This is a genomic window from Pseudomonas sp. LBUM1653 (genome assembly GCF_059716115.1).
Map to the genome: position 1 here is coordinate 3,664,114 of NZ_CP166803.1, position 57,671 is coordinate 3,721,784.

Annotated in this window: 49 protein-coding genes (2 of these 49 only partly in view); 29 read left to right on the forward strand and 20 right to left on the reverse strand. The window is 60.4% G+C overall.

What is annotated here, in order from left to right; genetic code table 11:
- Both ACA054_RS16445 and ACA054_RS16450 read left to right on the forward strand, forming a co-directional pair.
- Positions 1-668: the 3' portion of an oxidoreductase gene (locus ACA054_RS16445; RefSeq protein ID WP_497685181.1), read on the forward strand. 1,294 nt of this gene lie to the left of the window's left edge; 668 of the gene's 1,962 nt are visible here — the last part of the coding sequence; the start codon falls outside the window, past its left edge; it ends in the stop codon at positions 666-668.
- Positions 669-832: 164 nt separating this feature from the next.
- A complete protein-coding gene (locus tag ACA054_RS16450; RefSeq protein WP_497685182.1) occupies positions 833-1,429 on the forward strand; it encodes a cupin domain-containing protein in 597 nt (198 codons plus the stop codon).
- On the opposite strand, the gene ACA054_RS16455 is transcribed toward ACA054_RS16450, so the two are convergent.
- Entirely contained in the window at positions 1,426-2,370 is a 945-nt protein-coding gene (locus ACA054_RS16455; protein ID WP_497685183.1) for a helix-turn-helix domain-containing protein, read from the reverse strand. The two genes, ACA054_RS16450 and ACA054_RS16455, sit on opposite strands and share 4 nt — an antisense overlap.
- A gap of 161 nt (positions 2,371-2,531) precedes the next feature.
- Here ACA054_RS16455 and ACA054_RS16460 point away from each other — a divergent pair, with 161 nt between their 5' ends.
- From ACA054_RS16460 to ACA054_RS16505, 10 genes are all read left to right on the forward strand, one after another.
- Positions 2,532-3,890, forward strand: a complete 1,359-nt coding sequence (locus tag ACA054_RS16460) for a glutamine synthetase family protein (RefSeq protein ID WP_497685184.1) — start codon at positions 2,532-2,534, stop codon at positions 3,888-3,890.
- A 152-nt stretch (positions 3,891-4,042) separates the two neighbouring features.
- Entirely contained in the window at positions 4,043-5,131 is a 1,089-nt protein-coding gene (locus ACA054_RS16465) for a polyamine ABC transporter substrate-binding protein (protein ID WP_497685185.1), read from the forward strand.
- Positions 5,128-6,429, forward strand: coding sequence for an NAD(P)/FAD-dependent oxidoreductase (locus ACA054_RS16470; RefSeq protein WP_497685186.1), 1,302 nt, complete (start codon positions 5,128-5,130; stop codon positions 6,427-6,429). Before ACA054_RS16465 ends, ACA054_RS16470 begins: the two co-directional genes overlap by 4 nt.
- A 299-nt stretch (positions 6,430-6,728) precedes the next feature.
- Positions 6,729-7,325 carry a paraquat-inducible protein A gene (locus ACA054_RS16475; protein WP_497685187.1) on the forward strand — a complete coding sequence of 199 codons (597 nt, stop codon included), beginning with the start codon at positions 6,729-6,731 and terminating at the stop codon, positions 7,323-7,325.
- Positions 7,322-7,987: a paraquat-inducible protein A gene (locus ACA054_RS16480; RefSeq protein ID WP_497685188.1), complete on the forward strand. Its 666-nt coding sequence runs from the start codon at positions 7,322-7,324 to the stop codon at positions 7,985-7,987. Before ACA054_RS16475 ends, ACA054_RS16480 begins: the two co-directional genes overlap by 4 nt.
- Positions 7,968-9,644 carry a PqiB family protein gene (locus ACA054_RS16485; protein WP_497685189.1) on the forward strand — a complete coding sequence of 559 codons (1,677 nt, stop codon included), beginning with the start codon at positions 7,968-7,970 and terminating at the stop codon, positions 9,642-9,644. The genes ACA054_RS16480 and ACA054_RS16485 overlap by 20 nt, the downstream gene beginning before the upstream one ends.
- A 17-nt stretch (positions 9,645-9,661) precedes the next feature.
- Entirely contained in the window at positions 9,662-10,228 is a 567-nt protein-coding gene (locus ACA054_RS16490) for a PqiC family protein (protein WP_497685190.1), read from the forward strand.
- 335 nt (positions 10,229-10,563) lie between these two features.
- Positions 10,564-11,577, forward strand: a complete 1,014-nt coding sequence (locus ACA054_RS16495; protein ID WP_497685191.1) for an iron ABC transporter substrate-binding protein — start codon at positions 10,564-10,566, stop codon at positions 11,575-11,577.
- Between the two features lie 3 nt (positions 11,578-11,580).
- Complete coding sequence (locus ACA054_RS16500; protein ID WP_497685192.1) at positions 11,581-13,179, forward strand: ABC transporter permease; 1,599 nt, start codon at positions 11,581-11,583, stop codon at positions 13,177-13,179.
- Complete coding sequence (locus ACA054_RS16505; protein WP_497685193.1) at positions 13,176-14,246, forward strand: ABC transporter ATP-binding protein; 1,071 nt, start codon at positions 13,176-13,178, stop codon at positions 14,244-14,246. Before ACA054_RS16500 ends, ACA054_RS16505 begins: the two co-directional genes overlap by 4 nt.
- A 10-nt stretch (positions 14,247-14,256) precedes the next feature.
- On the opposite strand, the gene ACA054_RS16510 is transcribed toward ACA054_RS16505, so the two are convergent.
- Entirely contained in the window at positions 14,257-15,195 is a 939-nt protein-coding gene (locus tag ACA054_RS16510; protein WP_497685194.1) for a site-specific integrase, read from the reverse strand.
- 185 nt (positions 15,196-15,380) lie between these two features.
- Between ACA054_RS16510 and ACA054_RS16515 the strand changes: the two genes are divergently transcribed.
- From ACA054_RS16515 to ACA054_RS16560, 10 genes are all read left to right on the forward strand, one after another.
- Positions 15,381-16,760, forward strand: coding sequence for a UDP-glucose dehydrogenase family protein (locus tag ACA054_RS16515; protein WP_497685195.1), 1,380 nt, complete (start codon positions 15,381-15,383; stop codon positions 16,758-16,760).
- Between the two features lie 296 nt (positions 16,761-17,056).
- Positions 17,057-18,235, forward strand: coding sequence for an MFS transporter (locus ACA054_RS16520; protein ID WP_497685196.1), 1,179 nt, complete (start codon positions 17,057-17,059; stop codon positions 18,233-18,235).
- 157 nt (positions 18,236-18,392) lie between these two features.
- Complete coding sequence (locus ACA054_RS16525) at positions 18,393-19,106, forward strand: HPP family protein (protein WP_497685197.1); 714 nt, start codon at positions 18,393-18,395, stop codon at positions 19,104-19,106.
- A gap of 353 nt (positions 19,107-19,459) precedes the next feature.
- A complete protein-coding gene (locus ACA054_RS16530) occupies positions 19,460-19,972 on the forward strand; it encodes a hypothetical protein (protein ID WP_497685198.1) in 513 nt (170 codons plus the stop codon).
- Positions 19,973-19,984: 12 nt separating this feature from the next.
- Entirely contained in the window at positions 19,985-21,082 is a 1,098-nt protein-coding gene (locus ACA054_RS16535) for an acyl-CoA dehydrogenase family protein (protein WP_497685199.1), read from the forward strand.
- Between the two features lie 2 nt (positions 21,083-21,084).
- On the forward strand, positions 21,085-22,317 hold the full coding sequence (locus ACA054_RS16540) for a cytochrome P450 (RefSeq protein ID WP_497685200.1): 1,233 nt from the start codon (positions 21,085-21,087) through the stop codon (positions 22,315-22,317).
- The gene (locus ACA054_RS16545) at positions 22,314-22,721 is read left to right on the forward strand and encodes a RidA family protein (RefSeq protein ID WP_497685201.1); all 408 of its coding nucleotides are present in this window, start codon (positions 22,314-22,316) and stop codon (positions 22,719-22,721) included. Before ACA054_RS16540 ends, ACA054_RS16545 begins: the two co-directional genes overlap by 4 nt.
- Positions 22,711-23,589 (forward strand): alpha/beta hydrolase, encoded by an 879-nt coding sequence (locus ACA054_RS16550; protein WP_497685202.1) that lies wholly within the window; start codon positions 22,711-22,713, stop codon positions 23,587-23,589. Before ACA054_RS16545 ends, ACA054_RS16550 begins: the two co-directional genes overlap by 11 nt.
- Positions 23,590-23,723: 134 nt before the next feature.
- On the forward strand, positions 23,724-24,830 hold the full coding sequence (locus ACA054_RS16555) for an enoyl-CoA hydratase/isomerase family protein (protein WP_497685203.1): 1,107 nt from the start codon (positions 23,724-23,726) through the stop codon (positions 24,828-24,830).
- Positions 24,831-24,833: 3 nt separating this feature from the next.
- Entirely contained in the window at positions 24,834-25,985 is a 1,152-nt protein-coding gene (locus tag ACA054_RS16560; RefSeq protein ID WP_497685204.1) for an acyl-CoA dehydrogenase family protein, read from the forward strand.
- A gap of 45 nt (positions 25,986-26,030) precedes the next feature.
- On the opposite strand, the gene ACA054_RS16565 is transcribed toward ACA054_RS16560, so the two are convergent.
- From ACA054_RS16565 to ACA054_RS16595, 7 genes are all read right to left on the reverse strand, one after another.
- Entirely contained in the window at positions 26,031-26,300 is a 270-nt protein-coding gene (locus ACA054_RS16565) for a hypothetical protein (protein WP_497685205.1), read from the reverse strand.
- Between the two features lie 270 nt (positions 26,301-26,570).
- Positions 26,571-27,344 carry an enoyl-CoA hydratase gene (locus tag ACA054_RS16570; RefSeq protein WP_497685206.1) on the reverse strand — a complete coding sequence of 258 codons (774 nt, stop codon included), beginning with the start codon at positions 27,342-27,344 and terminating at the stop codon, positions 26,571-26,573.
- Positions 27,345-27,358: 14 nt separating this feature from the next.
- Entirely contained in the window at positions 27,359-28,486 is a 1,128-nt protein-coding gene (locus tag ACA054_RS16575) for an acyl-CoA dehydrogenase (RefSeq protein WP_497685207.1), read from the reverse strand.
- Between the two features lie 130 nt (positions 28,487-28,616).
- The gene (locus ACA054_RS16580) at positions 28,617-29,810 is read right to left on the reverse strand and encodes an acetyl-CoA C-acyltransferase (protein WP_497685208.1); all 1,194 of its coding nucleotides are present in this window, start codon (positions 29,808-29,810) and stop codon (positions 28,617-28,619) included.
- A gap of 12 nt (positions 29,811-29,822) precedes the next feature.
- On the reverse strand, positions 29,823-30,584 hold the full coding sequence (locus ACA054_RS16585) for an SDR family NAD(P)-dependent oxidoreductase (protein WP_497685209.1): 762 nt from the start codon (positions 30,582-30,584) through the stop codon (positions 29,823-29,825).
- A 16-nt stretch (positions 30,585-30,600) separates the two neighbouring features.
- Entirely contained in the window at positions 30,601-32,265 is a 1,665-nt protein-coding gene (locus ACA054_RS16590) for an AMP-binding protein (RefSeq protein ID WP_497685210.1), read from the reverse strand.
- Positions 32,266-32,513: 248 nt separating this feature from the next.
- Positions 32,514-33,530 carry an AraC family transcriptional regulator gene (locus ACA054_RS16595; RefSeq protein ID WP_497685211.1) on the reverse strand — a complete coding sequence of 339 codons (1,017 nt, stop codon included), beginning with the start codon at positions 33,528-33,530 and terminating at the stop codon, positions 32,514-32,516.
- 1,073 nt (positions 33,531-34,603) lie between these two features.
- On the opposite strand from ACA054_RS16595, the gene ACA054_RS16600 reads away from it, so the two are divergent.
- From ACA054_RS16600 to ACA054_RS16610, 3 genes are all read left to right on the forward strand, one after another.
- On the forward strand, positions 34,604-35,461 hold the full coding sequence (locus ACA054_RS16600) for an SDR family oxidoreductase (protein WP_497685212.1): 858 nt from the start codon (positions 34,604-34,606) through the stop codon (positions 35,459-35,461).
- A gap of 191 nt (positions 35,462-35,652) precedes the next feature.
- Positions 35,653-37,002 (forward strand): cation:proton antiporter, encoded by a 1,350-nt coding sequence (locus ACA054_RS16605; protein ID WP_497685213.1) that lies wholly within the window; start codon positions 35,653-35,655, stop codon positions 37,000-37,002.
- Between the two features lie 204 nt (positions 37,003-37,206).
- On the forward strand, positions 37,207-37,683 hold the full coding sequence (locus ACA054_RS16610; protein ID WP_497685214.1) for a PA2171 family ribosome-binding persister protein: 477 nt from the start codon (positions 37,207-37,209) through the stop codon (positions 37,681-37,683).
- A gap of 517 nt (positions 37,684-38,200) precedes the next feature.
- On the opposite strand, the gene ACA054_RS16615 is transcribed toward ACA054_RS16610, so the two are convergent.
- Genes ACA054_RS16615 through ACA054_RS16625 form a run of 3 tightly spaced genes read right to left on the reverse strand, consistent with a single transcriptional unit; the run spans position 38,201 to position 44,104 of the window.
- Positions 38,201-40,120 carry a hybrid sensor histidine kinase/response regulator gene (locus tag ACA054_RS16615; protein WP_497685215.1) on the reverse strand — a complete coding sequence of 640 codons (1,920 nt, stop codon included), beginning with the start codon at positions 40,118-40,120 and terminating at the stop codon, positions 38,201-38,203.
- 7 nt (positions 40,121-40,127) lie between these two features.
- Entirely contained in the window at positions 40,128-42,440 is a 2,313-nt protein-coding gene (locus ACA054_RS16620) for an ATP-dependent DNA helicase (RefSeq protein WP_497685216.1), read from the reverse strand.
- Complete coding sequence (locus ACA054_RS16625) at positions 42,437-44,104, reverse strand: VRR-NUC domain-containing protein (RefSeq protein ID WP_497685217.1); 1,668 nt, start codon at positions 44,102-44,104, stop codon at positions 42,437-42,439. Before ACA054_RS16625 ends, ACA054_RS16620 begins: the two co-directional genes overlap by 4 nt.
- Before the next feature lie 195 nt (positions 44,105-44,299).
- Here ACA054_RS16625 and ACA054_RS16630 point away from each other — a divergent pair, with 195 nt between their 5' ends.
- Both ACA054_RS16630 and ACA054_RS16635 read left to right on the forward strand, forming a co-directional pair.
- Entirely contained in the window at positions 44,300-44,524 is a 225-nt protein-coding gene (locus tag ACA054_RS16630; RefSeq protein ID WP_497685218.1) for a YgdI/YgdR family lipoprotein, read from the forward strand.
- 92 nt (positions 44,525-44,616) lie between these two features.
- Positions 44,617-45,276, forward strand: coding sequence for an MliC family protein (locus ACA054_RS16635; protein ID WP_497685219.1), 660 nt, complete (start codon positions 44,617-44,619; stop codon positions 45,274-45,276).
- A 54-nt stretch (positions 45,277-45,330) separates the two neighbouring features.
- Here ACA054_RS16635 and ACA054_RS16640 read toward each other — a convergent pair whose 3' ends face one another.
- From ACA054_RS16640 to ACA054_RS16655, 4 genes are all read right to left on the reverse strand, one after another.
- Entirely contained in the window at positions 45,331-46,416 is a 1,086-nt protein-coding gene (locus tag ACA054_RS16640; RefSeq protein WP_497685220.1) for a polyamine ABC transporter substrate-binding protein, read from the reverse strand.
- Between the two features lie 64 nt (positions 46,417-46,480).
- On the reverse strand, positions 46,481-46,822 hold the full coding sequence (locus ACA054_RS16645; protein WP_497685221.1) for a cupin domain-containing protein: 342 nt from the start codon (positions 46,820-46,822) through the stop codon (positions 46,481-46,483).
- A 30-nt stretch (positions 46,823-46,852) separates the two neighbouring features.
- On the reverse strand, positions 46,853-48,259 hold the full coding sequence (locus tag ACA054_RS16650) for an NAD(P)/FAD-dependent oxidoreductase (RefSeq protein WP_497685222.1): 1,407 nt from the start codon (positions 48,257-48,259) through the stop codon (positions 46,853-46,855).
- Positions 48,260-48,309: 50 nt separating this feature from the next.
- The gene (locus ACA054_RS16655; RefSeq protein ID WP_497685223.1) at positions 48,310-49,125 is read right to left on the reverse strand and encodes a helix-turn-helix domain-containing protein; all 816 of its coding nucleotides are present in this window, start codon (positions 49,123-49,125) and stop codon (positions 48,310-48,312) included.
- Positions 49,126-49,384: 259 nt separating this feature from the next.
- Between ACA054_RS16655 and ACA054_RS16660 the strand changes: the two genes are divergently transcribed.
- Positions 49,385-49,657 (forward strand): DUF1652 domain-containing protein, encoded by a 273-nt coding sequence (locus ACA054_RS16660; RefSeq protein WP_497634893.1) that lies wholly within the window; start codon positions 49,385-49,387, stop codon positions 49,655-49,657.
- A 909-nt stretch (positions 49,658-50,566) separates the two neighbouring features.
- On the opposite strand, the gene ACA054_RS16665 is transcribed toward ACA054_RS16660, so the two are convergent.
- Positions 50,567-53,050: a UvrD-helicase domain-containing protein gene (locus ACA054_RS16665; protein WP_497685224.1), complete on the reverse strand. Its 2,484-nt coding sequence runs from the start codon at positions 53,048-53,050 to the stop codon at positions 50,567-50,569.
- A gap of 277 nt (positions 53,051-53,327) precedes the next feature.
- Between ACA054_RS16665 and ACA054_RS16670 the strand changes: the two genes are divergently transcribed.
- Positions 53,328-54,023, forward strand: a complete 696-nt coding sequence (locus tag ACA054_RS16670) for a pirin family protein (RefSeq protein ID WP_497685225.1) — start codon at positions 53,328-53,330, stop codon at positions 54,021-54,023.
- Between the two features lie 106 nt (positions 54,024-54,129).
- On the opposite strand, the gene pgm is transcribed toward ACA054_RS16670, so the two are convergent.
- From pgm to ACA054_RS16685, 3 genes are all read right to left on the reverse strand, one after another.
- Positions 54,130-55,776: a phosphoglucomutase (alpha-D-glucose-1,6-bisphosphate-dependent) gene (gene pgm, locus ACA054_RS16675; RefSeq protein ID WP_497685226.1), complete on the reverse strand. Its 1,647-nt coding sequence runs from the start codon at positions 55,774-55,776 to the stop codon at positions 54,130-54,132.
- Positions 55,777-55,876: 100 nt separating this feature from the next.
- Positions 55,877-57,277 (reverse strand): aminotransferase-like domain-containing protein, encoded by a 1,401-nt coding sequence (locus ACA054_RS16680; protein ID WP_497685227.1) that lies wholly within the window; start codon positions 57,275-57,277, stop codon positions 55,877-55,879.
- Positions 57,278-57,344: 67 nt separating this feature from the next.
- Positions 57,345-57,671 carry the final stretch of a hypothetical protein gene (locus ACA054_RS16685; RefSeq protein ID WP_497685228.1) on the reverse strand. Its footprint extends 1,152 nt past the window's final position, so 327 of the gene's 1,479 nt are visible here — the last part of the coding sequence; the start codon falls outside the window, past its right edge — the gene reads right to left on this strand; it ends in the stop codon at positions 57,345-57,347.

A 57,671-nucleotide genomic window follows, 5' to 3' on the forward strand; every position in this document is an offset into this window, starting at 1 on the left:
AACTGCTGCCAAGGCGTAGCGAATTCGGCGGTGCCAGCACCAACCTGCAACGGGAAATGCAATTGGCCGGCGTGCGTGTGGTGCGCAACACACGGGTCGACCGCGCACTGGTGGAGCAGGAAAAACCGGACATGGTGATCGTCGCCACGGGTGCCGAACCCTATTGGCCGCACTTCGAGCGCGGTGGCGAATTGCAGGTGGTGGATGCCTGGCAAGTGCTGCGTGACGAGGTGCAAATCGGCCGTTCGGTGGTGGTGGTCGACTGGCGCTGCGACTGGATCGGCCCCGGCATTGCCGAGCGCCTGACCCGTGCCGGGCATCAAGTGCAACTGGCGGTCAACGGCACCCATTGCGGGGAAAACCTGCCGCTGTACGTGCGCGATCAACTGGCCGGCGAACTGCACAGGCTCGCCATTCCCATCACCCCCTACGCCCGGTTGTACGGTTGTGACGACAACACGGTCTACTTGCAACACACCGCCAGCGGCGAACCGATGCTGATGGAAAACATCGATACGTTGGTGCTGTGCCAGGGTCATCAGCCGGTGGATACCCTCGGTGCAGAATTGCAAGGCCTGGTGGAATTTCGCCGCATCGGCGACTGCCTGGCGCCGCGTACCGCCGAAGAAGCGATTTATGAAGGCTTGAAAGTCGCGTGGGAGCTTTAAGGCTGTTTATACTCCGGGACTTTCCACCCTCTGTAGGAGCTGGCTTGCCAGCGATGGTCGTTAACGATAACGCATATTTACCGGGTAACCGCGGCGTATTCGAGTCCATCGCTGGCAAGCCAGCTCCTACAGGGGTTCACGTTCGACCCGGTTCGGAATTTACCATGAGCAACAGCAGCAAAACCCAGCCCGCAACCGGCAGCGCCGAACCGCATTTCCTCGGCACGCGGATTCGCGGCCTGCGCAAACGCCGGGGCATGACCCTGGCGGAACTGGCGCAGCAGAGTGAGCTGACCGCCGGCTACATCAGCCAGCTGGAGCGCAACCTCGCCTATCCGTCGATCCCGGCGCTGTTCAACATTGCCCGCAGTCTCGGCGTGACTATCCAATGGTTTTTCGCCAGCGAGGCGATAACCGATCCTGAAGACGACGGTATTGTCGTGCGCAAGCACAGCCGCCTGAATGTGCATTACGAAGACGGCATCGTCGACCAGTTGTTGACCCCGCAAGCCAACCGCCAGCTGGAAATGCTCCACTCGCGTTTCCCGCCCGGCACCTACAGCCAGCAAAGCTACAGCCACGACGGCGAAGAAGCCGGCTATCTGCTGTCGGGCAGCTTCGAGTTATGGGTCGGCGAGCGCTACTTTCAGCTCAATGAAGGCGACAGCTTCAGTTTCTCCAGCCAGGAACCGCACCGCTACGGCAATCCCGGTGAGGTGGATGCCGTGGTGATCTGGGTGATTACCCCACCGACCTTCTAACGCCGAGCGCGCCCGATGGACTGGGAGACACATGCACGCTTGAGAGTGTCGCTCGGCAGTTCCTTGAACAACGCGCGATAGCTGCTGGAAAACCGTCCCAGATGCCAGAACGACCAATGCATGGCCACTTCGGCCACGGTGGTTTGCGTCGGCGTGCGGCTGAGCAGTTCGCGGCGGGCGCTGTTCAGGCGGCGCAAGCGCAGCCATTGGGTCGGCGCCATGCCGGTGAAGGTCTTGAAGGCGTGCTGCAGCTGGCGCAGCGAAACCCCGGCGACCTGTGACAACGCCAACAGATTGAGGTGTTCTTCCGGGCTATCCGCGGCCCATTCCCCTACCCGCTTCATGATCGCCCGCTCCCCGGCCCGGCGCTGTAATGCACCTTGGTCGAGACAGACACAGGCGTTGTCGAGGATGAACAGACAGTCGTCCAGCAGCTGTTGGGTCAAGGCTTCGCGGCTTGGCGGGTCGTAGGTCTGCGACAGCTGGGTCAGGGTGGTGCTGAGCCAGCGACTGAACAACGCATTTTGCTGCGAATTGAGCGGCGCCATGAACAGCCCCTCCAGCCGCGCGACATCCAGCGCATGGCGCTGGACAAACTCCGGGCCGAACACTACGGCGATTTCCTGGTAGTTCTCCGGGGTGATCCAGATATTGCGGCTTTCGCCGTTCAACACGTACAGCGCGTTATCGCTGCGGTCGAAACAGAACGCCAGCGAGCCTTGTGGCGCGCTGAAGTTCTGCTCGACCCGGGTGTTCATGTGTTCCTCGTAAATCTCCACGCCCTGCAGATCCAGGTAGCGCACCAGGCCTGCGAAATGCCCAGGCGACATCTGTTGGTAGTGCTGGATCCAGCCCGGTGTGGCGCGGACTTGCTCGGCGACATCTGCGGTACTGAATGCTTGGACCTGTAACGAGTTGCACACTGTTTTAGGGGCTGTCATGAGTGACCTTACGCACTCTTTTGGTGCGCTTTGTGCTGCTTAAAGTGGATAGATGGAACCGCAAGGCTCGCCCAAGATAGACGTCAACGCGCTACAGGGGAAGTGTCCGACAGATGAAACCGGCCTCCCCTGGCGTTAATAAAACCAATAACGAGGTCTTTATGAATGTCCCTTTCGATCAGCTGTTCACTTGGCTGAAAGATCACAAGATTACCGAAGTCGAGTGCGTCGTCAGCGATCTGACCGGCATTGCACGCGGCAAAATCGCACCCACCAACAAGTTCCTGCATGAGCGAGGCATGCGCCTGCCGGAAAGTGTGCTGTTGCAAACGGTAACCGGGGACTTTGTCGACGACGACATCTACTACGACCTCCTTGATCCGGCCGATATCGACATGGTCTGCAAGCCGGTGTCCGATGCGGTGTACGTCGTGCCTTGGGCGATCGAGCCGACCGCCATCGTGATTCACGACACCTTCGACAAGTTCGGCAATCCGATCGAATTGTCGCCGCGCAACGTGCTCAAGAAAGTCCTGCAGTTGTACACCGACAAAGGCTGGCGGCCGATTGTCGCGCCGGAAATGGAGTTTTACCTGACCCAGCGTTGCGAAGACCCGGACTTGCCACTCAAGGCCCCGATGGGCCGTTCCGGCCGCGCCGAAAGCGGTCGCCAGTCGTTCTCCATCGACGCCGCCAACGAATTTGACCCGCTGTTCGAAGACGTCTACGACTGGTGCGAACTCCAGGGCCTGGACCTCGACACGCTGATCCACGAAGACGGCCCGGCGCAGATGGAAATCAATTTCCGCCACGGCGATGCCTTGGACCTGGCCGACCAGATCACCGTGTTCAAGCGCACCATGCGCGAGGCAGCGCTCAAGCACAATGTCGCGGCGACCTTCATGGCCAAGCCGATCGGCGATGAGCCGGGGAGCGCCATGCATATCCACCAGAGCGTGGTGGACATTGCCACTGGCCAGCCGATCTTCGCCGATGCCGATGGCAACATGAGCGAGTTGTTCCTGCACCACATCGGTGGCTTGCAGAAGTACATCCCCAAAGTCCTGCCGATGTTCGCGCCGAACGTCAACTCGTTCCGCCGCTTCCTGCCGGACACTTCGGCACCGGTGAACGTCGAATGGGGCGAAGAAAACCGTACCGTCGGCCTGCGCGTGCCGACCTCCAGCCCGGACGCCATGCGTGTGGAAAACCGCTTGCCGGGGGCCGATGCCAACCCTTACCTGGCCATCGCCGCCAGCCTGTTGTGTGGTTACCTGGGCATGGTCGAGCGCATTGAACCCAGCGCCGCGGTGCAGGGCCGGGCCTATGAACGGCGCAACCTGCGCCTGCCGATCACCATCGAAGACGCGCTGACGCAGATGGAAGAATGCGCAACCGTCAGCCGCTACCTGGGCGACAAGTTCGTGCGTGGCTACGTCGCGGTCAAACGCGCCGAGCACGAGAACTTCAAGCGCGTGATCAGTTCGTGGGAGCGCGAGTTCCTGTTGCTCAGCGTCTAACCCCCCCTATCTAACTCCCCCTAACTGTTCGTTCCCACGCGCAGCAAAGGAATGCCTCAAGGGACGCTCCGCGTTCCAATGGGACGCAGAGCGTCCCGGGCTGCATTCCTTTGCTGCGCGTGGGAACGATCATAATTCGAAGAGGTGTCGATATGCGTCTTTTGAAATCCGTGGTCCCGGTCGCGCTGGCGGTTCTGTTCAGCGCCGTTGCCCAGGCTCAGCCACAGGTCAGTGTCTACAACTGGACCGACTACATCGGCGAGACCACCCTCGCCGACTTCCAGGCCAAAACCGGGATCAAGGTGATCTACGACGTTTTCGACTCCAATGAAACCCTGGAAGGCAAACTGCTCGCCGGGCGTACCGGGTATGACGTGGTCGTGCCGTCCAACCACTTCCTCGCCCGCCAGGTGAAGGCCGGCGCGTTCCTGAAGCTGGACCGCGAGCAACTGCCGAACTTCAAGAATCTCGACCCCAAACTGCTGGCCTTGCTGGAGAAAAACGATCCGGGTAACACGCACTCGGTGCCGTACCTGTGGGGCACCAACGGCATCGGCTACAACGTCGACAAGGTCAAGCAGGTACTGGGCATCGACCACATCGATTCCTGGGCCGTTTTGTTCGAGCCGGAAAACATCAAGAAGCTCAGCCAGTGCGGCGTCTCGATGATGGACTCGGCGGATGAAGTGTTCCCCGCGGTCCTCAACTACATGGGCCTGGACCCGCGCAGCGAGAACCCTGATGACTTCAAGAAAGCCGAAGCCAAGCTGCTGAGCATCCGTCCGTACATCACCTACTTCCACTCTTCCAAGTATGTCTCGGACCTGGCCAACGGCGACATCTGCGTGGCGTTCGGTTACTCCGGTGATGTGTTCCAGGCTGCCAACCGCGCCAAGGAAGCCAAGAACGGCGTGAACATCGCTTACGCCATTCCCAAGGAAGGCAGCAACCTGTGGTTCGATCTGCTGGCCATCCCTGCCGACGCCAGCAACACGAAAGAAGCCCATGCCTTCATCAATTACCTGCTCGACCCGCAAGTGATCGCCAAGGTCAGTGCCTCGGTCGGCTATGCCAACCCGAACCCGGCCGCCAAGCAGTACATGGACCCGGAATTGGTGAACAACCCTGAGGTTTACCCGCCTCAGGAAGTGCTCGACAAACTCTACATCTCCACCACGCCGCCGCAGTCGATCATGCGCCTGATGACCCGTTCGTGGAGCAAAGTGAAGTCCAACAAATGAACCAGTACGCACAGGAACATACTCGCTCGTATTACGCCGCTTCGGCCCACGGCATGGCGGATTTTCCTCAGCTGACTTCTGACCTTGAGGTCGACGTTTGCGTGATTGGCGGTGGTTTCACCGGAATCAACACGGCCATCGAACTGGCTCAGCGCGGGCTCTCGGTGATCCTGCTCGAAGGCCGGCGGATCGGCTGGGGTGCCAGCGGGCGCAACGGGGGGCAGTTGATTCGCGGCATCGGCCATGACGTCAGTGGCTTCGCCAAACATATCGGTGTCGAAGGCGTGCGTTATCTGGAGCGCGCAGGAGTCGAATCGGTGCAAGTAGTGGGCAATCGCATCCGTGAGCACGGTATCGATTGCGACCTGCGCTGGGGCTTTTGCGAACTGGCCAACACCCCGGCGCAGTTTGCCGGGCTGAAGGCCGAACATGCACAGCTCAAGGAATCGGGTTACGCCCATGAAACCCGCCTGATCGACCCCGGACAGATCCGTGAACACGTGGTTAACTCCGGCGTGTATGCCGGGGGATTGGTGGATATGGGTTCCGGTCACTTGCACCCGCTGAACCTGGTCCTTGGCGAAGCTAAACTCGCGCAGTCCCTCGGCGTGCAGATCTTCGAGCAGAGTACGGTGCTGGAGTTGATCCATGGCGACACCGTTCAGGTTCGTTGTGTCGGCGGTACGGTGCGCGCTGGCAGCCTGGTGCTCGCCTGTAACGCCCACCTGGAAGAACTCGAACCGAAACTCAGCGGCAAGGTGCTCCCGGCCGGCAGCTACATTATTGCCACCGAACCCTTGTCGGCAGAGGTTGCCGCGCAGCTGATCCCGCACAACCTGGCGCTGTGCGACCAGAAAGTCGGCCTGGATTACTACCGGCTCTCGGCGGACCGGCGCCTGCTGTTCGGCGGAGCCTGCCATTATTCCGGGCGCGATCCACGGGACATCACGGCCTACATGCGCCCGCAGATGCTCAAGGTCTTCCCGCAGTTGGCGAATGTGCGCATTGACTATCAATGGGGCGGCAAAATCGGCATCACGGCCAATCGATTCCCACAGGTCGGACGCCTGAGCCAGCACCCGAACGTGTTCTACGCCCAGGGTTACTCCGGCCATGGCCTCAATGTGACCCACTGGTGCGCGAAACTGCTGGGCGAAGCGATCCAGGCAGGATACAGCCGGGGTTTCGACGTGTTCAGCGCCGTACCCCACATGACCTTCCCTGGCGGTCGCGCCCTGCGTTCGCCACTGCTCGCGCTCGGCATGCTCTGGTACCGGATGCGCGAAGTGCTGGGTTAATCCCTGTGCCCCTCTTGCACGTGCACGGCGCGCGGCGGGCCCTGTAGGAGCGAGCATGCTCGCGATGGTCCTTAACGATAACGCGGGCATCCAGACAGCCCTCGTCATCGTTGACGACCATCGCGAGCATGCTCGCTCCTACAGTAGATCGGGTACAGCCGCGAGAGATTGGTTGGCTGTCAGGCGGCCATCACTACGATGCGGCGACCCGACATGCCTTATTTCGATTTGCTCAATTGCGAGTCACTTCTATATTGAGGGAGTGCTCTGAACTTCCTGCCTCCTGTTGAGCCTGGCCCATGGCAACTACTGATCAACTGATCATCTGCGAGCACTGCGACTGCGTGTATGAAAAAGTCACGCTCGCCAAACATCAGAAAACCCTGTGTACACGCTGCGGCGGCGTACTCCAGCGCTATAACGGCCTGACAGTGGAACAGCGCCTGGCGTTGACCTTCACGGCTTTGGTGCTGTGGATCTTTGCCAACTTTTATCCGGTCATGAGCATCAGCCTCAAAGGCCTGAAAAATAGCGCAACACTTTGGGATTCGGTGCTGGCATTGAGCCTGGGGCCCATCACATTCATTGCCATGGTGGCGGCGATCGCCATGATCATCGCGCCGATTTTCCAGTTGTTGCTGTTGATCTGGGTCCTGGGTTTCGCCCTCGCCCATCGGCGCTCACCCGGTTTCAGGTTCTGCATGCGCTGGCTGGAAACCCTTCGGCCCTGGAGCATGCTGGAAGTCTGTCTGCTGGGGGCAATGGTCGCGGTGATCAAGCTCGCCGGGTTGCTGGATGTGCTGCCTGGCATCGGTCTGTTTGCCCTGGCGGTCCTCAGCCTGATGATGATCCGCCTCGCCGGCCGCGATATCCGCGAATTGTGGGACAGTGTATGACAACGCCTCCGGTCGCCAGCGAACTCAACCTGTGCCTGTGCCACACCTGTGGGCTGGCCTGCGACACGACCCACGATCCCCATGAGTGCGAGCGCTGCGGTGCGCCGCTGCATCGGCGCAAGACCAACTCGCTGACCCGGACCTGGGCCTACATGTTAACGGCCCTGGTGTTTTACATCCCGGCCAACCTGTTGCCCGTGATGAATACCAAGATGGTCGGCAATGGCGCCGACAGCACGATCATGAGCGGCGTGATCGAGTTCTGGCAGCACGGTGCCTGGGACATTGCCCTGATCATTTTCATCGCCAGCATCGCGGTGCCAGGCGTCAAGTTCGTCGCCCTGACGCTGCTGCTGGTGACCGTTCAGCGCAACAGCGAATGGGCGCGCAAGGATCGGTCGAAGATGTACCGTTTCGTCGAACTCATCGGTTATTGGTCGATGCTCGACGTCATTGTCGTGGCCCTGGTGGCGTCGCTGGTGAAATTTCAAGCCCTGGCCGACATAGAGCCGCGCGCAGGCATTCTGTTCTTTGGCCTGGTGGTGGTGTTCACCATGCTGGCGGCAATGAGTTTCGACCCGCGCCTGATCTGGGATAAACAACCGGATCAAGCGCGAGATAACCCAAATGAGGAGGTCACGGATGAAGTCACAAGCCACTGACGGGCCGCAGGCCCCCGGGCAGGCTCCCATCAAGACCCGCCGTTTCAGCGTTTCGCTGGTGTGGATCGTGCCGGTTGTCGCGGTGCTGGTGGGGCTCTCGCTGGTGGTCCACAGCATGTTGCAGGAAGGGCCGACCATCACCATAACGTTCAAGACCGGCAGCGGGCTGGTTGCCAACAAAACCGAGGTCAAGTACCGCAACGTCGTGATCGGCCATGTCTCGGACGTTGAGCTCAGTGACGACCAGAAGAGTGTCAACGCCACCGTCAAGCTGGCCAAACAGGCAGAAACCTTTACCCGCGAGGACTCGCAGTTCTGGGTCGTCAGGCCGCGGATCGGGGCCGGCGGCGTGTCGGGTATCGACACATTGTTGTCCGGTGATTACATCGGCGCCGATATCGGCCAATCCAATTCACGGTCGAAGAACTTCAAGGGCCTGGAAAACCCGCCGCCTATCACCTATGGCGAACCGGGCAAGCGTTTTACCTTGCACACAGAGGACCTCGGTTCGCTGGACATCGGTTCTCCCGTCTACTACCGCAAGATTCCGGTCGGCCAGGTGGTGGCCTACGCCCTGGACGCTGACGGTAAAGGGGTGAACATCGAGGTGTTTATCCACTCGCCCAACGATGCCTACGTCACCGAAAACACCCGATTCTGGAATGCCAGCGGGGTCGACTTGAACGTCGGCGCCAACGGCTTTTCAGTGAAAACCGAATCGCTGTCATCGATCCTGGTGGGCGGCATCGCGTTCCGCGCTCCGCAATACAGCCCCAACGATCAACCGGCCACCGAGGCAAAAACATTCGACCTGTTCGAGGACCAGCTAACCGCCCTCGCCCCGCCCAGCGGCAAGGGACAGTACTTGAGTTTGCGATTCGACCAGGCCCTGCGCGGCCTCAAGGTCGATGCGCCGGTAGAATTCCTTGGCGTGGAATTCGGTAAAGTCGTATCGATCAATCTGGATTTCGACGCGAAAAAGCGCACATTTCCGGTCAACGTCGGCATCATGATCTACCCGCAACGACTCGGCCAGGCCCACACCAAGATGCTCGAGGTCTTGAAGCATGACCCCAATGACGAAGCCGCTGGCATACGCCTGATGGGCACTTTCGTTGAGAACGGTCTGCGCGCCCAGGCGCGTAGCGGCAATCTGTTGACCGGTCAGCTGTACATCGCGCTCGACTTCTATCCCAAAGCGGAGAAAGTCGCGTTTGACCCCACCGCCCGCCCCGTCATGATTCCAACGGTTCCCGGCAGCCTTGAGCAGTTGCAGGAAAAACTGGAAGGCATGGTCAACAAAATCAATCAATTGCCAATCGAGCGCATTGCCAGCAACTTCGACAGCAACCTCGTCGAACTGCGCAAAGGCCTGTCGCAATTCAACGCCAAGACCTTACCTAGCGTGCAAAGCACCCTGGGGGACGTCAGCAAAACCCTGCAATCGGCCAGCACGACCCTGCAATCGGCCAATTCGACGCTTGCCGAAGACTCGCCGCAGCGGGAAAAACTCGGCCAGACCATGGACGAACTCGGGCGCACGTCGCGTGCGCTGCGTGACCTGGCGGATTATCTGGGCCGGCATCCGGAATCGTTGATTCGCGGTCGTCCGAACAATGCCGCGCCAATCGATCTGCAAGGGCCGCCGAGCAAATGACCACAGGAGCAACATTCATGGCTTTTCCGCTGAAATTCACGTTGGTCGCCGCGTTGTCGTTGCTCGCTGCCTGCCGCAGCGATCCGATCCAGTTTCACACCTTGACCCCGGCCCAACTGGCAGGCAGTTCACGCAGTGCCGCGGATATCCAGATTGAATTGCTCACTGTCCCGCCGCAGGTCGATCGGCCGCAGATCGTCGTGCGCCAGGGCAACACCGGCATGGCGATCCTGGAAACCGACTGGTGGGGGGCCAGCCTGGTGGATGAGTTGCGCAGTGCCTTGCTCGACCAGATGGTCAACAACAATCCGCAACGCAAAATGTCGGTGCGCCTGGAGGTACAGCGCTTTGATTCGATTCCCGGCCAGTATGGGTTGCTCGACGTGAAATGGCGCCTGCGTAGCAGCAATGGCCATGAAAACATCATGGAAAATTGCCGCAGCACCCTGCAGACACCGTCCGGTCCATCGATCGATGAGCTGGTGGCGGCACAGCAGAACAACGTCAGGCGCCTGGCCGCGCTGATTAGCCAGGCAGCGGCTGGTTCGCAAAAAGGTTGTCCATCCGCCAATGCCAGTCCGTAACACAACCCCTTGTGGGAGCCTTTGTGGCGAGGGGATTTATCCCCGTCGGGCTGCGAAGCGGCCCCCAAACCTAAAATCGCGGTGTATCAGGTACATCGTGGACAATGGTTTTACGACTGCTGCGCAGTCGGACGGGGATAAATCCCCTCGCCACAAAGGCTCCCACAGGTTTCTTTAATTGGAGGATTTGACAATTTTTTCTAATTCGCGGCTCTTCATTAGCCCCGCCTCAAATCTGCAAATGATTCGTATTGATCTACAATAATTGACGTCTTTGCGTTGTCGATTCGCACGAATAAGCCTGCAAGACCAAAAAAAACAGGAGCTGGCGCCGCATGAAGTCCCCTATCCCTTCGTTCCTCAAAAAGGCCTTGCTGGCCACCGCTTTGCTGAGCGCTGGTCACGCGTACGCAGCCGATACCGTCGGCATCGTGGTCTACAACGCACAGCATGCAAGCCTGACCAAATCTTGGGTCGAAGGTTTTACACAGGAAACCGGTATTGCGGTGACCTTGCGCAACGGCGATGACACTGAAATGGGCAACCAGATCGTGCAGGAAGGTGCCGACTCGCCGGCCGATGTATTCCTCACCGAAAACTCCCCGGCGATGGTCCTGGTCGATAGCGCAGGTTTGTTTGCCCCCGTGGACAAAACCACCCTGGAGCAGGTGGACTCAGCCTACCGCCCGGCCCACGGTAAATGGGTGGGGATCGCTGCGCGTTCCACGGTATTCGTCTACAACCCGAGCAAACTCCCGGAAGCCCAGTTGCCCAAATCGATCATGGACCTCGCCGCGCCGAGCTGGAAAGGCCGCTGGGGTGCATCGCCCGGTGGCGCCGACTTCCAGGCCATCGTCGCCGCCATCCTCGAACAGAAAGGCGAAGCCGCGACCCTCGACTGGCTCAAGGCGATGAAAACCAACTTCACCGCGTACCGGGGCAACAGCTCCGTACTCAAGGCGGTGAATGCCGGGCAGATCGACAGCGGCGTGATCTACCACTATTACAGCTTCGTCGATCAGGCCAAGACCGGCGAGAACAGCAAGAACACCGCTTTGCACTACTTCAAACACAAGGACCCGGGCGCTTTTGTCAGCATTTCCGGTGGCGGCATCCTGGCCTCCAGCAAACACAAGGAACAAGCCCAGGCGTTCCTCAAATGGATCACCGGCAAGGACGGCCAGGCCATCCTCAAGGACGGCAAATCGTTTGAATACGCCGTGGGCAAGAACGCCGAATCCAACCCTAAACTGGTGCCTTTGCAGCAGCTCGACGCACCGTCCGTCGACGCCTCGAAACTCGACAGTAAAAAAGCCGTGGAGCTGATGACTCAGGCAGGACTGCTTTAATTGATGCCTGAAATCCTGCCGGCGGGTGCCGCCGAGGCGTTATCCGCAAATTTGCGTAGACGGTCACGCGGCGTGTTCGCGAGCCGCGGTGGCGCGTGGGTGGTCGGTTTGTCGGTGCTGGTGTCGTTGCTGGCGCTGCTGCCGATTGCCTATGTCATCGGCGTGTCCTTGCAGACCGGCTGGTCCACGGTGGTGACATTGGTGTTCCGGCCACGGGTGGGCGAGTTGTTGACCAACACCGTGTTGCTGGTGGTGCTGACGATTCCCCTCTGTGTGGCGCTGGGTGTGACGCTGGCCTGGCTGACAGAGCGCACGGATTTGCCGGGGCGGCGTTGGTGGTCGTTGCTGGCGACGGCCCCCCTGGCGGTGCCAGCCTTTGTCCACAGCTATGCCTGGGTCAGCCTGGTGCCGCCGATCCACGGGTTGTTCGCCGGGGTGCTGGTGTCGGTCATTGCCTACTTCCCGTTTCTGTACTTGCCGATTGCCGCGACGCTGCGGCGCCTCGACCCGGCCATTGAAGATGTCGCCGAATCGCTTGGGCTCAAGCCGTGGGCGGTGTTTTTTCGCGTGGTGCTGCCGCAGTTGCGCCTGGCCATTTGCGGTGGCGCGTTGCTGGTCGGTCTGCATCTGCTGGCCGAATATGGCCTGTACGCGATGATTCGCTTCGACACCTTCACCACCGCGATCTTCGATCAGTTCAAATCCACCTTCAACGGGCCTGCCGCCCACATGCTGGCCAGTGTGCTCGCCCTGTGTTGCCTGGTGATGCTGACCGTGGAATCCGCCGCACGGGGCCATGCGCGCTACGCCCGCGTGGGCTCGGGCAGTGCCCGTGAGCAACGGGTAGTGTGTCTGAAAACCCCGGCCAGGGTGATCGCACTGGCGTTGCAGATCGCCACCTGCGCCCTGGCGCTGGGTGTGCCCTTGATCACCCTGGGCCGGTGGTTGATCGCCGGAGGCGTGCAAGCCTGGGACCTGGGCGAGCTGCTGCCGGCGCTGCAACAGACCCTGCTGCTGGGCGTCGCGGGCGCAGCCCTGACCACCTGCGCCGCCATTCCGATTGCGTGGCTATCGATCCGCCACCCAGGACGGATGCAACGGATACTGGAAAGCTGTAACTACATCACCAGTTCATTGCCGGGCATCGTCGTGGCGTTGGCCCTGGTGACCGTGACCATTCATTTTGCCCGGCCGATCTATCAGACCACCATCACCGTGCTCCTGGCTTACCTGCTGATGTTCTTGCCCCGGGCTCTGGTGAGCTTGCGCGCCGGCATCGCCCAGGCGCCCGTGGAACTGGAGAACATGGCGCGCAGCCTGGGCCGCTCCCCTGCCCGCGCGTTGTGGCTGATCACCCTGCGCCTGGCCGCTCCGGGGGCTGCTGCCGGCGCTGCGCTGGTGTTCCTGGCGATCACCAATGAACTGACCGCCACCCTGTTGCTCGCGCCCAACGGCACGCGGACCCTGGCTACCGGGTTCTGGGCCATGACCAGCGAAATCGACTATGTCGCGGCGGCGCCCTATGCCCTGCTGATGATCCTGTTGTCGCTGCCGTTGACTGGGCTCCTTTATCACCAATCGAAAAAAACGGCTGGCCGATGAACACTCTTGAACTGCATTCACTGAACAAATCCTACGGTGCCCATCGAGCCCTGGATAACGTCAGTCTGTCGGTGCCCAGCGGCAGCCGTACGGTCATTGTCGGCCCCTCGGGCTCAGGCAAGACCACCTTGCTGCGGATGATTGCCGGCTTCGAGTTCCCTGACTCCGGCCGCTTGTCGCTCAACGGTCAAACCCTGGTCGACAGCACCCATGAAGTACCGGCGCACCAACGCCTGATTGGCTATGTCCCGCAGGACGGCGCCTTGTTCCCGCACATGACCGTGGCCGCCAACATCGGCTTCGGCTTGTCGAGCAAAGGCAACGAAAAGCATGAGCGTGTCGCTCAGTTGATGGACAGTGTGGCCCTCGATTCGAACATGGCCGGGCGCTGGCCCCACGAGTTGTCTGGCGGCCAGCAGCAGCGTGTGGCGCTGGCACGGGCGCTGGCGCAGCAGCCTCGCCTGATGTTGCTGGACGAGCCGTTTTCGGCACTCGACACCGGCTTGCGCGCCGTCATGCGCAAGATGGTCGCCCGCCTGTTGGCAGACGCGGGTGTCACCACCATCCTGGTCACCCATGATCAGAGCGAAGCCTTGTCCTTCGCCGATCAACTGGCGGTGATGCGCCATGGCCGGCTGGTGCAGTCAGGCCATCCGCTGGACCTCTATCGCTACCCCGAAGACGAACAGACCGCGCTGTTTCTCGGCGACGCCGTGGTCATGCCGGCCCGGATCGAGGCTGGCTGGGCGCATTGCGACCTGGGCCGGATACCGGTCAACAATCATCGCAACAACCACTCGGCGCAGATCATGCTGCGGCCCGAACAGTTGCAACTCGCCAGCGTCCTGCCCGACGCCACGGGTGTCACGGGCTGCCGCGCCAGGGTGATCGATCGGGATTTCAGCGGCAACACCTGCACCTTGACCGTGGAGTTGCAGCCTCGCGCCCCCGACCAGTCCATCGGGCGCTCATTGCTGGTACGCAGCTCCGGCATGTATGCGCCGCCTGCGGGCAGCGCAGTCCAGGTCTCGACCATCGGTCACGCGCATGTGCTGAGCGAGCCTTGATCCTCGGACGTCAAAGGTCGAAGCGATCCACCGCCCGGCGCCGCTCGTTGTCGTCGCGCACATCGTAGTTGGCCGTGGTCTGGATATTGCTGTGATGCGCCAGTTTTTGCGCGATGGACAGGTCGTGTTCTTCGATCACCCGGGTGATGAACGAGCGGCGAAAATCATGGGGCATGATTTTCACCCCCACCTGCGCACCCCGTTGGCGGGCTATGTAGTAGATCGCGTGTTTGGTAATGCGCTCGCGGGTGATGTGACTGCCACGACGGATACGGTTGAACAGGAACGGGTCGTCCTCTTCGCCTTCCTTGAGCATCGAGCGGCGCAGTTCCAGCCAGGCATCGAGTTTGGCGAAAGCCCAGGCCGGGGCGTACTTGATCAACTGTTTGTTGCCCTTGGCAGTGACGCGCAGGCTGCGCTCATTGAAGTCGACCTGGTTCAGGTCGAGGTTCACCGACTCCGATTTGCGCATGCCCGAACCGTACAGAATCGCAATGATGGCGGCGTCCCGCAGGCCTTGTGGCCGCGGATCGGCGGCGCAGACTTCCATCAATTCCTGGATCAATGAGCGCCGCAGGTTGCGCCCCTGGGACAGGCGCGTGCCGGCGATACCCTTGACCGAGCGCATTTTCAACAAGTGTTCCTGGCTGATCAGGCTCATGCGCCATGCTTCGTTCATTACCCCGCGCACGGCATTGACGTACAACGACGAAGTGTTGGGCGCATAACCGTCGGTGCGCAAGGCGGCGACCAGGGCGATGACATCTTCGGGCTGCAGGTTGTGCCAGGCAATCTCCTCGACATTTACCTCTTCGAAGCCCAGGCGGTCGGCGGCGTCCTGCAGGACATAACGCATGGTCAGTTGGCTGGAGGGTGCCAGCCGTGCCAGATACAGGGTCAGCGGATTGGGTTTGGCGACACTTGGATCAGTTGCGGGTAAGTCAGTCAAACGAAACGGCCTTGGATAAAGAGGAAGCAGAAAACGGTATACAGATACGGATGGCCGCTACGCTGCCGGTCGTGGCCGGGAAAGTCAAATGCTCTGCCGACAAACGGCCGGTGTGGCGCCGATAGACGAATTGAAACATGGCGTTGCTAAACCTTGACCGGACTCGATCGGGGCAGGAGCAAACCATGAGAATCAGTGTATTCGGTAGCGGCTATGTTGGCTTGGTGCAAGCGGCGGTATTGGCTGAAGTCGGCCACGACGTGGTCTGCATGGACGTCGACGAGAAAAAAGTCGAGTGGCTGCAACAAGGCCACGTGAGCATTTTCGAACCGGGGCTGGCCAGCCTGGTGCGCGAAGGCCTGGATGCCCGTCGGTTGCAGTTCACCAGCGATGAGAAACTCGCGGTGCAACATGGCCAGGTGTTGTTTATCGCAGTCGGTACGCCGTCGCGCAGCGATGGCTCGGCAGACCTGAGTCAGGTGATGGCGGTGGGTGAGGCGGTGGCACTGCACCGTGAACAACCGGTGATCATGGTGGAGAAGTCCACGGTGCCGGTGGGCACTGGCGATGCCCTGCGCGCGCATATCGACAAGTGTCTGATCAAGGTCGGGCGCTTGTTGCAGTTCGATATCGTCTCCAATCCCGAGTTTCTCAAGGAAGGCTCGGCCGTGGCCGATTGCCGGCGCCCGGACCGTATCGTCATTGGCTGTGAACGCGAAGAAGTGCGCGAGTTGATGCGTGACCTGTACGCGCCGTTCAACCGCAACCATGAACGCATCATGTTCATGGACCTGCGCAGTGCCGAGCTGACCAAATACGCCGCCAACTGCATGCTGGCGACCAAGATCAGCTTCATCAACCAGATCGCCGAGCTGGCCGAACACCTGGGTGCCGACATCGAATCGGTCCGCCTGGGCATCGGCGCAGATTCGCGCATCGGCTATCACTTCATCTACCCCGGCTGCGGTTATGGCGGCTCCTGCTTCCCCAAGGACATGCGCGCGCTGATCCACAGCGCCGAACAGGCCCATTGCTCCAGCGACCTGCTGCAGGCGGTGGAAGCCATCAACCAGCGGCAGAAACACAAGCTGTTCGAGCGCCTCAAGGCATTCTACAAAGGCGAACTGCGGGGCAAGACCTTCGCCGTCTGGGGCCTGGCCTTCAAACCCAACACCGACGACATGCGCGATGCACCGAGCCGCATACTTCTCGAATCTCTATGGGCCGCCGGTGCCAATGTCCGGGCATTCGACCCCGAAGCCATGCAGCAAACCCAGCAGCTTTACCCCGATGAAACCCGGCTGATGCTCATGGGCACGCCGGAATCGGTGCTCAACGGTGCGGACGCGCTGATCATTTGCACCGAATGGCAACAATTCAAGGCGCCGGATTTTGATCTGATCCGTCAGCGCCTCAATGCACCGGTAATCTTCGACGGCCGCAACCTGTATGATGCCGAGCGCCTGGCGCGCAATGGTTTCCTGTACTTCCCGATGGGCCGCGGCGAGTCGCGTAACTTGCCGATTCCCTATCAGCAATGGCCCGCGGCTAAAGTGGTCGCATAACAACACACCACCCGTGTAGGAGCTGCCGCAGGCTGCGATCTTTTGACTTTGCTTTTCAAGATCAAGATCAAAAGATCGAAGCCTGCGGCAGCTCCTACAGGGATAAAGCGGTAGTTGTCCTTCAGATCCACGCTCAGTTCGGCGCGGCTAGTGCACAGTCATTGCCGCCTGCGTGGATGTCGCATATTCGCCTTGAAGTGGACCCACATCTGTCCGAGGATGGCAAGCCCGGGAGTGGTCGCGACTTGGTATCGCGCCGGACACCACAACATCTGAATAAGGATATTCTCCCCACCGTGGCCACGTACTCGCTTGTTATTCGCCGGCTGATGATCGTTTCGCTGACCATCGTCGTCAGCCGCGCCATCACCAGCCCGCTGCTCACCCTGTTCCTGAGCAACAAACTGGGCCTTAACCAACAGGACGTCGGCTTGCTGCTGGGCATCGCGGTGTTCATCGCCACCCTGCTCGCCCTGTACGGCGGCTACATCATCGACCGCCTGGAAAAACGCCGGTTGCTGATCCTCGCGATGCTCTCCAGCGCCATTGGCTTCGTGTTGCTGACCTTTGCCGAAAACCTCTACCTGACCACCCTGACGCTGGTCATTACCGAGACTGCGTCGGCATTGTTCCTCATTGGCTCCAAGGCGATCCTCAGCGAAAACCTGCTCATGGGCCAGCGCGCCAAGGCATTTTCCCTGCGCTACACCCTGACCAACATCGGCTACGCCACCGGCCCCATGCTCGGCGTGGTGATTGCCGGGGTCTATCCGATCGCCCCGTTCCTGATCGCCGGGGGTATCGCGTTCTTCAGCATCTTCCTGATGCTGGGAATCCCCAAGGACTCGGCGCAGACACCGGTAATCGGCCAACCGCAGAGTTTCCTCAAGACCTTGGTCACCTTGAAAAACGACCGCACGCTGATCATGTTCACCTGCGGCTGCCTGCTCAGCACCGTGGTGCATGGGCGCTTCACCCTGTACCTGTCGCAATACCTGCTGGTCACCGAAGATTCCAAGCGCGCCCTGGAAACCATGGCGGCCCTGCTCGCCTGCAATGCTATCAGCGTGATCCTGCTGCAATACCAGATCGGCCGTTTCCTCAAGCGTGAGCAACTGCGTTACTGGATCGCTGGCGGCACCAGCCTGTTCATTGTCGGGCTCATCGGATTCAGCCTGGCCGACAGCCTGGTGGGCTGGTGCGTGGCAATGTTCATCTTCACTCTCGGCGAAATGATCATCTACCCGGCCGAATTCCTCTTCGTCGACACCCTGGCCCCGGAAGAACTGCGCGGCAGCTACTACGGCGCGCAGAACCTGGCCGCCCTCGGTGGCGCGCTGAGCCCGGTGATCTGCGGCTTCCTGTTGATGCACACCCCGGCGCCGACCATGTTTTATGCCTTGAGCGCGCTGACGGCCATGGGCGGTTTTCTGTGTTTCATGAGTGGCCGGCGCGTGGCGATACATCAGAAATAATGAACTGAAACTTCATTAATATGAATTTGTCAGCATCGGCAATGCGCTGCACACTGTGGCCGTTCCTCCCCCAATCGTTGGAACACCTTCAAGGGCTTTCTGGGTTTCCCCGGCAAGCCTTTTTTTTCCTCGATTTTTTAATGGAACGATGTTCATCATGCTTGCTCGCTGGTTGCCCGCCGCTATCAACACCCGCCCTTCGGAATGGAGTCGTGCCGCCATCGGCATGGCGCTGGGGACGATGTTCAGCGTCTGGCTGTGCGGTCAGGTATTCGGCATGCAAGTGGCGCAGCACCTGGTCGGCCCGCTGGGTGCCTCGGCGGTGTTGTTGTTCGCGGTGTCTTCCGGTGCGCTCGCGCAACCCTGGTCGATACTCGGCGGCTACTTGAGCGCCGCGGTGGTCGCGCTGTTGGTGGCCCACGTGCTGGGCCGAACCCTGGGCAGCGCTTGCCTGGCGGCGGGCATGGCGTTGATCCTGATGTGCTGGCTGCGTTGCCTGCACCCACCGGCCGGGGCACTGGCATTGCTGCTGGTCCTGGCAGACCCTGCGACCATTGCCATGGACTGGAAAGCCCTGGGCCCGGTGATGCTCGCCGCATCGACCATGCTGCTCAGCGCCCTGGCCTACAACAACCTGACGCTCATCCGCTATCCCAAGCGTGCCAGCGAACCGGTCGCCGTCGTTCCCGCCGACCATCCTGCGATTGACAGCCAGGCCATCACCGCCCAGGACCTGAAGCTGGCTCTGGCGCAGATGGAGGCCTTCATTGACGTCACCCCCGAAGACCTTGAACAGCTGATCCATGCCAGTGAGTTGCAGGCCAGGCGGCGCAGTATTGGTGAGGTGTTGTCCCGCACAACGTCCGACTAATGGTCTATTTTGCGCCTTGCCCTGAATGGTTCAGCGGCTAAAGTAAAAAACGTACCGCACAGAGTTGTCTGCCTTTCACTACGAAGTCTGGCTCGCCGTAAAGTCCAGTAGCGATGACACAGGAAGTCTGGCTATGGAGATACTCAACGTTGTTGGGTGGCGATGCTGGCTTTGCGCTTTGACAGAACCGCGCCTCCTTGTGAAACACCGCGATTCCCTCGCGTAACCTGCTGTCCGCATGAAAAATAGCGCCTGCTGCTACAGCAAGTGATTCGCGTGCTTCAAGTTCCGCCAGCTCTCTGACTCTGGTGGTTTCGAAACTGTTTTTTCGAAATCTACGAGAGGAACATCCAATGAGCACCTCACTCCTGGAACGGCTGGGCACCCCGCTGTTCGACCCCGCAAAACGTCACCACCTGCCGCTGCGCAACTACATGGACTTGACTATCGAGCGCATGCGCACGATTGTGCGCGATGGCCTGATCACCAATGACATGTGGCTTGGGCAGACGCGCCAGTCAGACTTTCGCCAGATGTACGAACGCACGGGGCTGATCGGCGCCTATGACTACGCGCTGTTTTCGTCGATCGTCGACCACATGATCGCCGGCAACGCGCTGTTTGCTCAGGCAAGCGAGTTGCAAGTTGCGCACTACCGCCCGGAAGTGATCGAGATGGGCAGGGTTTATGCCTTTGGCTGCACCGAGATCAGCAGCGGCTCGGATGTGCGCAACCTGCAAACCCGGGTCACCTTTGAACGGCAGGGCCAGTGTCTGATCCTGCATACGCCTTCCCCGGATGCTTGCAAGTTCTGGATCGGCAATGCGCTGCACGCAGCTTCGGTGGTCATGGTGCTGGCGCGTTAGATCGTCGACGGCGTGGACGAAGGACTGCACTGGTTTCGGGTGCCGATCCGCGAACAGGAAAATGGCCCGTTGTTACCCGGCGTCAAGGTCATGGCCTGCGATCCCAAAGGTGGAATCCACGCCAACCAGGTGGCCGGCATTCGCTTCGACCAGATGAAACTGACGCAGGATGCGTTGATGCAACGGCACGCACGCTTCGCCAGGGACGGCACGTTCAGTAGTGATGTCCCCAGAAGCGAACGCCTGACCTGTGCCATGGAGACGTTCATTCAAGAGCGTTTGTTGCTCCTGGCCGCAGCGAGCAGCGGCGCCGGTCTGTGCACTTTCCTGGCCTATCGTTTCGCCGGCCATCGCCAGGTACAAGCCGGCAACACGCGCGTACCGCTGTTGGTCAAACCGTTGATTCGCCAACGGCTATACACCGAACAACTCAAGGCGCTGGCCCTGAAGCTGTTGGAGCAGGCAATCCTGTCGAAATTCGAAGAGCAATGGGAACAACTGCACAAGCGCAAAGAACTGCACATCCTCGCCGCCATCGCCAAAAGCGTCGGCACCTGGATAGCGCTGGATGTCATGGGCATGTGCCGGGAAATCTGTGGCTCCCAGGGTTTTCACCATTACAACCAGATCGTCACGTTGTGCATGGACTGCGAGATCAGTGTGACGTTTGCAGGGGACAACAGTGTGATGGCCTACCAGGTGGCCAGGGATGCAATCACCCGGCCGCGTTTTGCCTCACGCCCTACCGCAAACATTGCCCAGCGTATTGAAAAGACCATTGTCGAACGCTGTCGAAATCCGGGCGAAGTCTCCCACCGTCAGGCCGTCGCCCTGACTTACGCCCGCGCCCTTGACCTGATTATCGGGGAAGTCGAAAACAACCACCTCGTGTCGCCCCAAACGCTGCATGACCTGATCGATGTGTTTGCTGCACCGCTAAGTGAAGGCGGACTCGCCGCCAACAGCAACGACCTCAACAGTCATGCCAGCGAAGACCAACTGGCCATGCTGGCTGCCTTGTTGGCACCACCGTGCGAACTGGTCAGCGCGCCCATCGACAAACCGGACTACATCCGCCAGTTCACCGCGGCACTGTATGAGGAGCAATGACCATGGATGTTCACGCGCTGCTCGACTTCACCCATCGCGAAACGATTCGCGACCCCTACCCGGCTTACCGTTACCTGCGTGAGCACCATCCGGTCTATTGGTGTCCACACTTCAAGGCCTGGTTTCTCACCCGCTACAGCGATGTTTTCGCCGCTCAAGGTGAAGCCAGGCGCTATTCCTCGAACCGTATGCAACAGCTGGTCGATGCGCAGGTGCCCCCGGAAAAACGGGCGCAACTGGCAACGTTCGTCAAACTCGCCTCCGACTGGATGTACTCCCAGGACGGTGATCGACACAAGGCCAGCCGCCACCTGTTGGGCAAGGCCTTCACGCCCCGTGCTATCGAGTCCTTGAGGGAAACCATTCAGGTCATCACCGATGAGGAGTTGTCCTGCCTTGAACAACAAACCGATTTGATGGCCAACCTCTTCAACCGCGTACCGGCGCTGATCCTGGCCAAGCTCTACGGCATCGCGCGCGAAGACGCGTTGAAGCTGCGGTGCTGGACCGATGACATCCTGATTTTCCTGGTCGGCAGTCCCGACCCCGACTATGGACCGGCACAAGCACTCAAGGGTGTGGAGGAGATGTACAGGTATTTCGCAGATGTCATCGAACAGCGCCGCAAACAGCCAGAGGACGACCTGGTCAGCCGGGTACTGGAGGCCAGTCAGGACAGCGCATCCAGCAATGAAGACGTACTGGCACAGATCGTCTTTATCCTCGTTGCGGGCTACACCACCAGCGCCGATCAGCTGTGCATCGGTTTGCTGCACTTGCTTGAGCATCCGCAGCAGCACCAGGCCTTGAAGGCCGACCTGGCCCTGGTCAAACCGGCCATCGAAGAGATGCTGCGCTTCGATTCCGCCGGGTCATTCAGTCATCGTGTGCTCAAGGAAGATGTGCAAATCGACGGTGTCACGATGAAAAAAGGCCAGGTGGCCTACTTGATGCGCGCCGCGGCCAATCGTGATCCGGCGGAGTTCGAAAACCCCGACTGCTTCAACATCTATCGCAAACCCAACAATCACCTGGCATTCGGCCGGGGTGAGCATTTCTGCATGGGTACCGCGTTATTCCGCCTGGAGGCCGAATTGCTGTTTACCGCGTTGTTCAAGCGATTTCCAGAATTGCGACTGATTGCGGGCAAACCGGCGATATGGCGTACCAACAACCTGCAGTTTCGTGGACTGAAATCACTGCCCATTGATCTGGGCAAAGGAGTGCTGCAATGAAATTCGAACGCGTTTTTTCCGCGGCAAAATGGGAAACCGAAGCCTGTTACTGCCGTGCGTTGAAGGTAGACAACATCATTGTGATGGGTGGTACGGTCGCCTTCGATGACAAAGGAGAACCCTTCGCCCCGGGTGATGCTTATGCCCAGACGCTGCGCTGCCTGGAGATCATCGAAGCGTCCATCAAACAACTGGGAGAAGACCGCCGCAGTATTATTGCCACTCGCATGTACACCACAAATATGGATTTCTGGCCAGCAATCGCCAGAGCACACAAGGCGTTTTTCGAAGGCCACCCGCCTACTACCATGTGCCTGGAAGTCGGAAAGTTGATCCTTCCTGAATACGTAATCGAGATCGAAATCCAGGCCTATGCGCACAAGGGGACAGAAAATGAAGCCTGAGTGCCAGACGCCTGAACAATTAGCTTCGCACTTGACGGTAGAAAGCGCGCGAACAGCCTTTCGCGACCTGACGGTGGTTCGCGTCCGTGACCTGTCGATCAACAGCCATGCACGACCCCTGCCACTGCGGCTCTACACCCCGCCCGGGAAAGGGACGTTCGCGACCTTGATGTATTTCCATGGCGGCGGATGGGTCACTGGCGATCTGGATACCCATGACGGTTTTTGCCGGCTGATGTGTGAATGGGCCGGTTGTGCCGTGGTGGCCGTGGATTACGCCCGGCCACCGGAGCACGTATTCCCCGCTGCGGTGCAAGATTGCTGTTCTGCCATGGACTGGGTCGTCGAACAGGGGCCGGCCTCAGGGCTCGATCCGTCGCGAATCGCGGTCGCCGGAGGCGGCTCCGGCGGCGGGCTGGCGGCCGTCGTTTGCCAATGGGCCCGGGACCGCGGTGCGCCGAAGATCATGTTTCAAATGTTGCTCTATCCGTTGCTCGATTGCTTGGCCCGACACCCCTCCCACCAGGAATTCGCCGATGGATATGGGCTCACCGCGGCAATGCTCGAGTGGTACATCGAGCACTACGTGCCGTCAGGTGTATCCCGTGCCGACCCAAGGCTTTCCCCGGTGCGCGAGAAAGACCTGCACGGGTTGCCACCGGCGCTGATCATCACTTGCGAACTGGATGTGCTGCGCGACGAAGGCCGCGAATTCGCGCGTCGGCTCACGGATGCCGGCGTGCGGGTTCAACATGAAGAGTACGCCGGCATGCTCCACGGTTTCATTAACTGGCCAGCGGCGCACGATGAGGCGAAACGAGCACTGCTTTTATGCGCTCAGTGCTTGCAAGCGCAGTTTCGCCGTTGAACAGGGGGCCATGCAAAAATGCACAGACGACCTGCACTTATCTAGGTTGTACAAGGTAAATTTGCACTGGTACGATCCGGCATCGCTCGCGCGCGAGCTTGTCTATAAAGAACAATAAAAGCAGGGAGTTAGTGATGACTGCTCAGGTTTCATCGAAGTGGACTTCGTCCATGGATGCCACGCAAAATGAAGTGCTGGCCGAGGTTCGCAACCACATCGGTCACCTGACCCTCAATCGTCCCGCCGGCCTCAACGCCATCACCCTGGAAATGGTGCGCAATCTGCAGCGTCAGCTCGACGCCTGGGCACAGGATGGCCAGGTGCATGCGGTGGTGCTGCGCGGTGCCGGGGAAAAAGCCTTCTGTGCCGGTGGCGACATTCGCTCGCTGTATGACAGTTTCAAGAACGGCGATACGCTGCACGAAGATTTCTTCGTCGAGGAATACGCCCTCGACCTCGCGATTCATCTTTACCGCAAACCGGTGCTGGCCTTGATGGACGGCTTTGTGCTGGGTGGCGGCATGGGCCTGGTGCAAGGCGCCGACTTGCGGGTGGTCACCGAGAAAAGCCGACTGGCGATGCCTGAAGTCGGCATCGGTTATTTCCCCGACGTTGGCGGTAGCTATTTCCTGCCGCGCATCCCCGGTGAACTGGGGATTTACCTGGGCGTGAGCGGTGTGCAGATCCGCGCGGCCGATGCGCTGTACTGCGGTCTGGCCGATTGGTACCTGGACAGCAGCAAACTGGCCACGCTTGATGAAAAACTCGATCAACTGGAGTGGCATGACACACCGCTGAAAGACCTTCAGAGCCTGCTGGCGAAACTCGCCGTGCGACAGTTGCCCGATGCGCCACTGGCCGCCTTGCGCCCGGCTATCGACCATTTCTTCGCCTTACCCGATGTGCCGAGTATTGTGGAGCAACTGCGTGAGGTAACGGTCGCCAACAGCCATGAGTGGGCCACGACCACCGCCGACCTGCTGCAGACCCGCTCGCCACTGGCCATGGGCGTGACCCTGGAAATGCTCCGGCGTGGCCGACAGCTGAGCCTTGAACAGTGCTTCGCCCTTGAGCTGCACCTGGACCGCCAGTGGTTCGAGCGCGGCGACCTGATCGAAGGCGTGCGCGCCTTGCTGATCGACAAAGACAAGAATCCGCGCTGGAACCCGCCCACCCTGCAGGGGCTGGACGCCGAACACGTAGCGAGCTTCTTCAACGGTTTCGATGAGAGCGGGAGCTAAGCCATGCACGATCTCGAATTGACTGAAGAGCAAGTCATGATCCGCGACATGGCCCGGGACTTTGCCCGTGGCGAAATCGCGCCCCACGCCCAGGCCTGGGAAAAGGCCGGCTGGATCGACGACGCCCTGGTAGCGAAGATGGGCGAGTTGGGCCTGCTGGGCATGGTGGTGCCCGAGGAATGGGGCGGTACTTATGTCGACTACGTAGCCTATGCCCTGGCGGTGGAAGAGATCTCCGCCGGCGACGGCGCCACCGGCGCGTTCATGAGCATCCACAACTCGGTGGGCTGCGGGCCGGTGCTCAACTACGGCAGCGAAGAACAGAAACAGACCTGGCTGGCGGACCTGGCCAGCGGCCAGGTCATTGGTTGCTTCTGCCTGACCGAACCACAAGCCGGTTCCGAGGCGCACAACCTGCGCACCCGCGCCGAATTGCGCGATGGCCAGTGGGTAATCAACGGCGCCAAGCAGTTTGTCAGCAACGGCAAACGGGCCAAGTTGGCGATCGTGTTTGCCGTGACCGACCCGGACCTGGGCAAGCGCGGCATTTCGGCGTTCCTCGTACCGACCGACACCCCCGGCTTCATCGTCGACCGCACCGAACACAAAATGGGTATCCGCGCCTCCGATACCTGTGCGGTCACGTTGAACAACTGCAGCATTCCAGAAGCCAACCTGCTGGGTGAGCGTGGCAAGGGCCTGGCCATTGCCCTGTCCAACCTTGAAGGCGGCCGCATTGGCATCGCCGCCCAGGCACTGGGCATTGCCCGCGCGGCGTTCGAAGCGGCACTGGCTTATTCGCGCGATCGCGTGCAGTTCGACAAACCAATCATCGAGCACCAGAGCATCGCCAACCTGCTGGCCGACATGCACATGCAACTGAACGCTGCACGACTGATGATCCTGCACGCGGCACGCCTGCGCACGGCCGGCAAGCCATGTCTGTCAGAGGCCTCGCAGGCCAAGCTGTTTGCTTCGGAGATGGCCGAGAAAGTCTGCTCGTCAGCGATTCAGATTCATGGTGGGTATGGGTATCTGGAAGATTACCCGGTCGAGAAGTATTACCGGGATGCACGGATTACGCAGATCTATGAAGGGTCGAGCGAGATTCAGCGGATGGTGATTGCACGGGAGTTGAAGAACTACCTGGTGTGACACCTCAAAAAGCATCGCGGGTTAGCCCGCGATGTCGTCAGATCCTTATGCCACCGATGTCGTAGCGCGGCAGGTCTGAATTGCCAGACTCACCTGCGGATCGCTGGAAGGCATTTCCTGCACTGCGAAAAAAACCGATGTGGTCCCGTCTTCTTCGATCACAACGGTGCGACGCGTAATCAACAGTGCGGTGTTCGGATGATGCGGCCAGTAAACGATGTCGTCCTTCTGGGGTTCGTTCGCCAGAACATAACCTAGTGGGACTTGTGATACAGGCGTACCGCATTGTGCGTGGACAAAATGACAAATGGACATGTAGACCTCGAATAATGTAATTGACCCTGAAACGACGGCTTCGTCCTGAAGCCTCAGTTTGCGTCCGGGCAGTTCTCACGATAGTCGAGGGGTCTAACATCGAATACGGGCTAAGTAGTGGCCCTTACTCGTTCATTTTGTTCAAGATATGTATAGCGCGTGAACTTCTAAAAACATTGCGAGCAGGCTCGCTCCCACAGGGACCTTGGCATATTTGAGATCCCTTGTGGGAGCGAGCTTGCTCGCGATGGCGTCAGTGAAAACGCCGCATTACTTACCGACGAATTCAGGCTCACGCTTGGCAATAAACGCCGCCATCCCTTCCTTCTGATCCTGCGTAGCAAACGCCGCATGGAACACCCTACGCTCAAAGCGTACGCCTTCCGACAGGCTCACTTCAAAGGCACGGTTGACGCTTTCCTTGACCATCATCGCAATCGGCAGCGACTTTTTAGCGATCAACGCCGCAACTTTCAGCGCTTCATCCAGCAGCTCATCGCTGGGCACGATGCGCGCCACGATGCCGCAACGCTCGGCTTCCACGGCATCGATCAAGCGCCCGCTCAGGCACATTTCCATGGCCTTGGCCTTGCCCACGGCGCGGGTCAGGCGCTGGGTACCGCCCATGCCCGGCAACACGCCGAGGTTGATTTCCGGCTGGCCGAACCTGGCGTTGTCGCCGGCCAGGATGAAATCGCACATCAGCGCCAGCTCACAGCCGCCGCCGAGGGCGAAGCCGTTGACCGCAGCGATGATCGGCTTGCGGCGGTTGGCCACGCGGTCGCTGTCGCTGAACAGGTCGTCGATATAGATCTGCGGATAGGTCAGCTCGGCCATTTCCTTGATATCGGCGCCGGCGGCAAAGGCCTTTTTCGAACCGGTCAAGACGATGCAGCCGATGTTCGAGTCCGCTTCGAAGCCGTCGAGGGCCTGGTTCAGTTCGCTGACGATCTGCGCGTTCAACGCGTTCAGCGCCTGTGGGCGGTTGAGGGTAATCAGGCCGACGCGGCCATGGGTTTCCAGCAAAATCGTTTCGTAGCTCACAAGTGGGTTCCTTTTCAAAGATTGCGCGAAATGACCATGCGTTGAATATCGCTGGTGCCTTCGTAGATCTGGCAGACCCGCACGTCGCGGTAGATCCGCTCCAGCGGGAAGTCGTTCAAGTATCCGTAACCGCCAAGGGTTTGCAGCGCCGATGAGCATACCTTCTCGGCCATTTCCGAAGCGAACAGCTTGGCCATCGAGGCCTCCACCAACGCCGGTTTGCCGCTGTCTCGGAGCGCCGCAGCGTAATGCACCATCTGCCGCGCCACGGCGATCTGGGTCGCCATGTCCGCCAGGCGGAATGCCACGGCCTGGTGCTCGATGATCGGCTTGCCGAAGCTCTCGCGCTCACGGGCATAGTCGCGGGCCGCTTCGAACGCGGCGCGGGCCATGCCCACCGATTGCGAGGCAATGCCGACACGCCCGCCTTCGAGGTTGGCCAGGGCGATCCTGTAGCCTTCGCCTTCTTCACCCAGGCGGTTGGCCACTGGCACTTTGACGTCTTCGAAGAGAATCTGGCAGGTGTCCGAGGCGTGCTGGCCGAGCTTGTCCTCGACCCGGGCGACTTTGTAGCCTGGCGAATCGGTGGGCACGATGAACGCCGTAATGCCGCGCTTGCCGGCAGTCGGGTCGGTCACGGCGAACACGATCACCACCCCGGCGTTCTGCCCGGAGGTGATGAATTGTTTGCAGCCGTTGAGTACGTAGTGATCGCCATTCAGGCGGGCACGGGTTTTCAATCCGCTGGCATCGGAACCGGCCTGTGGCTCGGTCAAGGCAAAGGCACCCAGCATCGCGCCGCTGGCCAGGGGTTTGAGGAAGCGTTCCTTTTGCTCGTCGTTGCCGTAGTTGAGGATCGGCACGCAACCCACCGAGTTGTGCACGCTCATGATGGTCGAGCAGGCACCGTCGCCCGCGGCGATTTCTTCCAGGGCCATGGCGTAGGCCAGGTAACCGGTATCGCAACCGCCCCACTGCTCCGGCACCAGCATGCCGAAGAAGCCCAGTTCGCCCATCTCGGCGATGGCTTCCTTGGGGAAGCGGTGTTCACGGTCCCACTCGGCGGCGAACGGTTTCAGCCGTTCCTGGGCAAAGTCCCGGGCCGCGTCGCGTATCTGCTGTTGTTCGTCATTGGGGATCATGACCATTCCTTGAAAATGTAATTGCCCTTTGTAGGAGCCGCCGCAGGCTGCGATCTTTTGATTTTGCTTTTAAAAAATCAAGATCAAAAGATCGCAGCCTGCGGCAGCTCCTACAGGGATTGTGCGAGCGTTAGTACAGGCATTCCACGGCCATCGCCGTGGCTTCGCCGCCACCGATGCAGATCGCTGCAACGCCGCGTTTCAGGCCTTTCTGGCGCAGGGCCGAGAGCAGGGTCACGAGAATCCGCGCGCCAGACGCACCGATCGGATGGCCGAGGGCGCAAGCGCCGCCGTGCACGTTGAGTTTTTCATGAGGAATTTCCAGCTTGGTCATGGTCACCAGGCTGACCACGGCGAAGGCTTCGTTGACTTCCACCAGATCGACGTCGCTCAAAGACCAGCCGGTTTTCTTCATCAGCTTCTCGATCGCGCCCACCGGCGCTACCGGGAACAGGCTCGGGGTATCGGCGAACGCCGCATGACCGTGGATCACCGCCAGCGGCTTGAGGCCACGCTTGTCGGCATCAGAACGGCGCATCAGCACCAGTGCCGCCGCACCGTCGGAGATCGAACTGGAGTTGGCCGCCGTCACGGTACCGCCATCACGGAACGCCGGTTTCAGCGAGGCAATCTTGTCCAGCCGGGCTTTCGGTGGCTGCTCGTCATGGCTGATCGTCACCTGCTCTTTGCCGACGGTGACGGTCAACGGGACGATCTCGTCCTTGAAGCTGCCGTCCTTGATGGCCTGCTGGGCGCGGGTGGTGGAAGCCACCGCAAATGCATCCTGGGCCTCACGACTGAAGCCGTTGGTTTCGGCGCAGTCTTCGGCGAAGGTGCCCATCAGGCGCCCCTTGTCGTAGGCGTCTTCCAGGCCGTCGAGGAACATCGAATCCTGCACCCGGCCGTGCCCCATGCGGTAGCCGCTGCGGGCGCGGTCCAACAGGTACGGCGCGTTGGACATGCTTTCCATGCCACCGGCGACTACAACCTCGGCGCTGCCGGCCACCAGCATGTCATGGGCCAGGATGGCCGCTTCCATGCCCGAGCCGCACATCTTGTTGAGGGTGGTGCAACGGGTCGACTTATCCAGCCCGGCGCCCAGCGCCGCCTGACGCGCGGGGGCTTGACCCTGGCCGGCAGGCAGTACGCAGCCGAACAACACTTCGTCGACGGCATCGCTTGCAACGCCGGCACGTTCAACCGCGGCCTTGATCGCGGCGGCACCGAGTTGCGGCGCGGTGAGGCTTTTCAGTTCGCCCTGGAAACCACCCATCGGGGTGCGGACGGCGCTGACGATAACAATCGGATCGTTGGCAATAGTCATGACAAATCCTCCTTATTTGGCCGCCATGCGCAAGGCACCGTCGAGACGGATCACCTCGCCATTGAGCATGCTGTTTTCAATGATATGCCGAACCAGCGAGGCGTACTCGGCGGGTTTGCCCAGGCGCGGTGGAAACGGCACGCCGGCGGCCAGGGAGTCACGAACTTCCTGGGTCATGCCGGCCATCATCGGCGTTTCGAAAATGCCCGGGGCGATGGTCATGACGCGAATGCCGAAGCGCGCCAGTTCACGGGCCGCGGGCAAGGTCAGGCTGACAATCGCACCTTTGGACGCCGCGTACGCCGCCTGGCCGATCTGGCCGTCGTAAGCCGCGGCCGACGCGGTGTTGATGATCACGCCGCGCTCGCCATCGGCGTCCGCTTCGGTTTCGGCAATCGCTGCCGAGGCCAGGCGCAGCATGTTGAAGCTGCCGATCAGGTTGACGTTGATCACCTGGCTGAAACTGGACAGCGCGTGCGGACCGTTCTTGCCGAGGATCTTTTCGCCACGCACGATGCCGGCACAGTTGACCAGGCCATTGAGGCCACCAAAGGCCTTGACCGTCGCCTGTACCGCAGCCTCCGCCGCCGCTTCGTCGCTGATGTCCGCCACCACGCTTTGCGCGCCCAGTCGCTGGGCCTGGGCCTCGACGGCTTCGGCGTTCATGTCCACCAGCATCACTTTGGCACCTGCCGCGACCAGCATTTCAGCGGTCGCTGCACCGAGGCCGGAAGCACCGCCGGTGACGAGAAAAACCTTGTTTTCGATCTGCATCATTGTTTCCTTGGATTCAAGCTGAAACGTTCTTCGCGGCGGCCTCTTGAGCCTTGGCGATTTCCTGGTTGCGCAAGATAAAGCGCTGCAATTTGCCGCTTGGGGTTTTTGGCAACTCGCTGACAAATTCGATTTCACGGGGATAGGAGTGTGCCGCCAGGCGCTTGCGCACGTGTTGGCGCAACTCTTCGGCCAGCTCCGGCGTTGCGCGGTACTGCGAGCAGATCACGACGAAGGCTTTGACCAGCTCGGTGCGTTCCGGATCGGGTTTGCCGACCACCGCCGCTTCGATCACGGCCGGGTGTTCGATCAATGCACTTTCCACATCGAACGGGCCGACGCGGTAGCCGGACGTGGTGATCACGTCGTCGCTACGGCCGACGAAGCTGATGCTGCCGTCCGGGTTCCACTCGACCGTGTCGCCGCTCAAGTAGTAATTGCCGACGAAGGCCTTGGTCGGTGCGCCTTCGTAGCCGGCGAACCAGCACATCGGTGACTGGGTGCGGTCGATGGCCAAAATGCCCGGCTGGCCGACGCCCAGTTCCTGGTAGTCGTCGTCCAGCACCACGATGCGGTGGCCGGGCGAGCTAAAACCGGCAGCGCCCATATGGATCGGGTGCTCCAGGCCATGGTGGTTACACAGCACCATGCCCAGTTCGGTCTGGCCGTAATGGTCATGGATGACCACTTCCAGATTATCCGCGAACCAGCGGATCACTTCCGGGTTCAGCGGCTCGCCGGCGCTGCTGACAATGCGCAGCTTGCCTTTGATCGACTTGGCGAATTCGTCGCCACCGGCAATCAACAGGCGATAAGCCGTCGGTGAGCCGGTAAGGTTGGTGATCCCGTACTTGTTGATCACCCGGCAGGTGCTTTCCAGGGTAAACGGGCCATCGTAGAAGGTGATCGGGTGGCCCATGGACATAGGACCGGTGACGCCGAAATAGATGCCGTAGGCCCAACCCGGATCGGCCACGTTCCAGAAGGCGTCTTCAGGAAGCAGGTCCACCGCGTCACGGGTGTAGCTCTGGAAGGCGACGATGGCCTTGAGCGGCACGGACAGCGCTTTGGATGGACCGGTGGTGCCCGAGGTGAACATCAGCAGGAACGGGTCTTCGCCGGTCAGCAGTACCGGTTCGCAGACATTGGCGTGGTTGGCCAGTTCGGCCCAGAAGCTGTAATCGCCGCGGACAATGCCCTGCCCCTTGGCACCTGCGACGGTGACGATGGTCGGGCAGTCGGCGACTTCCGCGAGTTTCGAGCGATTGACCGCGTCGGTGACCACCACTTTGGCCCCGGAACTGCCCAGGCGATGCTCGATGGCCTTGGGGCCGAAGGCAGTAAACAAAGGTTGATAGACCGCGCCGATACGCCAGGTGGCGAACACGGTGATCAGCAATTCGATGTTACGTGGCAGGAGCCCGGCGACCTTGTCGCCTTTCTTCACGCCTTGGGCCAGCAGGAAGTTGGCGAAGCGCGCGGCTTTGTCCTGCAGGTCGTTGAAGGTGTAGGTCGCGCTGGTGCCGTCACGGCCTTCCCAGAACAACGCGATACGCCCAGGCAGCGCATGCCGGTCGCAACACTCGATGCAGGCGTTGAGGGCAGTCAGATTGCCTGCGAGTGCGGCATCGACGGTGTGCTGATAATTGAACTGTGAAACAGCAGACAAGTAATCGCGCATTGCCAGAATCCCTCTGTATTTTTTGTTAGGTGGGGGGAACCGTAACCAACATGGAAATACTCGCTCTGCGCGGGGTGTCGGGCAATGGTCAAAGTTATCAAGTTGCTTGACTGCTTTGGCCAAGGCTGTAGTAGCGAGCATGCTCGCGATGGTCGTTAACGATAACGCGGGCATTCAGTCAACCCGCGTTATCGTTGACCACCATCGCGAGCATGCTCGCTCCTACAGGCGAAGAGGTGCGCCCGTAATCAATGGGTTTCGTTGAGAATCAAACTACGATAATGCCCGGGATTGGACCCCGACCATTTGCGAAACGCCTTGTAGAACGAGCTCGCATCGGCAAACCCCAACCGGGTGGCGATTTCGGCGAAGCTGATGGCCGGTTCGGCCAGCCAGGCGATGGCCAGTTCCTTGCGCACGCTGTCCTTGAGCCCCTGGTACGTCTGGCCTTCCTCGGCCAAGCGACGGCGTAGGGTCGAGGCCGACATGCACAGGCGCTGCGCCAGGGCTTCGGTCTCCGGCCAGTGTTCGGCGGGGAGTTGCCGCAGGTCCTGCTTGATCCGGCTCGCCAGGCTTTGCGGATCGCGGTACTTGACCAGAATGTTGGCCGGCGCATGGGCCAGGAAGCGCCGCAGCTCCTCAAGGCTGCGCTTGATCGGCAAACCCAGGCAGTCAGCGGAAAAGATCATCCGCGTGCGCGGTCGGTCGAAGCGCAGGTTCTCGGAGAACATCACCTGATAGTCATGGCAGAAATCCGGCTGCGCACAGCGCAACTCGATCGCCAGGATCGGAATTCGACGTCCGGCCAGCCAGCAAGCAACACCGTGCACGATCATCCAGTAGGTAAAGTAAGTGAAGGCCCGACGCGGCTCATGGTCGTCTTCGAGCAAGACGATTTCCGCCAGGCTTTGCTGATGCACCAGCTCGGCGGGCATGCGCTCGAGCATCAACGACAGGAAGCTCAAACCACTGTTGAGCCCGGCCGCCAGGCTTGGCTGGACCATGGCACAGCGACAGAGAAACTCCAGGCTGCCGGATTTGAGTTTGCGCGGGTCCATGCCAAAAAACTCGTCATCCCCACGCCGGGCCAGCAAGCGCCACAGACGCGCATAGGCGCTGGCCGGAACACGGGCGTCGCTGCTGCCGAGCAACCCCGGATCGATGCCGACCTTGTGCAATACCTCATCAGTGGCCGCGCCCGGGGCGCAACTTTGCAGCAGCGCTTCACGCACCAGTTGAATGGAAATGGTGTCTTTTTCCGACATTGCGCGAGGCGAGCCCTGTTCTTGTTTGAGTGGTGGGCATATTAGCTCAGCCGTCTGTCCGGCGCAGATTCCTGTAGCGGCTAGCTTGTTGTATCCGACCTATCTTTTGTTCAATGCGTACATATCCATTCCTGCGGTAACGGCCACCTATGGTTTCGCCCGTACGGCGAGTCACTTTCGAAAATCCGGAAGCCGGCCCAGTCGAAAGTAACCAAAGCGCTCCTGCCCCACCACTCGGTGCCTCGCTAGGGCTCGGCATGCCCTCTCTCCGGCATTGCTCCGTGGGTCGCCGCGATGGGCCATCCCTGGCCCAGCGCGGCTAAACCGGCGTCCTGCCGGTTTACCCACTACGCAATGCCTGCGTTCGGCCATCGTGGTTTAACGGGGCGCCCAGATCAAAAACCAAAACGAGGCGGCCTGACAGCCGACCTGATTTTTGCGGATACCTCCAACCCCCTGTGGGAGCGAGCTTGCTCGCGATGGTCGTCAACGATAACGCGCCCTGTCTGGATGAACGCGTTGTCTGGAAGTCCATCGCGAGCAAGCTCGCTCCCACAGTTGGATCGCAGACAGACCTGCAATCAGGTCGGCTATAAGGCCGCCTCGCTCTTGCTTTGGCTTTTGATTTTCTTGCCCCATCGAGAGGCCGAGTGGAGGTTCTGCACAGTGGGTAAACCGGCATGGATGCCGGTTTAGCCGCGCTGGGCCAGGGACGGCCCATCGCGGCGGGCCCACGGAGCAGGACCGGAGCGAGGGCATGCCGAGCCTTAGCGAGGCACCGAACGTCAGGGGCAAGAGCGTTTGGTTACTTTGCGCTCTTCAAAGTGACCCGCTGTAAGAGCGGAACCATAAGTGGCCGTTACCGCAGGAATGGATATGTACACCTGAAAGACAATCATCGGCCGTCAGACGCCTTCGCCGGCAAGCCTGGCTCCTACAAGGTTTTTCGCCCGCCGTCAGGGCGCAATCTTAAGTCGCCGTTACCGCAGCAATGGATCGTCATCCAACCGAACTCCACACAAAAAGCCAAGGTCAACCCTTTGACCGCCCAACCTTGAACCCGGAGATCGACGATGAACGACTACCCCAAACCACCCTTCCCCAAACAACACCAACCCGTCCCCGGCTCCCAACGCAAAATGGACCCGTACCCGGACTGTGGTGAGCAGAGCTACAAAGGTTCGGGTCGATTGATCGGCAAGATCGCCCTGATTACCGGTGCCGACAGCGGCATAGGCCGCGCGGTGGCCATTGCCTTCGCCCGTGAAGGTGCCGATGTGGCCGTGGCCTACCTTGATGAACAGGAGGATGCGCAGGAAACCGCGCGCTGGGTTGAACAGGCCGGCCGCCAATGCCTGCTGCTGCCGGGTGACCTGGCTCACAAGGTGCATTGCCGGGCCCTGGTGGAGAAAACGGTCGAGCGTTTCGGCCGCATCGACATCCTGGTCAACAACGCGGCGTTCCAGATGACCCACGAAAATCTCGAGGACATCCCCGACGAAGAATGGGTGATGACCTTCGACGTCAACATCACCGCCATTTTCAGGATCTGCCAAGCGGCACTCAAGCACATGCAGCCCGGCAGCTCGATCATCAACACCAGTTCGGTCAATTCCGACATGCCCAACCCCACCCTGCTGGCGTATGCCACGACCAAGGGCGCGATCGCCAACTTCAGCGCCGGCCTGGCGCAAATGCTCGGGCCGAAGAATATCCGGGTCAACAGCGTGGCGCCGGGACCGATCTGGACACCGCTGATCGTCTCGACCATGCCCGAGGAAACGGTACAGAACTTCGGCGCCAACACCCCGCTCGGGCGTCCCGGCCAGCCGGTGGAAGTGGCACCGATCTATGTGCTGCTAGCCTCGGATGAAGGCAGCTACATCACCGGCCAGCGTTTTGGGGTGACCGGGGGCAAGCCGATCCTGTGATTGCGCGCTGCACCTGAAAAATGGAACCAGGCCAGACCACCGACGCTCTACACTGCATAGGGCTCCCTGGCGGGCCTTTCGATACCTGGAGATCGTCATGTCCGCACCTATCGTCGAATTGTTCATTCAGCCGAACTTCGCGCGGACGCCGGGGTACTTGCGCGCTACCGTCGATCAATGATCCCCGGGCCATGAGCTTCATTGCCTGGGTCGCGGTACTGGGTGCCGTACTGCTGACGCTGGCGCTGACCTCGTCCTACCTGCGCTGGATGCCGGTGACCACCTCGGCCGTGTGCCTGGCATTGGGTGTGGCCATCGGGCCGGCGGGGCTGGGATGGCTCAGGCTGGATATCAAGGATGCCGCGTACTGGATGGAGCACCTGACGGAAGTCGCGGTGCTCTTTTCGTTGTTCGTCTGTGGACTCAAGCTGCGCCTGCCCCTCAGGGACCGTAGGTGGCGCGTGGCTTTCGGTCTGGCGGGGCCGGTCATGGTCCTGACCATCATCGGGGTCTGCCTGTTGCTGCATTATGCCTTCGACCTGCCGTGGGGGCCGTCGTTGCTGATCGGCGCGATTCTGGCACCCACCGACCCGGTACTGGCTTCGCTGGTGCAGGTCAACGATGCCAAGGACGTCGACGCGGTGCGCTTCGGCCTGTCCGGTGAGGCCGGGCTCAACGATGGCATCGCGTTTCCCTTCGTCATCCTGGGCTTGCTGTTTATCCAGCAAGGCGGTGGTTCTTCCACCGCCTGGCTTGATGACTGGGCGCTCAAGAGCCTGCTCTGGGCGGTGCCCGCCGGATTGCTGGTCGGCTATGGCATGGGCCGCGCCATTGGCCGCCTGACGTTGTCCATGCGCATCAGGAACGCCGACAGCACCCTTTCGCCCAACGACTACCTGACCTTTGCCCTGATCGCCCTGGCGTACGTCGCCGCCGAGGCTGTGCACGGCTACGGTTTCCTGTCGGTGTTCGCGGCGGGCCTGGGGTTGCGTCGGGCCGAGGTCAAATCGATGGGACACTCACAGACGCCGGCCGAGCACCTGGTGCAGCCGGTGGTCGGCCATCAGAATGTAGAGCCCGATGCCGCCGTGCATGGTGATGTAGCGAACATGGAGGAAGCGCAGGTGGCGGCCGGGATCATGATCGGCGACATGCTGTCCTTTGGCAGCCTGGTCGAACGGGCCATGGAAGTGTTCCTGGTGACCTTGCTCGGGGTGGTGCTGGTGGGTCATTGGGACTGGCGCGCACTGGCTATTGCACTGGTGCTGTTCTGCGTAATCCGGCCGCTGATTGTCGGGCTGGTGCCCTGGGGCACTTTGCTTGACGGCAAGCAAAGGCTGCTGATCGGCTGGTTCGGGATTCGCGGCATCGGTAGTTTCTACTACCTGTTCTACGCCTTGAATCATGACCTCGCACCGTCGATGGCGACCTTGTGCACCGACCTCACACTCTCCGTGGTCGCCCTGAGCATTCTGATTCACGGAATCAGCACCCAACCGCTCCTCGCCCACTATGAACGGCAAAAGCAGCCGTCCGCTTGACCGGACCTTGCCGTGGCGAAGTGCATGAGTCAAAGGCCGGACTCATGCAGCCTGCATGGCCCCTAATGGCCATTAGCGCTTATAACCTATTGATTTGTCAGCTCTTAAAAGAGGCGTCCAAAGCGGCACGACAAATGCTCCAGAACGGTGAGTGACCTGCGGTAGAAACCGTTCGCGCTGCCCTCAACCTGGAGAGACTCAATCATGAATGCCATAGACCTGTTGAAAGCCGACCATGAACGCGTAAAAGGCATCCTCAGCCAGCTGAGCGAATCCACCGAGCGCGGCCTTAAAAAACGCACCGACCTCCTAGCGAAGCTGGAAATGGAAATCTCGATCCATACCCGCCTGGAAGAAGACATTTTGTACCCGGCGTACAAGGAAGCCGGGGGCAAGGAGCAGGACGTCATGTATTACGAAGCCAAGGAAGAACACCGTACCGTGGATTCACTGGTGCTTCCGGATCTGAAAGTCACCGACCCGTCCACGCCCGAGTTTGCCGGTCGCGTCAAAGTGGTCAAGGAATTGCTCGAACACCACATTGAAGAGGAAGAGACCGAGATGTTTCCCCAGGCTAAAAAGCTGCTGGGTAAAGCGACGCTGGATGAACTGGGAGCAAAAATGGAAACCCTCAAAGCCCGCCTGAAAAAGGAACTCGACGCCTCGCACATGGCTGCGTGACGGTTGGGTACAAGACGGTATCTACAGGGGACCACGCTCACCCGAAATCAGGCCGGCCGGTAGGCCGCCTCGCGTTGCTTTTGCTTTTGATTTTCTTGCCCCCTGGAGAGGCCGAGTGGAGGTTCTGCGCAGCGGGCAAACCGGCATGGATGCCGGTTTAGCCGCGCTGAGCCAAGGATGGCCCAGCGCGGCGGGTCCTGTAGGAGCGAGCATGCTCCGGGCGGCGTTCCGACGAAAAACCTGAGAGCACCGTGGGGTGTCAGGCTCCCCGCGTCATCGTTGACCTCCATCGCGAGCATGCTCGCTCCTACAGGCCGGGCGGCGTTCCGTGCTTCCAAGTGACTCGTCGTAAGGGCGAAACCATAGGTGGCCGTAACCGCAGAAACGGATATGTACGCCGAAAGAATAGGGTCGCCAGTCAGGCCGCCTTCGCGAGCAGGCTCGCTCCCACAGTAGATCGGGTACAGTCGCGAGAAATTGGTCGGCTGTCAGGACGACTTCGCGAGCAGGATCACGCTTACATTGCCGAGGCGATGATCTCCACCAGATTCAGCTGGGTAAACGGCTTGGATAACCGCGGCAGCCTGGACGCAAATCCCTCCAGGCGCTCGGCATAACCGGTGGCCAGGATTATCGGCAAGCCGGGCTTGAGCGCACGGATGGCATCCGCCAGCTGCGCGCCGCTCATGTGCGGCATGGCCATGTCGGTGATGACAAGATCAATTGCCGGATTGTTCTCGAACAGTTCCAGGCCCTGGGCACCGGACGTCGCGCTGATCACACGGTGTCCGAGGTCTTCAAGCAACAGGCATGTGCTGGTCAACACCAGGCTGTCGTCATCCACCACCAATATGCACAGCCGAGGCACTTCCGGCGCTATCGGCCCCTCGACAATGGGGGCCGCTACCGAGCCCGCCGAGGCCACGGGCAACCACAGCTCTGCGGTGGTGCCCTGGTCTTTCTGGCTCTTGAGAATGAATCGCCCGCCCAATTGTTCGATGAAGCCATGAACCATCGACAACCCCAGACCGGTGCCCTTGCCCAGCCCTTTTGTGGTGAAAAACGGGTCCATCGCCGACGCCAGTGTCGCTTCATCCATCCCTTCGCCGGTGTCGGTAACACTCAAGCACACATAACGTCCCGCCAGCGGGGCGGATCGGGATTGATCAGCGATTGTTTCGGCGCGGGCACTGATGACGATTTTTCCGCCATTGGGCATGGCATCGCGGGCGTTCGTGGCCAGGTTCAGCACCGCCAATTCGAGCTGATTGACGTCGGCCAACACCTGCTCGATCTGCGCTGGAAAACGGGTTTCCAGTGCCACCGCAGGCCCGAGTGAGCTGCGTAGCAGTCCGGAAATCCCTTGTATCAGGGCGGGGAGCTCCACGGGTTCGGACTTGAGTTCCTGCTTGCGGGCAAAGGCCAGCATGCGCTGGGTCAGGGACACGCCTCGCAACGCACCCTGGGTGGCATTGTCGAGCAAACGGATGATTTTCGGGTCGTCGGCCAGGCGTTTGCGCACGATTTCCAGATTGCCGAGAATGACTGTCAGCAAATTATTGAAGTCGTGGGCAATCCCGCCGCTGAGCTGGCCGATGGCTTGCATCTTCTGCGCCTGGAACAGTGCTTCGCGGGTTTGTTCAAGCGCCTGCTGCGCCTGGGTCGCTTCGGTGATGTCGCGGGTGATCTTGGCAAAGCCGAGCAAGGTACCGGTGTCCCCCCAGATCGGGTCGACCACGACATGGGCGAGGAACCTGGTGCCATCCTTGCGCACCCGCCATCCCTTGTTCTCGAAGCGTCCCTCGCGCGTGGCAATCTCCAGTGCCCGGCCTGGCAAGCCGTCAGCCCGGTCTTCAGGGGTGTAGAACATCGAAAAATGCTGGCCAATGACTTCTTCGGGCAAGTAGCCCTTGATGCGTTGGGCCCCCAGGTTCCAGTTGGTCACGCGGCCATCCGGGGCAAGCATGTAGATGGCGTAGTCGGTGACGCTTTGCACCAGCAGCCGAAACTGTTGCTCGCTTTGCTTGAGGGTCTCTTCGGCCATCTTGCGGTCAGTCAGGTCACGGGTGATCTTGGCAAACCCCAGGAGCGTACCCGACGCGTCGTAAATCGGATCGATCACCACATGGCACCAGAAATGCGTGCCGTCTTTGCGCACGCGCCAGCCTTCGCCTTCGAAACGCCCCTCGCGAATCGCCGTGTCCAGCGCCCGCTGGGGCAAGCCGGCGCGACGATCTTCGTCGGTGTAAAAGCGCGAGAAATGCTGACCGAGAATCTCGGCCTCCTCATAACCCTTGAATCGCCTGGCCCCTGCGTTCCAGCTGGTAATGATGCCATCGGGATCAATCATGTAGATCGCGTAGTCAACCACCGCATCGATGAGCAGGCGCAGGCGCCTGTCTTCAATGCTCCCGGCCCGGGTTCGGTCTTCTCTCATTGATCCCTCACATCGGGTGCTGTTTTTCTGCAGTATGCGATAAACCATCCATTTGAACAGCCGCCGGTGCGATTGACCACCAGCGTGGCAGCAATTGCTTGACCTTGCTCTCGCCAAACCGGTCATCGATCAACATCACCACGCCTTGGTCCTGTTGGGTACGAATCACTCTGCCTGCGGCCTGCACCACTTTTTGTACGCCGGGAAACAGGTAGGTGTAGTCGTAGCCTGCGCCGAATATTGCCGCCATGCGCTGCTTGAACTGCTCGTTGACCGGGTTGAGCTGCGCCAGCCCCAGGGTGGCGATGAACGCGCCGATCAAGCGTGCACCCGGTAAATCGATGCCTTCGCCGAATGCCCCGCCTAGCACCGCGAAGCCCACGCCCTGGCCCTCGGCGGTGAACCGGTCGAGGAACGCCTGGCGTTGCGCCTCCGCCATACCCCGTGACTGTGACCACAGATTGATCCCGGGATATCGCTCGGCGAGCAACTGCGCCACTTGCTGCAGGTAATCGAAGCTACTGAAGAACGCCAGGTAATTGCCAGGGCGCTGCATGAACTGTTGGGCGATCAGCTCGACGATCGGCGCCAGGGAGGCCTGGCGATGAACGAAACGCGTGGAGATCTGGTTGATGATCTGTACGTGCAACTGATCGGCGTGAAAAGGCGACTCAACGTCGATGCACACGGTGTTCGCCGGGGTACCCAGCAAATCGGCGTAATAGTGGCGAGGGCTGAGGGTCGCCGAGAACAGGACGGTGCTGCGTGCAGCGCTCAGGCGCGGCCCGATGAAGCCGGCGGGCACCACGTTGCGCAGGCAAAGTTGCGAGAGGTTGCGCTTGCGTTCGAGGTCGCGCTTGCTGATGTCGAACAGGTAATGCTGATCGAAGAGTTCGCCCACCCGACAGAACTGCAGCACGTCGAAGTAGAAGCTCTGTAATGCACTGTCGAGTCCCTGGGGATGATCGTTCAGGTAATCGCCGATGCTGGCGCTGCACGATGACAAGGCCTGGAGCAGTTTTTCCGGCGGCTTGTCGTAGGCCTGATAGGCACCGAGTTGCTGGTTATGCAGGGCATTCCATTCGCGGTTGACCCGCTGCAGGGATTTTTTCAACGCCTCGGGGGCGGTTTTTCGTACGCCGTCGAGGGTCGATTGATCGAGGCTGGCGCTGTACATCTGCCGACCACGTTCCACCAGGTTGTGGGCTTCGTCGACCAACACTGCGACTTTCCAGCTGTTGGCCTGGGCCAGGCCGAACAACAGCGCACTGAAATCGAAGTAATAGTTGTAATCGGCAACCACCACGTCGGCCCAGCGCGCCATTTCCTGGCTCAGGTAATACGGGCATACCTCATGCTCCAGGGCGACCTGGCGCAATGCGCTCTGGTTCAGCAGGCTCAGCTCGCTGGCGGCCTGACGCGCCGCCGGCAAACGATCATAAAAGCCCTGGGCCAACGGGCAGGATTCACCGTGACAGGCTTTGTCCGGGTGTTCACAGGCCTTGTCCCGGGCGATCATCTCCAGCACCCGCAGGGGCGGCGCGTCGGCGCGTTCCAGGATTACGTGCGCGGCGTCCAGGGCCAGCTTGCGTCCAGGGGTTTTCGCCGTGAGGAAGTACACCTTGTCCAGTTGCTGCGGCGCCAGAGCCTTGAGCAGCGGAAACAGGGTGCCAACGGTTTTGCCAATCCCCGTGGGCGCCTGGGCCATCAGGCAACGGCCGGTGCTGACGGCCTTGAACACCGATTCGGCCAGGTGACGCTGCCCCGGGCGAAAGTCGGCATGGGGAAACGCCAGCTGTTGTGCCGCAAGGTTACGCCCCTGGCGATGCGCCGTTTCCTGTTCGGCCCAGTGCAGGAACAGGCCGCAATGGTGTTCGAAGAACTGCCCGAGTTCGGCGGCATTGAACACCTCGACCAGACAGGTTTCCTTTTCACTGACGATATCGAAATACACCAGCGCCAGGTTGATCTGCGCAAGGTTGAGTTTGCGGCACATCAGCCAGCCGTAGATCTTGGCCTGTGCCCAGTGCAGCTGCCGGTGGTTGGCCGGTTGCTTGCTCAAGTCGCCACGGTAGGTCTTGACCTCTTCGAGGCAGTTTTGCGCGGGATCGTAGCCATCCGCCCTGCCCTTGACCGTAAGGCCCTGATACGCACCTTCGAGGGCGACTTCACTCTGATAGCCGTCGCTGCGCCGTGACGCCACCGTGCGGTGCCCAACGATGCCTTCCAGCGCGGTCGGCGACGGGGTGAAGCGCAGGTCGAGGTCACCGACCTTGGCGGTGAACTCACACAACGCCCGCACTGCGATGTTGTAGCTCAAGCGCCCTGCTCCGCCCATTGCACATAACACACGGCAATCGGCATCCGGTGCTCATGACAGAACTCCAGCCAGCGCAGCTGGTTATCCTGCAGGCGATCCCCCGGCCCCTTGACTTCGATCATGCGGTAGGTTTTTTCCTTAGGCCAGAACTGGATCAGGTCCGGCATGCCCGCACGATTGGCCTTGATGTCCAGCAACAACCGGTTGAACCAGTGCCTGAGGTGTTCGGCGGGCAAGCAGTCCAGCGCCTGCTCCAGCAGCGCCTCGCTGAGGGCGCCCCAGAACACGAATGGCGACTGCACGCCCCACTTTTCGGCAAAGCGCACGCGGATGGTTTGAAGGTATCGCCCGTCTTCGAGTTCAGAGAGGCAGGCCTGGAACAACTCGGCCCGGCGGCTATGGAAGTCTTCACTCAGCAGGTCCACCGGACCGCGCTGGAACGGATGGAAAAACGCCCCCGGCAGCGGTGCGAAAATCGCCGGCCAGCACAGCAGGCCGAACAGCGAGTTGATCAGGCTGTTTTCGACGTAATGAACCGGCGCCGAATCTTCGCCCAGGTGCGCCTGCACGTAGTCCTCCACCGACAACAAAGGGTCGGTCCTGCTCAGTTGCAGGTCCAGGCGCAACATCTGCCGTGGGCCTGGACGCTTGACCGCCGGCCCGCCGAGCTTGCGACGCAGCCTGGGCAGGACACGCAGCAGGTGTTGATGCTCCGCGGCGTTTTGCGGCGATTGTTCGGCCCGGCAGGCCAGGTCCAGGGCCAGCTGGTATTCACCGCAGCGCTCCAGCACACGGATCATGCGCAAGCGCGCGCCGGGATACGCGCAGTCCCGGTACAGGGTCAACGCGGCGGAAAAATCACCGACGCGCTCGCACGCTTGGCCCATCTGAAACAACAGCTTGTCGCGACGCCTCTGCAGCCAGGGATTGCTCAGCGCCAGGCCGTTGATTTGCTCGACGATGCCCACCACCGCCTCGCCGGCCTCGAAAAGCTGCTGGCACTGGTAGAGGAACATGCAGGCGTCGACGTCCTCGCGGCTGCGCAAGCCTCGGGAGTCGGCGCAAAACTCGACTTTTTCATAGGTGAAGATCCCCAAGTCCGCCAGGACGAATTCGGACCAGTCCTGGTAAAGATTGCCGAAAAACATCAAGCGCAGGCGATCGCACAGGCTCATGATGGTCAGGCTGAACAAGCGGTCGCTCAGCGTCGGACACCAGTCGTTGAAGGCCTGCGCTTGAGCAAACTGCTCGCAGAGTGCCGGCAGCCAGTCGGTCTTTTTTCCCTTAGGGTGGACAATGGCGCTGCCCAGGCATTGAAGTATTTCCGCCTTGAGCAACACTTCGAACAACGACTCGATCGATAACGGCTGGCGCTCGTCGAGCCAGCCCAGCGCCAGTAACGGCCGGGCTGCGCTGGCGATGTCACCGATCTCGGCGTAATGCAGCTTACTGGCCCGAAAATGAATGCCCTTGCGCATGACCAGCCTGACCAGCAGCGCCCGGGACTCGCGGGGCAAGCCATTGAAATCGCGAATGAAGCGGTGCTCTTCTACGCTCAACACGTCGGCATAGCGATGCTCAAGCCAATCAAGCACTTGCATGAAGTTGTTGAGGTAGTAGAACGGATCGTCGAGAGGGTTTGCAGTCACGGGCATTAGGGCCAAGATTAGCGAGCACTGGTTATGCATACAGATACCAGCAACGCCCTGCCCCATGCAAATGGAAAAGGATAAGCGGCGGCGCTGTAAGGGATTTTTCCACCGGGCATCGAACTTTCTGCCGTTCCGTGGCACCAACCGCCAGAGAGGTGCATTCGCTTGCGACAGCCGCACTGTTTTTTTCAACAATGAGAGGTGATCATGAACATCAAGACTCTGGGGTTTCCCCTTGCAGTAGCGGCCTTTATCGCCCTGGCCGGCTGCTCGACGCCCACGGTGGTTACCCTGCAGAACGGCACCCAGTATTTGACCAAGGACATGCCTGAAACCAAGACCAAGGACGGTTTCTTCGAGTTCGAGGATATTTCCGGTGCCAAGGTCAGAGTCAGGGCCGATGAAGTGACCACGATTCGCCAGGAAGACTGAGGCGGCGAATCGTTCTGCTCCCCTGGTGTGGCAGGTTTCGAGCACTGCCTTACACTGCGATAGACCCAGTGCGACCGAATGATGGTGTCGAAATGAAAATGGTCACGCCACACTTGACCTCCCTCCTCGCGGTCGGCGCTTGGGCTTCAATGAGTCTCTGTGCAAGCGCCGCGACACCCGCGCGATCCTTCAATACCAGTTTCGACTGCGCCACGGCCAGGGAGCCCGTCGAAAAGCTGATCTGTCGCGACGCTCGACTGGCGCAGATGGATGTCGAGCTGACGCGGCTGTATCGCCTGGCGCTCACCGATGAGCATTCGGTGCCGCGGCCAGACAAAGTCGAGATCGACCAGCGCTTCTGGCTGCTCGCCCGCGATCAGTGTGCCGCCGAAGCCGATCCCAGGTCATGTACGGTCAGCCGCTACGCCGAGCGCGCGCACCAGCTGCGCCAGGGCTCGGCCATTGCCAGGACCAAGGATCCAAGCAGGCTCACCGACGGCCCGCTGGCCTTTCGTTGCGCAGGGCTTGGCGCGCTGGTGGCCGCCACGTATTTCACGGTCGATCCGGGTGTGGTGTACCTGAAATGGGCCAATACCTCGACCACACTGGAACAGGTGCCGAGTCCTTCCGGAACCCTGTACAGGGGCAAGGACTACAGGGGTAGCCAGAGCTTCTGGCAAGACGGCAATGATGCGCTGTTGCAGATTCCGGGCGCAGGTGATGTCAAGTGCACGGTCGAACCTGTCAGTTGATCCCGCACATCAAAGGCAACGGGACGTCCTGTCCCGATGACCTGGGTAAAATCTTCAGCTGCCGGTACGAATCTTGTTCCAGACCCGTGTACGAATCCGGTCGATGTTCAACGGCATCGCTTCGAGCGCAAACAGTTTCCCCATCATTTGCGGGCTCGGATAAACCTTGGTGTCGTTCTTGATGGCCGGGTCGATCAGGCTGTCGGCCTGTTCGTTGCCATTGGCGTAGTGCACGTAATTACTGACATTGGCCATGACGTCCGCACGCAACAGATAGTTCATGAAGGCGTAGCCGGCCTTTTCGTCCGGTGCATCCACGGGCATGGCGACCATGTCGAACCAGATGGCTGCGCCTTCCCGGGGAATCGAGTAGCCGATCTCTATGCCGTTCTTGGCTTCCCTGGCACGGTTTTCCGCTTGCAGGATGTCGCCGGAGAAACCGACCGCCACGCAGATATCACCGTTGGCCAGGTCACTGGTGTACTTGGACGAGTGGAAATAGCTGACATAAGGCCGGACTTTCACCAGCAGCGCTTCGGCCTTCTTGTAGTCTTCCGGGTTTTTACTGTGATGTGGCAGGCCCAGGTAGTTCAGCGCGGCCGGGAGCAGTTCCGGGCCATTGTCGAGAATCGCCACGCCACACTTTTGCAGCTTTTGCATGTTCTCGGGCTTGAATATCAGGTCCCAGGAATCCACTGGCGCGTTCTCGCCCAAAACCGCCTTGACCTTGGCAACGTTGTAGCCGATGCCGGTACTGCCCCACAGGTACGGGAAACCGTGCTCATTACCGGGATCGTTGGTCTGCAAGGCCTTGAGCAGCACCGGGTTAAGGTTCTTCCAGTTGGGCAACTGCTCCTTGTCGAGCTTTTTCAGGGCGCCGCCTTCAATTTGTCGGGCCATGAAGTGGTTGGACGGGAACACCACGTCGTAACCGGATTTGCCGGTCATCAACTTGCCATCGAGGGTCTCGTTGCTGTCGTAGACGTCATAGGTGAAGGCGATGCCGGTTTCTTTCTGGAAGTTCTTCGTGGTGTCCGGCGCAATGTAATCCGACCAGTTGTAGATCTTGACGGTGTCGGCTGCCTGGCTGATGGAAGCGGCCAGCATCAGCGGCGCCAGGAACAGTGTCTTTGGGGTCATGAGTCGATTCCTGTGGGGGCTGTTTTTGTTGTTGGAGAGCGGCAGGCAATCAAGGGACCGACATTCAGAAAATCAAAACGTAGGTCTTGCGCACGGTTTCCTGGATTTCCCAAACGCCGAGGCTGTTGGCCGGCAACATCAGGGCATCGCCAGCTTCGATGTGCAGGGTTTCACCCTCGTCCGGGGTGAAGGTGCAACGCCCCTGGATGAAGTGACAGAATTCCTGGGCGACGATCTGCCGCCGCCAGCGACCGGGGGTGCATTCCCAGACGCCGGTCTCGACGCCGTCGTCGCGTTCTACGCTGGTGGTCGAAGCCACCGCCACCGGTGTACCCAAAGGGACGGCGACCGGGTTCGAGTCTTGCAGTTGCAGGGTGGCGGTGTTCTTGAATTGGGTAATGCGCATGGGAGTACCTGTCAGTGAAGAAAACGCTGTTTAGTGCATGAAACCTTCCATGAACCCCGCGACCCCGCTGGCGAGTTTGCGCCGCCATGGCGCGCTGGCCGGGTTGGCCAGGGTCTGGTCTTCGTGGACGAAGCTGCGGATGATCGCGTTGTAGCCGAGCCAGCGGCAGGGTTCGGGCTCCCAGGCTTTGAGCGCGTCCAGACCGCCCTGGGCAATCACCCACGGTTGGTGCACCCGTTCGGTGTCGCGCTGCAGGATCAGGTCGGCAAGGGTCCTGCCGCCCAGGTTGCTGGCACCGACACCCTCCCCGCCATAACCGCCGGATAAGGCGATACCGCTGGCCTGGTCGCACAGCATGTGAGGCTTGAAGTGCCGCGACATGCCCAGGTTGCCGCCCCAGCCATGGGTGATCTGCACATTGCGAAGTTGTGGGAACAGTTCGCCGAACAGGTAACGCCGCAACTCGATTTCGCTGCGCGTCAGGTCAAAGTCATGGCGCAACTTGCCGGCAAACTGATAGCCCCCACGGGCGCCAAAGATCAACCGGTTGTCTGCCGTGCGTTGGCCGTAGGTCACCTGGCGACTGCTTTCGCTGAACGCCTGGCCACGACTCAGGCCGATCTCGTCCCAAGTGGCGGCCGACAATGGTTCGGTGGCCACGATCAGGCTTTGCACCGGTAACTGGTAACGCCCCAACGGCGGCAAGGTCACCGAATAGCCTTCGACCGCCGGTACCACCCAGCGGCTGCGCACCGAGGCTCGGGTCGTGCGCAGGCTGCCGGACTGCCAATGGATAACGGGGCTGTTCTCGTAGATCCTGACGCCCATGCGCTCGACCACGCGCGCCAGCCCCCGGACCAGTTTGGCCGGATGCAGGGTCGCGACGTGTGGCGCATAGATACCGCCATAAGGCTTGGCCACGCGGATCTGTTGCGCCAGCTGCTCCGGGCTCAGCCAGCGGTAGTCGTTTTCGTTGAGGCCCTGGCTGTACAGCTTGTCCAGGTACTGGCGCAGGCTGGCCTCCTGCTCGGGATAGCGAGCGGCACAATACAGGGCGCCACCTTTGCGATAATCACAGTCGATACCTTCACGATCGATGACGTTTTTCACTTCATCAGGGATGTCATGCAGCAAATCGTAAGAGGCGCGACGTTGCTCCGGTGACGAAGCCGCGAGCAGCCGGTCTTCGCCCAGCAGATTGCCCATCAACCACCCGCCGTTGCGCCCCGAGGCACCGAAACCGGCGGTTTGCGCCTCGATGATGACAATGTTCAGGTCGGGAGCCTGTCGCTTTAGGTAGTACGCGGTCCAAAGCCCGGTGTACCCCGCGCCGATAATGGCGACGTCGACGTCCAGATCCTGTTCCAGCGCCGCACGCGCCACCAAAGGCTCGTCGAGTTGGTCCATCCACAAACTGATAGTGCGCCACGCCGGCATGCAAGACTCCGCCACTCAGACTTCGATGGCGTTGATCCTAGTGCGCGGGCTCAGGCGCTGTCTTGCGCGCGTGCACGCAAAGAAATTTGTTTGACGTAGGCCTTGGGCGACAGGCCGGTGTGCTGGCGGAAACAGCTGTAGAACGCCGACAGCGAATTGAAACCGGCGGCAAACGCCAATTCGTCGATACGCACCGGTAGCGTGGCACTGTCCAGCGCGTTGAGCAGGTGCTGCAGGCGTGCCTGGTTGACGTAGCGATAGAAGCTCTGCCCCAGCACTTGGTTGAGCAGATAGGAAATCTGATTGCGACTGTACCCGCACTCCTGCGCCACCCGTTGCAGGTCGAGCTCCGGGTCGAGATACGGTTGCTGGCGTTGAAAGTACTGTTGCAGGTCGTCGGCCATGAAGCTCAACTGACGTGGCGACAACCCCAGTCGACTGACCGCCGGGCGCTGGGTGTCGGCGTTTTTGCGGGTTGGCTGCTCGTGAACCAGCGAAGCGTATTCGTTGACCCGCCAGATCAGTCCGTCCTTCACGGTGATCGCTTCACTGGCGCGAAACGACACCAGCCCCTCACCGCCGCGCAGGGTGATGCGGTACTGGATGAACGCGGTGTTGCCATCCAGGCGGATGCGGTCCGAGTGTTCCAGCGCTTCATCCGGGTCACGGGGCATGCTGCTTCTCACATAGTCACGCAACTCTTCCAGCCCCATCACCCGGTTCTGGAAAAAATCGCTGTATTGGACTTCGGGGTGATACAGCGCCATGACCCCGTCCAGGTCGCGGTGTTTCCAGCGCAGGTGGTAACGCATGACCGTCTCGCCCGTGGCCTGGGTTTGCAGCGGGCCATCATCCTCGGCGTGCATGAAAGGTCTTCTCGAAAAGTGCCGAGCTTGCCCAAGTTTGCCCGCGCCTTCAATGGCAGATCGGGGCTGGCCGTTGCGCAAACGATCACGTAGTGACCTGCATCAAAAAAAACGCAGCAATTGCCAAACGGCCTGAAAAATCCACATTTATTTCACATCCAGGTGCTACTTTTAAAGACTGTCAAAGGTTGAGCCAATGAAGGCTCCTCCCTCCTAACCTGAGCTAACGGAAGCGCTCGATAAAGAAGGCGGGCAACACATGAATAAAGGGTTCAGCAAGGTCACTTTTCCAAATGCCTGCCAGCTGATGCGCTGGCATTTCCATCCCATGGGTTTCGAGGCAAGCATGGACGCCCCGGGCAGCATGATTGCCCGTTTGTTTGATCGAGCCAGTGGCGAGACCATGATCGCCATCGCCGGTATCCCTTGTTCGACGGTCATGAATGCCGCCGACGTCGAGCGAATAATCGAAGCCGTGGAGGATGAGCTTGAAGCGTTCATTCCTCCGGTGGCCTTTAGGAGTTATGCCTGACGGCAGGCCTCCCATCCAAAAGCCCACGATAAGGTGTAATGCTGTTCACTTTAGGTTGGGGGCTGCAGGTGCATATTTGGATTGGGTGTATATCCGTTGCTGCGGTAACGGCCACTTGGGGTTTCGCCCTTACGGCGAGTCACTTTCGAAAATCCGGAAGCCGGCCCAGTCGAAAGTAACCAAAGCGCTCTTGCCCCACCACTCGGTGCCTCGCTAGGGCTCGGCATACCCTCACTCCGGCATTGCTCCGTGGGTCGCCGCGATGGGCCATCCCTGGCCCAGCGCGGCTAAACCGGCGTCCTGCCGGTTTACCCACTACGCAATGCCTGCGTTCGGCCATCGTGGTTTAACGGGGCGCCCAGATCAAAAACAAAAGCGAGGCGGCCTGACAGCCGACCTGATTGCAGGCTTGTCCGCGATCCAATTGTGGGAGCGAGCCTGCTCGCGATGGTCGTCCAGATAACGCGACCATCCAGACAGCACGCGTTATCGTTGACGTCCATCGCGAGCAGGCTCGCTCCCACAGGGGATTGGGGGGTATCTGCAAAGTCAGGTCGGCTGTAAGGCCGCCTCGCTTTTGCTGTTGCTTTAGCTTTTGATTTTCTTGCCCCCTCGAGAGGCCGAGTGGAGGTTCTGCGCAGTGGGTAAACCGGCATGGATGCCGGTTTAGCCGCGCTGGGCCAGGGATGGCCCAGCGCGGCGGGCCCACGGAGCAGGACCGGAGCGAGGGTATGCCGAGCTACAGCGAGGCACCGAACGCCAGGGGCAAGAGCCCTTGGTTACTTGGGGCTCTTCCAAGTGACTCGCTGTAAAAGCGAAACCCTAAGTGGCCGTTACCGCAGGAATGGATATGTACACCTGAAAGAAATTGGTCGGCTATCAGGCCGCCTTCGCCGGCAAGCCGGGCTCCTACAAGGATTTTGCCGGTGTCTTTGCCTGCCGATGATCGATGAAAAACGCCTTGCCCTGACCGATCCGGTCCGACGCCTTGGGCATATTCACCGCCTGGGTCTCCTGCGCATCGACATACCAATAGCAATGGCTAACCGCCCGGGTAATGCCCACGTAAGCCAGGCGCAAAATCTCGTCTTTCTGGGCATTGTCATAAGGTTCACTGTCGCTAGCCTTGCCCAGGCCCGCCATGCGGTACACCTGGTTTTTGTACGGCGAACGGGTCAGGTGCTGGCAATCGCCAAGCAGGAACACAGCGTCCGCCTGAAGCCCCTTGGCGCTGTGATAGGTCAGTTGCTTGAGGCGCCGGGCTTCATGCGGCAAGCTAGAATCAACATTAACTACAGATTGAATATGCTGCTCTATTAATAACTTATCGCTACTTTTTCGATAAAGCATCAAGATTGAATCACCCTTTCGGTAGTGCTCCATCAAGCGCAGGGCCATGCCCTGATCGTCTCGGTCCAGCACATTGACCGGCAGCAATTCCTTTGGCTCACCGCTGGCCTTGGCCTTCTTGCCGGCAATCCCAGGCGCGGCTCGCACGATGTGTTCGGCGGCGTCAATGATGTGCTGGTGGCTGCGATAGTTGTCGCTGAGCATGACCTTGGTGGTACTCGGCGACGAGAATGTCTTGTTGAACTCCATGAAGTACGTTGGCGAACTGCCACGCCAACCGTAAATCGACTGCCAGTCATCCCCCACGCACAACAATGACGAGTGCTGGGCGCCGCGCCCTACGTGCATGGCCGGGCCGCGACTGCGGATTTCGGCCAGGCTGGCGCGGATCCACGAGACGATTTGCGGCGAGACATCCTGGAACTCGTCGATCATCAAGTGCGACAGCGGCCGCAACAGCTCGTCGCTGAGCAGTTTGAGGTTTTCCGGGGAATGTTCGCTGAACAGCGCGAACATGCGGTTGTAGGTCATGACTGGCGGTTTCTGGTCGAGCAAATGATCTTCCAGAGCTCGCCAGTACAGACTCAAGGCCTCGAAGAAAAACCGGTCCGGGTCATCCTTGGCAAAGCTCATCTGGCCCACGGCAGTCGGCACATCCAGGCCGAGGTTTTCGATGAACCCGGCGGCAGCGACAAAACAGTCCAGCAATGGCGCAGACGCCAGCTCACCCTTGACCTTGTAATCGAAGCCAGGCCCGGCGCTGGCATCGCCGCCAAGGGACGCCAGGACGCGCCTGGATGATTCGTAACTATCCAACCATATCAATGGCTTACGACAGAAAGCTTGAAACAGCGTGCGCTTCACCGCTGTTTCCGCACGCAGCGTCAGCTTGGCGTTTGGCCGGGTCAGCTGCGGATTTTCACCAGGGTCGAAACCTAGTACCACCCAAGCGTCCAGCGACGCAATGTAACCGTGGCAATGAAAGGCGCTGCCGTTGATATCAAAAGCCTGGCGCTTGGGCTCTATGCCTTTGATCGGCCAGGCGCCAGCGCGAAACCACAGGTCTTCCACCAGGTCGCAGAGTTCTTCATCGCGCTTGGCAGCCAGCTCGGTGACAGCCACACGCTTTTGTACATCGGGGTGGTCGCGCTCCAGCTCCTTGAGTTGCAAGGCGTGACGAGACAATGGCTGGATCAGCTCGCGAAAACGCTCATCGCGGCTGTGCAAGGCGTGATAACAGGCGTTGAGTTGCTGACGCTGGGCGTCATTGATTCGCAGGTCGAACGGATTGCTGTCCACCTCGTCATCCGCGCCTTGCGCCCGGTGACTGAGGTTTTCGAAGGCTTGCAGCCGTTCGAAGCCCGGCAGGCTGCGAACCATCGGCAGGATCCGCGAATGGAAGGTGCGCACCAGGTCACGCGCCTCCCGCAAACCAAGCGCACGTCCCCAGAGCGCAAACAGCTCGACCAGTTTATTGATGAAGTCCTTGCGCGACTCGCGGGTAAAGGTCACCACGGTCATCGAGCTGAGTTCGAAACCCAGGTAGTGACTCAATAACAAAATCCGCAGGACCAAGGTCGTTGACTTGCCTGCGCCCGCACCGGCAATCACCGACGTCGATGGAGTATCACTGAAGATCATTTTCCACTGCGCGGCGCTGGGCTGGGCATATGTCGGCAGCAGCCGGGCGACGTCGGCTTTCATGCGTTTCTTCAATTCGGCGGTCAATGGCAGGCGCCAATCGTCGAACAAATGGTCATCGATGTTGGGTGGCCGGTGCTCGGTGCAGCGCGAATCGCGAATCAGCAAGACTTGCCGGCCCTCTTCCAGCCCTTCGAGCTTGCCTTCCTTGTATCCATAGTCCACCCCGGCGCTATGACCACTGCGAAAACCGTCTGCCTGTCCGTGCAACCAGGACGCGCGGTGCTGTGCGCGCAGGCGTGTCAGGCCATGACCGAAAAAGCGCGCGGCCAGGCGCTTGAGCAATGGCATCTCGGCCAGGGGGCGAAGTTCAGGCGGAAGATCGGGGATGTGTTGCGGCACGCGGACGGACTCCAGGGTGTGAGGCTGTTGAGGGCTATGGTGTCTGTATTTGCCGTTGAGTTCTAGTGAAATGCTTATGACTCATCGGCTTATGCGCGATATTGAAGGCTGGATAAGACTCATTCGAGGTATTTTAACATCAAACAATTCGATGATTATAAGGCACTTTTTACGCTTTTTATCGATTGTTACCTGACGGATGATGCCCGTCATCAACCACCGGTCTCGATACGTGGCCAGCCCTTGCGCCCCATGACGAACCTTTCAGGAGACGATCATGCTTGAACTCAGACCTTTCAACTCGCTCGGCGGCGCTCACCATGGCTGGTTGGATGCCCATCACCACTTTTCGTTCGCCGAATACCATGACCCCAAGCGCATGAACTGGGGCAACCTGCGAGTCTGGAACGATGACGTGATTGCCCCCGGTACCGGGTTCCCGCAGCACCCGCATCGGGACATGGAAATCATCACCTATGTCCGTGAAGGTGCAATCACCCACCAGGATAACCTGGGCAACAAGGGTCGTACTGAAGCCGGGGACGTTCAAGTCATGAGCGCGGGTACCGGGATCGCCCACAGCGAATACAACATGGAAGCCACGCCGACCAAGATCTTTCAGATCTGGATTATTCCCAACGAATCCGGCCTGCCACCTTCCTGGGGCGCCAAGCCGTTTCCTAAAGGCCAGCGCGAAGGTTTCGTGACCCTGGCCAGCGGCAAGGCCGGGGACGATGAAAGCCTGCGAATCCGCGCCGATGCGCGTTTGGTGGCGGCGAACCTGAAAGCCGGTGAAACCGCTGAATATCGCCTGGACAGCGGCCGTCGCGCTTACCTGGTGCCGGCCACGGGAGTCATTGAAGTCAATGGCTTGCGTGCACAAGCTCGAGACGGAGTTGCGGTTGCCCAGGAGCAGGTGTTGCGGGTGACGGCCATTGAGGACAGCGAGATCGTGTTGGTGGATCTGGCTTGACCAGGTAAATCGTTGGCGTCTGGACTGCCGCCATCGCGAGCAAGCTCGCTCCCACAAGTCGTACGCAATCCTGTGGGAGCGAGCTTGCTCGCGATGAGGCCATCAATCATTTCGCAGAAATAGCGCCATCTACCAGCGTCTGAGCCTCTGCCACCAACTGCTTGAGGTGGTCGTCGCTGATAAAGCTTTCCGCATAGATCTTGTAGATATCTTCAGTGCCCGACGGACGCGCCGCGAACCAGCCGTTCTCGGTCATGACTTTAAGACCGCCAATCGCCTGGTCGTTACCCGGCGCATGGCTAAGGATGCTCTGGATCGGTTCGCCCGCCAGTTCGGTCGAGGTGACCTGCTCTGGCGACAACTTGCTCAACAGGGCCTTTTGTTCCGGGTTGGCCTTGGCATCCACCCGCACCGAGAACGGCTCGCCCAGTTCATCAGTCAGTGCCCGGTAGGCCTGGCTCGGGTCGCGACCAGTGCGTGCGGTCATTTCAGCCGCCAGCAGGGCCGGGATCAGCCCGTCCTTGTCGGTGCACCAGACACTGCCGTCCTTGCGCAGGAACGAAGCCCCCGCACTTTCTTCGCCACCAAAGCCCAGGGAGCCGTCGAACAGGCCATCGGCAAACCACTTGAAGCCGACCGGCACTTCGTACAGGCGGCGTCCCAAGCGCTTGGCCACGCGGTCGATCAAGCCGCTGCTGACCACGGTTTTACCCACCGCGGCATCGGCTCGCCAGTGTGGGCGGTTCTGGAACAGATAATCGATCGACACGGCCAGGTAGCTGTTCGGCGCCAGCAGACCGCCAGAGGGAGTGACGATGCCATGACGGTCGTGATCCGGGTCGCAGGCGAAGGCCACGTCGAAGCGCTCTTTGAGGCCGATCAGCCCCTGCATCGCGTGGCTGGACGATGGGTCCATGCGAATCTGGCCATCCCAGTCGACGGTCATGAAGCGGAAGGTCGAGTCGACCTGCTTGTTCACCACATCCAGGTCCAGACGGTAGTGCTCGGCAATCGCCGACCAGTAGCGCACGCCTGCCCCGCCCAGCGGATCGACGCCCAGGCGCAGCTTGGCATCACGAATGGCGTCGAAATCGATCACATTGATCAGGTCGGCGACATAGGTGTTGAGGTAATCGTGACGATGGGTGGTGCTGGCCTTCAGCGCCTGCTCGTAACTGATGCGCTTGACCCCGGCGAGCTTGTTTGCCAACAGTTCGTTGGCCTTGGCTTCGATCCACTTGGTGATGTGGGTATCGGCCGGGCCGCCATTGGTCGGGTTGTATTTGTAGCCCCCGCTTTGCGGCGGGTTGTGGGACGGGGTGATGACGATGCCATCCGCCAGGCCCGAGGTACGGCCGCGGTTGTAGCACAGGATCGCATGGGAAATGGCTGGAGTCGGCGTGTATTCGTCACCTTCGGCGATCATCACCGTCACGCCATTGGCGGCCAGCACTTCCAGGGCGCTGGCGCCGGCCGGCGTGGACAATGCGTGGGTGTCGATGCCGACGAACAAGGGGCCATCGATACCTTGGGCCTGGCGATACAGGCAGATGGCCTGGCTGATCGCCAGAACGTGCCATTCGTTGAAACTCAAGTCGAACGAGCTGCCGCGGTGCCCGGACGTGCCGAAGGCCACCCGCTGGGTCGAAATGGCGGCATCGGGCTGGCCGGTGTAATAGGCCGTGACCAGTCGCGGGATGTCTACCAACAATTCTGCCGGCGCCGGCTTGCCCGCAAAAGGACTGAGTGTCATGCGAAAACCTCTGAGATCGAGTTCAGGAATTGGAACGGAGTTTACTGGCAGTTTGACTTTAACGCGACGCAATCGATCCATTGGCTTCATTTGCCTGGGCTCAATCGATGGCTTCCAGGCGCAAGGCGTCCCCCAGCAAGCCCAGCGCGGCGGCCAGTTCCTGGTCGTTGCCAAAGCCATGGCTCAAGCGCAAGTGTTGCGCGTGCAGGCCTTGAAGACTGAACAGTTCGCCGGGCGCAACGACCACCTGTTGCCTGAGCAACCGCTGGAACACCCGGCTCATATCAACCCGGCGCAGCGAGCGCAGCCAGATCGTCGCCCCACCCTGAGGCTCGACAAACTGCAAGGCGTCGCCCAGGCGCTCCTGGAGCATCCGGGTCATTTGCTCCTTGCCGTCCTTGAGGCGTCGACGCAAAACCTGCAGGTGTTGATCGATGCGTCCGTTGCTGTACAAGCGGGCGATGGCTTTCTGGCGAATCGGCGACAGGCGGAAGGCGCGCAAGAGAAATTGCCGTTGCAGCTCGCTGCTCATATGGCGAGAGAGCAAATAACCATAAGGGGCTTCCGGGCCGATGATCTTTTCGAACGTGGAAAACACCATCAAGCGCTCCGGGGCCAACAGATCGCGAAATCGGCGCTGATCGGGCTCAAACCCGAGTTCGCCATAACAATCGTTTTCCAGCACCCAACTGCCATGCCGTTCCAGCAAGTGCGCGATCGCTTGCCGGTTGTCATCGGGTGCCTTGCTGCCCCGGGGCATGTTCAGCCCGGACGACACCATCACCAAGCGTACCGGCTCCGCTTCCAACAGGTCCGTGAGACGCTTGTAGTCCAGGCTACCGTCGCCCAGCAACGGCCATTCGATCACCTTCACACCGGCCGCCTGAAACAAGCGCAGTATCGCCCAGTCACAGGGCGATTCAACGACCACCGCGGCGTCCTTGAGACCCAGCACCACCATCAGGATTTCCAGCACGCCGCGAAGATCGGCGCCAATGTAGACATCATCGGCATGCCAGCAGCGCACCGGCGAGGTGGTATAACGCGCCGCCAAAGCGGTACGCAACTCCAATTCGCCACAGGGCTGCGCAGACGGCTGTGGCTGGCGCGGGTATTGGCGCAGCAGCTCCCTTTCCAGCAGCAACAGCGGGCTGTCGAGCGGTTGCAACAAGGCCGGCTCATCCGCGCTCAGGACCAGCATGGCGGGAAGACGGGCGTTGACATACACACTCTCGAGCAAGTCACTGCCATCGAAGAGCGTGCTGTTGGGGGCGACCGGCAGCGCGTAGTAACCGGACTTGGCCACCGAATACACCCGCCCCTCCTTTTCCAGTAGCGAGTAGGCATACTGTATGGTCGAGATCGAGACGCTCAGGCGCTCGGCCAGTTCACGCAAGGATGGCAGGCGTACACGGCTGTCGCTCACGGGTTCGCTGATCAGGCTGGTCAGGTACCGGTAGACCGCCTGATAGGCGAAATCGGTTTCACGCTGTCCTTTCATGGCAGGGGACCACTGGCGTGGCAGTGGCGGTCACACACACTCGAAGAGGCCAGTAACAGGAGCACGTTCAACGTCCTGCCGACCATTCACCGGTCACGGACTCCTCGTCGCTTGCTTGCACTGGCACCGAGGCATGGCTGTCGGGCCGGTTCATCGACTTGCCCTCCTCCACAACCGGCCCCATGCCATATAACTTGCCGATCAGGCTGACAGGCAAGCCGCTGACATCGACCATCCACTGCAGGATCTGCTCCGCGACCGGGTGCCCCTGCATGGCCCGATGCAACTCGGGCATGGCCACGAGCATGCCTGGGTGACATTGGCGCAGGAAGCGCTCCAGGGCCGCACCTTGCTCGACAAATGGTGCAAACAGCAGGCACACCCATTGCGCCTC

Coding starts and splice junctions, on each gene's coding strand:
- ACA054_RS16450 (WP_497685182.1), top strand. CDS start 833: ATGAGCAACAGCAGCAAAACCCAGCCCGCAACCGGCAGCGCCGAACCG.
- ACA054_RS16455 (WP_497685183.1), bottom strand. CDS start 2,370: ATGACAGCCCCTAAAACAGTGTGCAACTCGTTACAGGTCCAAGCATTC.
- ACA054_RS16460 (WP_497685184.1), top strand. CDS start 2,532: ATGAATGTCCCTTTCGATCAGCTGTTCACTTGGCTGAAAGATCACAAG.
- ACA054_RS16465 (WP_497685185.1), top strand. CDS start 4,043: ATGCGTCTTTTGAAATCCGTGGTCCCGGTCGCGCTGGCGGTTCTGTTC.
- ACA054_RS16470 (WP_497685186.1), top strand. CDS start 5,128: ATGAACCAGTACGCACAGGAACATACTCGCTCGTATTACGCCGCTTCG.
- ACA054_RS16475 (WP_497685187.1), top strand. CDS start 6,729: ATGGCAACTACTGATCAACTGATCATCTGCGAGCACTGCGACTGCGTG.
- ACA054_RS16480 (WP_497685188.1), top strand. CDS start 7,322: ATGACAACGCCTCCGGTCGCCAGCGAACTCAACCTGTGCCTGTGCCAC.
- ACA054_RS16485 (WP_497685189.1), top strand. CDS start 7,968: ATGAAGTCACAAGCCACTGACGGGCCGCAGGCCCCCGGGCAGGCTCCC.
- ACA054_RS16490 (WP_497685190.1), top strand. CDS start 9,662: ATGGCTTTTCCGCTGAAATTCACGTTGGTCGCCGCGTTGTCGTTGCTC.
- ACA054_RS16495 (WP_497685191.1), top strand. CDS start 10,564: ATGAAGTCCCCTATCCCTTCGTTCCTCAAAAAGGCCTTGCTGGCCACC.
- ACA054_RS16500 (WP_497685192.1), top strand. CDS start 11,581: ATGCCTGAAATCCTGCCGGCGGGTGCCGCCGAGGCGTTATCCGCAAAT.
- ACA054_RS16505 (WP_497685193.1), top strand. CDS start 13,176: ATGAACACTCTTGAACTGCATTCACTGAACAAATCCTACGGTGCCCAT.
- ACA054_RS16515 (WP_497685195.1), top strand. CDS start 15,381: ATGAGAATCAGTGTATTCGGTAGCGGCTATGTTGGCTTGGTGCAAGCG.
- ACA054_RS16525 (WP_497685197.1), top strand. CDS start 18,393: ATGCTTGCTCGCTGGTTGCCCGCCGCTATCAACACCCGCCCTTCGGAA.
- ACA054_RS16530 (WP_497685198.1), top strand. CDS start 19,460: ATGAGCACCTCACTCCTGGAACGGCTGGGCACCCCGCTGTTCGACCCC.
- ACA054_RS16540 (WP_497685200.1), top strand. CDS start 21,085: ATGGATGTTCACGCGCTGCTCGACTTCACCCATCGCGAAACGATTCGC.
- ACA054_RS16545 (WP_497685201.1), top strand. CDS start 22,314: ATGAAATTCGAACGCGTTTTTTCCGCGGCAAAATGGGAAACCGAAGCC.
- ACA054_RS16550 (WP_497685202.1), top strand. CDS start 22,711: ATGAAGCCTGAGTGCCAGACGCCTGAACAATTAGCTTCGCACTTGACG.
- ACA054_RS16555 (WP_497685203.1), top strand. CDS start 23,724: ATGACTGCTCAGGTTTCATCGAAGTGGACTTCGTCCATGGATGCCACG.
- ACA054_RS16560 (WP_497685204.1), top strand. CDS start 24,834: ATGCACGATCTCGAATTGACTGAAGAGCAAGTCATGATCCGCGACATG.
- ACA054_RS16565 (WP_497685205.1), bottom strand. CDS start 26,300: ATGTCCATTTGTCATTTTGTCCACGCACAATGCGGTACGCCTGTATCA.
- ACA054_RS16575 (WP_497685207.1), bottom strand. CDS start 28,486: ATGATCCCCAATGACGAACAACAGCAGATACGCGACGCGGCCCGGGAC.
- ACA054_RS16580 (WP_497685208.1), bottom strand. CDS start 29,810: ATGACTATTGCCAACGATCCGATTGTTATCGTCAGCGCCGTCCGCACC.
- ACA054_RS16585 (WP_497685209.1), bottom strand. CDS start 30,584: ATGCAGATCGAAAACAAGGTTTTTCTCGTCACCGGCGGTGCTTCCGGC.
- ACA054_RS16590 (WP_497685210.1), bottom strand. CDS start 32,265: ATGCGCGATTACTTGTCTGCTGTTTCACAGTTCAATTATCAGCACACC.
- ACA054_RS16595 (WP_497685211.1), bottom strand. CDS start 33,530: ATGTCGGAAAAAGACACCATTTCCATTCAACTGGTGCGTGAAGCGCTG.
- ACA054_RS16600 (WP_497685212.1), top strand. CDS start 34,604: ATGAACGACTACCCCAAACCACCCTTCCCCAAACAACACCAACCCGTC.
- ACA054_RS16605 (WP_497685213.1), top strand. CDS start 35,653: ATGAGCTTCATTGCCTGGGTCGCGGTACTGGGTGCCGTACTGCTGACG.
- ACA054_RS16610 (WP_497685214.1), top strand. CDS start 37,207: ATGAATGCCATAGACCTGTTGAAAGCCGACCATGAACGCGTAAAAGGC.
- ACA054_RS16615 (WP_497685215.1), bottom strand. CDS start 40,120: ATGAGAGAAGACCGAACCCGGGCCGGGAGCATTGAAGACAGGCGCCTG.
- ACA054_RS16630 (WP_497685218.1), top strand. CDS start 44,300: ATGAACATCAAGACTCTGGGGTTTCCCCTTGCAGTAGCGGCCTTTATC.
- ACA054_RS16635 (WP_497685219.1), top strand. CDS start 44,617: ATGAAAATGGTCACGCCACACTTGACCTCCCTCCTCGCGGTCGGCGCT.
- ACA054_RS16640 (WP_497685220.1), bottom strand. CDS start 46,416: ATGACCCCAAAGACACTGTTCCTGGCGCCGCTGATGCTGGCCGCTTCC.
- ACA054_RS16645 (WP_497685221.1), bottom strand. CDS start 46,822: ATGCGCATTACCCAATTCAAGAACACCGCCACCCTGCAACTGCAAGAC.
- ACA054_RS16650 (WP_497685222.1), bottom strand. CDS start 48,259: ATGCCGGCGTGGCGCACTATCAGTTTGTGGATGGACCAACTCGACGAG.
- ACA054_RS16655 (WP_497685223.1), bottom strand. CDS start 49,125: ATGCACGCCGAGGATGATGGCCCGCTGCAAACCCAGGCCACGGGCGAG.
- ACA054_RS16660 (WP_497634893.1), top strand. CDS start 49,385: ATGAATAAAGGGTTCAGCAAGGTCACTTTTCCAAATGCCTGCCAGCTG.
- ACA054_RS16670 (WP_497685225.1), top strand. CDS start 53,328: ATGCTTGAACTCAGACCTTTCAACTCGCTCGGCGGCGCTCACCATGGC.
- pgm (WP_497685226.1), bottom strand. CDS start 55,776: ATGACACTCAGTCCTTTTGCGGGCAAGCCGGCGCCGGCAGAATTGTTG.
- ACA054_RS16680 (WP_497685227.1), bottom strand. CDS start 57,277: ATGAAAGGACAGCGTGAAACCGATTTCGCCTATCAGGCGGTCTACCGG.